Origin of the sequence: Nocardioides sp. HDW12B, assembly GCF_011299595.1 — a bacterium.
Lineage (GTDB): Bacteria > Actinomycetota > Actinomycetes > Propionibacteriales > Nocardioidaceae > Marmoricola_A.
On sequence record NZ_CP049867.1, the window covers coordinates 1,658,277 to 1,713,904 of the forward strand.

At 71.0% G+C, this 55,628-nt stretch carries 57 protein-coding genes, 1 tRNA gene and 1 pseudogene (2 of these 59 cut by a window edge); 24 read left to right on the plus strand and 35 right to left on the minus strand.

Annotated elements, in window-relative coordinates; translation table 11 throughout:
- The 5 genes from G7072_RS07735 to G7072_RS07755 form a co-directional block, all read left to right on the plus strand.
- Nucleotides 1-331 carry the end of an acyl-CoA dehydrogenase family protein gene (locus tag G7072_RS07735; protein WP_166085122.1) on the plus strand. The gene continues 929 nt to the left of window position 1, outside the view, so only the last 331 of its 1,260 coding nucleotides appear in the window; its start codon lies off the left edge, out of view; the stop codon is at nt 329-331.
- On the plus strand, nt 328-1,131 hold the full coding sequence (locus tag G7072_RS07740) for an SDR family oxidoreductase (RefSeq protein WP_166085124.1): 804 nt from the start codon (nt 328-330) through the stop codon (nt 1,129-1,131). The genes G7072_RS07735 and G7072_RS07740 overlap by 4 nt, the downstream gene beginning before the upstream one ends.
- 15 nt (nt 1,132-1,146) lie before the next feature.
- Nucleotides 1,147-1,839: a TetR/AcrR family transcriptional regulator gene (locus G7072_RS07745; RefSeq protein WP_166085126.1), complete on the plus strand. Its 693-nt coding sequence runs from the start codon at nt 1,147-1,149 to the stop codon at nt 1,837-1,839.
- Entirely contained in the window at nt 1,832-2,983 is a 1,152-nt protein-coding gene (locus G7072_RS07750; protein WP_166085128.1) for an acetyl-CoA C-acetyltransferase, read from the plus strand. Before G7072_RS07745 ends, G7072_RS07750 begins: the two co-directional genes overlap by 8 nt.
- Before the next feature lie 78 nt (nt 2,984-3,061).
- Nucleotides 3,062-4,126: a YihY/virulence factor BrkB family protein gene (locus tag G7072_RS07755; protein WP_166085130.1), complete on the plus strand. Its 1,065-nt coding sequence runs from the start codon at nt 3,062-3,064 to the stop codon at nt 4,124-4,126.
- Between the two features lie 168 nt (nt 4,127-4,294).
- Here G7072_RS07755 and G7072_RS07760 read toward each other — a convergent pair whose 3' ends face one another.
- Nucleotides 4,295-5,362 (minus strand): IS30 family transposase, encoded by a 1,068-nt coding sequence (locus tag G7072_RS07760; RefSeq protein ID WP_166085132.1) that lies wholly within the window; start codon nt 5,360-5,362, stop codon nt 4,295-4,297.
- A gap of 274 nt (nt 5,363-5,636) precedes the next feature.
- Here G7072_RS07760 and G7072_RS07765 point away from each other — a divergent pair, with 274 nt between their 5' ends.
- From G7072_RS07765 to G7072_RS07775, 3 genes are all read left to right on the plus strand, one after another.
- Nucleotides 5,637-7,274, plus strand: a complete 1,638-nt coding sequence (locus G7072_RS07765) for an AMP-binding protein (RefSeq protein ID WP_240917200.1) — start codon at nt 5,637-5,639, stop codon at nt 7,272-7,274.
- Between the two features lie 57 nt (nt 7,275-7,331).
- On the plus strand, nt 7,332-8,324 hold the full coding sequence (locus G7072_RS07770; protein ID WP_166085134.1) for a GNAT family N-acetyltransferase: 993 nt from the start codon (nt 7,332-7,334) through the stop codon (nt 8,322-8,324).
- Nucleotides 8,325-8,386: 62 nt separating this feature from the next.
- On the plus strand, nt 8,387-9,376 hold the full coding sequence (locus tag G7072_RS07775; protein ID WP_166085136.1) for a GNAT family N-acetyltransferase: 990 nt from the start codon (nt 8,387-8,389) through the stop codon (nt 9,374-9,376).
- 15 nt (nt 9,377-9,391) lie between these two features.
- Here G7072_RS07775 and G7072_RS07780 read toward each other — a convergent pair whose 3' ends face one another.
- A complete protein-coding gene (locus G7072_RS07780; RefSeq protein WP_166085138.1) occupies nt 9,392-10,018 on the minus strand; it encodes a maleylpyruvate isomerase family mycothiol-dependent enzyme in 627 nt (208 codons plus the stop codon).
- Nucleotides 10,019-10,090: 72 nt separating this feature from the next.
- Here G7072_RS07780 and G7072_RS07785 point away from each other — a divergent pair, with 72 nt between their 5' ends.
- On the plus strand, nt 10,091-10,519 hold the full coding sequence (locus G7072_RS07785) for a MarR family transcriptional regulator (protein WP_166085140.1): 429 nt from the start codon (nt 10,091-10,093) through the stop codon (nt 10,517-10,519).
- 6 nt (nt 10,520-10,525) lie between these two features.
- On the opposite strand, the gene G7072_RS07790 is transcribed toward G7072_RS07785, so the two are convergent.
- The 3 genes from G7072_RS07790 to G7072_RS20005 all read right to left on the minus strand — a co-directional run bounded on the left by G7072_RS07790 (nt 10,526) and on the right by G7072_RS20005 (nt 12,536).
- Nucleotides 10,526-11,257 (minus strand): class I SAM-dependent methyltransferase, encoded by a 732-nt coding sequence (locus G7072_RS07790; protein ID WP_166085142.1) that lies wholly within the window; start codon nt 11,255-11,257, stop codon nt 10,526-10,528.
- A gap of 62 nt (nt 11,258-11,319) precedes the next feature.
- A complete protein-coding gene (locus G7072_RS07795) occupies nt 11,320-12,267 on the minus strand; it encodes an aminoglycoside phosphotransferase family protein (protein ID WP_166085145.1) in 948 nt (315 codons plus the stop codon).
- A 53-nt stretch (nt 12,268-12,320) separates the two neighbouring features.
- Nucleotides 12,321-12,536, minus strand: coding sequence for an MmcQ/YjbR family DNA-binding protein (locus G7072_RS20005; RefSeq protein ID WP_240917201.1), 216 nt, complete (start codon nt 12,534-12,536; stop codon nt 12,321-12,323).
- A gap of 208 nt (nt 12,537-12,744) precedes the next feature.
- Between G7072_RS20005 and G7072_RS07805 the strand changes: the two genes are divergently transcribed.
- Nucleotides 12,745-13,299 (plus strand): hypothetical protein, encoded by a 555-nt coding sequence (locus tag G7072_RS07805; protein WP_166085148.1) that lies wholly within the window; start codon nt 12,745-12,747, stop codon nt 13,297-13,299.
- Here the strand turns inward: G7072_RS07805 and G7072_RS07810 are convergent.
- The gene (locus G7072_RS07810; RefSeq protein WP_166085149.1) at nt 13,257-15,332 is read right to left on the minus strand and encodes a prolyl oligopeptidase family serine peptidase; all 2,076 of its coding nucleotides are present in this window, start codon (nt 15,330-15,332) and stop codon (nt 13,257-13,259) included. The genes G7072_RS07805 and G7072_RS07810 overlap by 43 nt on opposite strands.
- A 268-nt stretch (nt 15,333-15,600) precedes the next feature.
- On the opposite strand from G7072_RS07810, the gene G7072_RS07815 reads away from it, so the two are divergent.
- Complete coding sequence (locus tag G7072_RS07815) at nt 15,601-15,804, plus strand: hypothetical protein (RefSeq protein WP_166085151.1); 204 nt, start codon at nt 15,601-15,603, stop codon at nt 15,802-15,804.
- A 6-nt stretch (nt 15,805-15,810) separates the two neighbouring features.
- Here G7072_RS07815 and G7072_RS07820 read toward each other — a convergent pair whose 3' ends face one another.
- Complete coding sequence (locus G7072_RS07820; RefSeq protein WP_166085153.1) at nt 15,811-16,296, minus strand: SRPBCC domain-containing protein; 486 nt, start codon at nt 16,294-16,296, stop codon at nt 15,811-15,813.
- Between the two features lie 114 nt (nt 16,297-16,410).
- Here G7072_RS07820 and G7072_RS07825 point away from each other — a divergent pair, with 114 nt between their 5' ends.
- On the plus strand, nt 16,411-16,740 hold the full coding sequence (locus tag G7072_RS07825) for a TraR/DksA C4-type zinc finger protein (RefSeq protein ID WP_240917202.1): 330 nt from the start codon (nt 16,411-16,413) through the stop codon (nt 16,738-16,740).
- Between the two features lie 6 nt (nt 16,741-16,746).
- Here G7072_RS07825 and G7072_RS07830 read toward each other — a convergent pair whose 3' ends face one another.
- Nucleotides 16,747-17,121 (minus strand): hypothetical protein, encoded by a 375-nt coding sequence (locus G7072_RS07830; RefSeq protein WP_166085155.1) that lies wholly within the window; start codon nt 17,119-17,121, stop codon nt 16,747-16,749.
- 149 nt (nt 17,122-17,270) lie between these two features.
- Here G7072_RS07830 and G7072_RS07835 point away from each other — a divergent pair, with 149 nt between their 5' ends.
- Nucleotides 17,271-17,633, plus strand: a complete 363-nt coding sequence (locus tag G7072_RS07835; RefSeq protein ID WP_166085157.1) for a YciI family protein — start codon at nt 17,271-17,273, stop codon at nt 17,631-17,633.
- Between the two features lie 16 nt (nt 17,634-17,649).
- Here the strand turns inward: G7072_RS07835 and G7072_RS07840 are convergent, their stop codons facing one another.
- From G7072_RS07840 to G7072_RS07855, 4 genes are all read right to left on the minus strand, one after another.
- The gene (locus tag G7072_RS07840) at nt 17,650-18,654 is read right to left on the minus strand and encodes a serine hydrolase domain-containing protein (RefSeq protein ID WP_166085159.1); all 1,005 of its coding nucleotides are present in this window, start codon (nt 18,652-18,654) and stop codon (nt 17,650-17,652) included.
- 43 nt (nt 18,655-18,697) lie between these two features.
- Nucleotides 18,698-19,363, minus strand: coding sequence for an AIM24 family protein (locus tag G7072_RS07845; RefSeq protein WP_166085161.1), 666 nt, complete (start codon nt 19,361-19,363; stop codon nt 18,698-18,700).
- 88 nt (nt 19,364-19,451) lie between these two features.
- The gene (locus tag G7072_RS07850) at nt 19,452-20,423 is read right to left on the minus strand and encodes a YihY/virulence factor BrkB family protein (protein ID WP_166085164.1); all 972 of its coding nucleotides are present in this window, start codon (nt 20,421-20,423) and stop codon (nt 19,452-19,454) included.
- A gap of 65 nt (nt 20,424-20,488) precedes the next feature.
- Entirely contained in the window at nt 20,489-22,636 is a 2,148-nt protein-coding gene (locus G7072_RS07855) for an MMPL family transporter (protein ID WP_166085166.1), read from the minus strand.
- Between the two features lie 170 nt (nt 22,637-22,806).
- Here G7072_RS07855 and G7072_RS07860 point away from each other — a divergent pair, with 170 nt between their 5' ends.
- Entirely contained in the window at nt 22,807-23,718 is a 912-nt protein-coding gene (locus G7072_RS07860) for a glutaminase (RefSeq protein ID WP_166085168.1), read from the plus strand.
- Between the two features lie 79 nt (nt 23,719-23,797).
- Here G7072_RS07860 and G7072_RS07865 read toward each other — a convergent pair whose 3' ends face one another.
- The 11 genes and pseudogenes from G7072_RS07865 to G7072_RS07910 all read right to left on the minus strand — a co-directional run bounded on the left by G7072_RS07865 (nt 23,798) and on the right by G7072_RS07910 (nt 32,241).
- The gene (locus G7072_RS07865; RefSeq protein ID WP_166085171.1) at nt 23,798-24,364 is read right to left on the minus strand and encodes a hypothetical protein; all 567 of its coding nucleotides are present in this window, start codon (nt 24,362-24,364) and stop codon (nt 23,798-23,800) included.
- A gap of 251 nt (nt 24,365-24,615) precedes the next feature.
- Nucleotides 24,616-24,689 (minus strand) — tRNA-Gly (locus G7072_RS07870).
- 93 nt (nt 24,690-24,782) lie between these two features.
- Nucleotides 24,783-25,292 (minus strand): metallophosphoesterase, encoded by a 510-nt coding sequence (locus G7072_RS07875; protein WP_166085173.1) that lies wholly within the window; start codon nt 25,290-25,292, stop codon nt 24,783-24,785.
- Nucleotides 25,293-25,374: 82 nt separating this feature from the next.
- Nucleotides 25,375-26,127, minus strand: a complete 753-nt coding sequence (locus G7072_RS07880; protein WP_166085175.1) for a hypothetical protein — start codon at nt 26,125-26,127, stop codon at nt 25,375-25,377.
- A gap of 137 nt (nt 26,128-26,264) precedes the next feature.
- Nucleotides 26,265-27,437 (minus strand): hydroxymethylglutaryl-CoA reductase, encoded by a 1,173-nt coding sequence (locus tag G7072_RS07885; RefSeq protein ID WP_166085177.1) that lies wholly within the window; start codon nt 27,435-27,437, stop codon nt 26,265-26,267.
- A gap of 40 nt (nt 27,438-27,477) precedes the next feature.
- Nucleotides 27,478-28,071: a GNAT family N-acetyltransferase gene (locus tag G7072_RS07890; protein WP_166085179.1), complete on the minus strand. Its 594-nt coding sequence runs from the start codon at nt 28,069-28,071 to the stop codon at nt 27,478-27,480.
- Nucleotides 28,068-28,445, minus strand: a complete 378-nt coding sequence (locus G7072_RS20255) for an HPr family phosphocarrier protein (protein ID WP_346766227.1) — start codon at nt 28,443-28,445, stop codon at nt 28,068-28,070. The genes G7072_RS07890 and G7072_RS20255 overlap by 4 nt, the downstream gene beginning before the upstream one ends.
- A pseudogene (dhaM, locus tag G7072_RS20260) lies at nt 28,422-28,814 on the minus strand (dihydroxyacetone kinase phosphoryl donor subunit DhaM); the annotation flags it as partial. The gene G7072_RS20255 and the pseudogene dhaM, both read right to left, overlap by 24 nt.
- Nucleotides 28,815-28,842: 28 nt before the next feature.
- Nucleotides 28,843-29,481 (minus strand): dihydroxyacetone kinase subunit DhaL, encoded by a 639-nt coding sequence (gene dhaL, locus G7072_RS07900; protein WP_166085183.1) that lies wholly within the window; start codon nt 29,479-29,481, stop codon nt 28,843-28,845.
- A 2-nt stretch (nt 29,482-29,483) separates the two neighbouring features.
- Entirely contained in the window at nt 29,484-30,482 is a 999-nt protein-coding gene (gene dhaK / locus G7072_RS07905) for a dihydroxyacetone kinase subunit DhaK (protein ID WP_166085185.1), read from the minus strand.
- A gap of 139 nt (nt 30,483-30,621) precedes the next feature.
- Nucleotides 30,622-32,241: a helicase gene (locus G7072_RS07910; RefSeq protein ID WP_206063320.1), complete on the minus strand. Its 1,620-nt coding sequence runs from the start codon at nt 32,239-32,241 to the stop codon at nt 30,622-30,624.
- A 201-nt stretch (nt 32,242-32,442) separates the two neighbouring features.
- Here G7072_RS07910 and G7072_RS07915 point away from each other — a divergent pair, with 201 nt between their 5' ends.
- From G7072_RS07915 to G7072_RS07940, 6 genes are all read left to right on the plus strand, one after another.
- Nucleotides 32,443-33,741 carry an aminotransferase class III-fold pyridoxal phosphate-dependent enzyme gene (locus G7072_RS07915; protein ID WP_166085189.1) on the plus strand — a complete coding sequence of 433 codons (1,299 nt, stop codon included), beginning with the start codon at nt 32,443-32,445 and terminating at the stop codon, nt 33,739-33,741.
- Between the two features lie 142 nt (nt 33,742-33,883).
- Nucleotides 33,884-35,224, plus strand: a complete 1,341-nt coding sequence (locus G7072_RS07920) for an NAD-dependent succinate-semialdehyde dehydrogenase (protein ID WP_166085191.1) — start codon at nt 33,884-33,886, stop codon at nt 35,222-35,224.
- A gap of 772 nt (nt 35,225-35,996) precedes the next feature.
- Nucleotides 35,997-36,515: a hypothetical protein gene (locus G7072_RS07925; protein WP_166085194.1), complete on the plus strand. Its 519-nt coding sequence runs from the start codon at nt 35,997-35,999 to the stop codon at nt 36,513-36,515.
- Between the two features lie 183 nt (nt 36,516-36,698).
- The gene (locus G7072_RS07930; protein WP_166085195.1) at nt 36,699-37,592 is read left to right on the plus strand and encodes a lecithin retinol acyltransferase family protein; all 894 of its coding nucleotides are present in this window, start codon (nt 36,699-36,701) and stop codon (nt 37,590-37,592) included.
- Nucleotides 37,593-37,944: 352 nt separating this feature from the next.
- Nucleotides 37,945-38,772 carry a hypothetical protein gene (locus G7072_RS07935; RefSeq protein WP_166085198.1) on the plus strand — a complete coding sequence of 276 codons (828 nt, stop codon included), beginning with the start codon at nt 37,945-37,947 and terminating at the stop codon, nt 38,770-38,772.
- Nucleotides 38,772-39,209, plus strand: coding sequence for a PIN domain-containing protein (locus G7072_RS07940; protein WP_166085200.1), 438 nt, complete (start codon nt 38,772-38,774; stop codon nt 39,207-39,209). Before G7072_RS07935 ends, G7072_RS07940 begins: the two co-directional genes overlap by 1 nt.
- 65 nt (nt 39,210-39,274) lie before the next feature.
- On the opposite strand, the gene G7072_RS07945 is transcribed toward G7072_RS07940, so the two are convergent.
- The 5 genes from G7072_RS07945 to G7072_RS07965 form a co-directional block, all read right to left on the minus strand.
- Nucleotides 39,275-39,685 carry an MmcQ/YjbR family DNA-binding protein gene (locus G7072_RS07945; protein WP_166085202.1) on the minus strand — a complete coding sequence of 137 codons (411 nt, stop codon included), beginning with the start codon at nt 39,683-39,685 and terminating at the stop codon, nt 39,275-39,277.
- A 59-nt stretch (nt 39,686-39,744) separates the two neighbouring features.
- Entirely contained in the window at nt 39,745-40,812 is a 1,068-nt protein-coding gene (locus G7072_RS07950) for a nitronate monooxygenase (protein ID WP_166085204.1), read from the minus strand.
- The gene (locus tag G7072_RS07955; RefSeq protein WP_166085207.1) at nt 40,809-41,585 is read right to left on the minus strand and encodes a CoA-transferase; all 777 of its coding nucleotides are present in this window, start codon (nt 41,583-41,585) and stop codon (nt 40,809-40,811) included. Before G7072_RS07955 ends, G7072_RS07950 begins: the two co-directional genes overlap by 4 nt.
- Entirely contained in the window at nt 41,582-42,466 is an 885-nt protein-coding gene (locus tag G7072_RS07960; RefSeq protein ID WP_166085209.1) for a CoA transferase subunit A, read from the minus strand. Before G7072_RS07960 ends, G7072_RS07955 begins: the two co-directional genes overlap by 4 nt.
- Nucleotides 42,467-42,538: 72 nt before the next feature.
- Nucleotides 42,539-43,288 (minus strand): enoyl-CoA hydratase family protein, encoded by a 750-nt coding sequence (locus G7072_RS07965; RefSeq protein WP_166085211.1) that lies wholly within the window; start codon nt 43,286-43,288, stop codon nt 42,539-42,541.
- A gap of 83 nt (nt 43,289-43,371) precedes the next feature.
- Between G7072_RS07965 and G7072_RS07970 the strand changes: the two genes are divergently transcribed.
- On the plus strand, nt 43,372-44,130 hold the full coding sequence (locus tag G7072_RS07970) for an SDR family oxidoreductase (protein WP_206063321.1): 759 nt from the start codon (nt 43,372-43,374) through the stop codon (nt 44,128-44,130).
- Between the two features lie 112 nt (nt 44,131-44,242).
- The gene (locus G7072_RS07975) at nt 44,243-45,148 is read left to right on the plus strand and encodes an SDR family oxidoreductase (RefSeq protein WP_166085213.1); all 906 of its coding nucleotides are present in this window, start codon (nt 44,243-44,245) and stop codon (nt 45,146-45,148) included.
- On the opposite strand, the gene G7072_RS07980 is transcribed toward G7072_RS07975, so the two are convergent.
- Nucleotides 45,136-45,750 carry a dihydrofolate reductase family protein gene (locus tag G7072_RS07980; protein ID WP_166085215.1) on the minus strand — a complete coding sequence of 205 codons (615 nt, stop codon included), beginning with the start codon at nt 45,748-45,750 and terminating at the stop codon, nt 45,136-45,138. The two genes, G7072_RS07975 and G7072_RS07980, sit on opposite strands and share 13 nt — an antisense overlap.
- A 192-nt stretch (nt 45,751-45,942) precedes the next feature.
- Between G7072_RS07980 and G7072_RS07985 the strand changes: the two genes are divergently transcribed.
- Nucleotides 45,943-48,150: a molybdopterin-dependent oxidoreductase gene (locus G7072_RS07985; protein ID WP_166085217.1), complete on the plus strand. Its 2,208-nt coding sequence runs from the start codon at nt 45,943-45,945 to the stop codon at nt 48,148-48,150.
- Nucleotides 48,151-48,330: 180 nt separating this feature from the next.
- Here G7072_RS07985 and G7072_RS07990 read toward each other — a convergent pair whose 3' ends face one another.
- The 3 genes from G7072_RS07990 to G7072_RS08000 all read right to left on the minus strand — a co-directional run bounded on the left by G7072_RS07990 (nt 48,331) and on the right by G7072_RS08000 (nt 51,632).
- A complete protein-coding gene (locus G7072_RS07990; protein ID WP_166085219.1) occupies nt 48,331-48,858 on the minus strand; it encodes a GDYXXLXY domain-containing protein in 528 nt (175 codons plus the stop codon).
- Nucleotides 48,855-50,198 (minus strand): DUF2157 domain-containing protein, encoded by a 1,344-nt coding sequence (locus G7072_RS07995; protein WP_166085221.1) that lies wholly within the window; start codon nt 50,196-50,198, stop codon nt 48,855-48,857. Before G7072_RS07995 ends, G7072_RS07990 begins: the two co-directional genes overlap by 4 nt.
- Nucleotides 50,199-50,468: 270 nt before the next feature.
- Nucleotides 50,469-51,632: a steroid 3-ketoacyl-CoA thiolase gene (locus G7072_RS08000; protein ID WP_166085223.1), complete on the minus strand. Its 1,164-nt coding sequence runs from the start codon at nt 51,630-51,632 to the stop codon at nt 50,469-50,471.
- 173 nt (nt 51,633-51,805) lie between these two features.
- Here G7072_RS08000 and G7072_RS08005 point away from each other — a divergent pair, with 173 nt between their 5' ends.
- Entirely contained in the window at nt 51,806-53,029 is a 1,224-nt protein-coding gene (locus G7072_RS08005; RefSeq protein WP_240917203.1) for a cytochrome P450, read from the plus strand.
- Nucleotides 53,030-53,039: 10 nt separating this feature from the next.
- Here the strand turns inward: G7072_RS08005 and G7072_RS08010 are convergent, their stop codons facing one another.
- From G7072_RS08010 to G7072_RS08020, 3 genes are all read right to left on the minus strand, one after another.
- Complete coding sequence (locus tag G7072_RS08010) at nt 53,040-53,675, minus strand: MOSC domain-containing protein (protein ID WP_166085225.1); 636 nt, start codon at nt 53,673-53,675, stop codon at nt 53,040-53,042.
- Between the two features lie 49 nt (nt 53,676-53,724).
- Nucleotides 53,725-54,492: a type I methionyl aminopeptidase gene (gene map, locus G7072_RS08015; RefSeq protein ID WP_166085227.1), complete on the minus strand. Its 768-nt coding sequence runs from the start codon at nt 54,490-54,492 to the stop codon at nt 53,725-53,727.
- A 113-nt stretch (nt 54,493-54,605) separates the two neighbouring features.
- Nucleotides 54,606-55,628 carry the 3' portion of a thiolase domain-containing protein gene (locus G7072_RS08020; protein ID WP_166085229.1) on the minus strand. Its footprint extends 138 nt past the window's final position, so 1,023 of the gene's 1,161 nt are visible here — the last part of the coding sequence; its start codon lies beyond the right edge, outside the window — the gene reads right to left on this strand; it ends in the stop codon at nt 54,606-54,608.

A 55,628-nucleotide genomic window follows, 5' to 3' on the forward strand; every position in this document is an offset into this window, starting at 1 on the left:
CGCCGCCGTCGGCCTGCAGGTCATGCGCAGCAACGTGCTGCGCACCCTGGCCGAGAACCTCGGCGGAGGAGCGCGCGAGGAGCGCGGCCAGGACAGCATCGCCAAGCTGGTCTGGGCGCGCTGGCACCGCGACCTCGGCGAGCTCGCGATGGCCGTCCGCGGCGCCGACGGGCTCACCACCGGTCCCGACCACGACCTCGACGACGCCCAGCGCCTGTTCCTCTTCAGCCGGGCCGACACGATCTACGGCGGCTCCGACGAGATCCAGCGCACCATCCTCGCCGAGCGTGTGCTCGGCCTGCCGCGCGAGCCGAAGGGGACCGCCCGATGACCGCCACCCGCCCGGAGCAGCCGACACCCGCCTACGTGCCGCCGCACGACCTGCTGCGCGACAAGGTGGTGGTCGTGACCGCGGCCGCCGGTGCCGGGATCGGCGCGGCCGTGGCGCGGCGCGTCCTGGAGGAGGGCGCGCGCGGGCTGGTGATCGGCGACACCCACGAGCGTCGGTTGTCGGAGGCACAAGAATCCCTCGCTGGCGAGTTCGGCGCGGACCGGGTCACCGCGGTGCCGTGCGACGTGACGTCCGAGGAGCAGGTGGGCGCGCTCCTCGATGCCGCCGAGCCCTTCGGTGGCGTCGACGTGATGGTCAACAACGCCGGCCTTGGCGGCACCGCGTCGGTGCTCGAGATGACCGACGAGCAGTGGTCGCGCGTCCTCGACATCACCCTCACCGGCACCTTCCGCTGCGTCCGGGCCGCCGCGGCGCGCATGAAGGACGCCGGGCGCCGCGGCGTGATCGTCAACAACGCCTCGGTGATCGGGTGGCGGGCCCAGGAGGGCCAGGCCCACTACGCCGCCGCGAAGGCCGGGGTGATGGCCCTGACCCGGTGCGCCGCCCTCGACGTCGCGCCGTACGGGATCCGCGTCAACGCGGTCTCGCCCAGCCTGGCCATGCACCCCTTCCTGGCCAAGGTGACCTCCGACGACCTGCTCGCCGAGCTCAAGCAGCGCGAGGCCTTCGGGCGCGCCGCCGAGCCGTGGGAGGTCGCGAACGTCATGGTCTTCCTGGCCAGCGACTACGCGACCTACCTCACCGGCGAGGTCGTCTCCGTCAGCAGCCAGCACGCCTGAGCGAGAGGACCCCTGATGGCCAACCGACGAGACGAGCTGCTCCGCATCGCGGGCGAGCTGTTCGCCCGGCGCGGCTTCACCAACACGACCGTGCGCGACATCGCCGACGCCGCCGGCATCCTGTCGGGCAGCCTCTACCACCACTTCGACTCCAAGGAGTCGATGGTCGACGAGCTGCTGCGCACGTTCCAGACCGACCTGTTCGCGACGTACGACGAGATCCTGGCGCGCGGGCTCGACGGACGCGCGACGGTCGACGCCGTGGTCCGGGCCTCCTTCGAGGCCATCGACCAGCACCACGACGAGGTGGCGATCTTCCAGAACGACGCGGGCCACCTCATGGGGCTCGAGCGGTTCTCCTACCTGCGCGAGCACAACAAGCGCTTCCGGGAGATGTGGACGTCGCTGCTGGCCGATGGGGTCGCCGCCGGCGACCTCCGCGCCGACCTCGACCCCGAGCTGACCTACCGCTTCATCCGCGACACGGTGTGGGTCGCGGTGCGGTGGTACCGGCCCGGCGGCTCGCCGACGGCGAGCGAGGTGGCCGACCAGTACCTCGCGATCCTCTTCGACGGGATCACGCAGGATCTCGACAAGCTCGATCACCGTGAGCCGCTCGATCACCGTGAGCCGCTCGATCACCGTGAGCCGCTCGATCACCGTGAGCCGCTCGATCACCGCACTGACGGAGGGAGCGACCGTGGCTGAGGCCTACGTCGTCGAGGCCGTCCGCACCCCGGTCGGCCGCCGCCGCGGGTCGCTGGCGGGGGTGCACTCCGCCGACCTCGGCGCCCACGTGCTGCGGGCGCTGGTCGAGCGCAGCGGTGTGGACCCTGTCGCGGTCGACGACGTGGTGATGGGCTGCTGCGACACCATCGGCTCCCAGGCCGGCGACGTCGCGCGCACGGCGTGGCTGGTCGCTGGCCTGCCCGACGAGGTGCCCGGCGTGACGATCGACCGGCAGTGCGGGTCGTCGCAGCAGGCGGTGCACTTCGCCGCCCAGGGCGTCATGTCCGGCACCCAGGACCTCGTCGTCGCCGGTGGCCTGCAGAACATGTCGGCCATCCCGATCTCGGCCGCGATGCTGGTGGCGCAGGACTACGGCTTCACGACGCCCTTCGCCGAGTCGCCGGGCTGGGTGGAGCGCTACGGCGACGCCGAGATCAGCCAGTTCCGCAGCGCCGAGATGATCGCGGAGAAGTGGGACGTCAGCCGCGCCGACATGGAGGCGTTCGCCCTCGAGTCCCACCGGCGTGCGCTCGCCGCGATCGCGGAGGGCCGCTTCGAGCGGGAGATCGCGCCGCTGGGGGAGGCGGCCGTGGACGAGTGCCCGCGGGCCGACACCTCGCCCGAGCGGATGGCGGCCCTGCAGCCGCTGCTGCCCGACGGCCGGATCACCGCCGGCGTCTCCTCCCAGATCAGCGACGGCGCCTCGGCGATGCTCCTCGCCTCGGAGCGCGCGGTGGCCGAGCACGGTCTGACCCCGCGCGCCCGCATCCACCACCTGTCGGTGCGCGGCGACGACCCGGTGTGGATGCTGACCGGGCCCATCCGGGCGACCCGGCACGCCCTCGAGCGCGCTGGGATGAGCGTGGACGACATCGACCTCTTCGAGTGCAACGAGGCGTTCGCGTCCGTCGTGCTCGCGTGGGAGCGCGAGCTCGGCGTGCCCCACGAGAAGGTCAACGTCAACGGGGGAGCGATCGCGCTCGGCCACCCCATCGGCGCCACCGGCACCCGGCTGATGACGACGCTGCTGCACGAGCTGGAGCGCACCGGCGGGCGTTTCGGGCTGCAGACGATGTGCGAGGGCGGCGGGCAGGCGAACGTGACGATCATCGAGCGGCTGTGACGGTCCCGGTGGTCGAGCAGCGAGCCGTGTGACGCGCGCCGCGGACTGCGGCGTACCGCACCCGGGTACCGTCCACCTGTGTCCAGTCTCGTCGGTCGGTTCGACCGGTTCCAGCGTCGCCGTCGCTCCGTCGGCATCCCGTTGGCCGTCGTCTACAAGTACTTCGACGACCAGGGACCGTTCATGTCGGCGGCTCTCACCTACTACGCGTTCGTCGCGATCTTCCCGCTGCTGCTCCTGCTGAGCTCGTTCCTCGGCTGGCTGCTGGCCGGCAACGAGACGCTGCAGACGCGGCTGCTGCTCGGCACGCTGGGGCAGTTCCCGATCGTCGGGGACCAGCTGGCGCAACCGGAGAAGCTGCAGGGCAGCGCCTGGTCGATCACGATCGGCCTCCTGGTCGCGCTGTACGGCGTCACGGGGCTGGGCCAGGCGGCGCAGAACGTCCTGAACACCGCCTGGGCCGTGCCGCGCAACAGCCGGCTGAACCCGGTCGTCAGCCGCTTCCGCAGCATCCTCGTGATGGTCTTCGGTGGCTTCGTCGTCGTGATGCTGACCGTGGCCGCGAGCTTCCTGACGAACCTGTCGACCTTCGGCGTCGACGCCGAGGGGTGGCTGCAGGGGCTGAGCACGGTCATGTCGCTGGTCGTGACGGCCGCGGTGTTCAGCCTGATGATGCGCTACACGACCTCGCGCCGGCCGTCGTTCTGGACCGCGCTGCCGGGAGGCATCACGATCGCCGTCGGGTGGCACCTGCTGCAGCGCCTCGGCGGCGTCTACGTCAGCCGGGTCATGGACCGCGCCACGGAGCTCAACGCCATCTTCGCGCTGGTCCTCGGGCTCATCGCGTTCATCTACCTGGCCTGCATCATCGCCGTCATCGGTGTCGAGGTCAGCGTGGTGCTGCGGCGCCGGCTCTATCCCCGGGCGCTGCTGACGCCGTTCACCGACGACGTCGAGCTGACCGAGGCCGACCGCCGCGCCTACGACAGCTACGCCAAGTCGATGCGTCACAAGGGCTTCCAGCACGTCGAGGTCACCTTCGACGACCGGGTCTCCTACGAGCCCGAGTTCGACACCAGCGCCATCCCCAAGGTCGACCCCGGCCACCAGCCCTCACCCCCCTCCGGCTCCACCTCCCGCTGACCCCACCTCCCCGCGAGGCGTCGGTTGTGCAGGCGCGAGACGCCAGTTCTGCAGGCGCGAGAGGGCAGTTGTTGCGGTTCGCCCAGGCTTCGAGGTGTCTGATCCGCACGGATCGACGCCTCGGACCCGCACAACTGACGTCTCGGCCCTGCAGAACTGACGGCGGATTCAGGGGGTGGTCGCAACACCTGGGTGTTGGTCGTCTTCGAGCAACTTAGTGAAAACCTCGGCGGGGGTGAGAAAGTCGAGTCGTTTGCGGGGGCGGTTGTTGAGCTCCTCGGCGATGGCGTCGAGGTCGGCGCGGGTGTGGACCGAGAGGTCGGTGCCTTTGGGCATGTACTCGTGCAGCAGGCCGTTGGTGTTCTCGTTGCTCGGCCGTTGCTGGGGACAGCGAGGGTCGGCGAAGTAGACGTCGATGCCGGTGGCGGCGGTGATGTCGGCGTGGCGGGCCATCTCGACGCCGCGGTCCCAGGTCAACGTCTTGGTGAACCACGTGGGCAGCGCGTTCATCTGCTCGCTGACGCCGGCGGCGACCTTCTCGGCTCCCCAGCCCTGGGGCAGGTGGATGAGGGTGACGTAGCCGGAGTGGCGTTCGACGATGGTGCCGACCGCGGAGTTCGAGGCCAGTGAGCCCTTGATGAGGTCACCTTCGTGGTGACCGGGGACCAGGCGGCCTTCGACCTCGGCTGGTCGGTCGTGGATGGAGACCATGTTCGCGATCCGAGGCGCCCGCGTGCTCCGCTGCCCGCGCGGGCGGCGGGTGGTGCGTCCGCTGCGCAGGTGGACCTTCAGCTCGCGGGTCAGCTCACCACGCGGGTAGACATACAAGCTCTGGTAGATCGTCTCGTGGCTGATGCGCATGGACTCATCTTCGGGGAACCGCACCGGAAGCCGCCCGGCGATCTGCTCGGGCGAGAGCAGCTTGTTGAGCATGTAACGAACCCGGGCCCGCAGTCGCGGGTTCGAGCTGAGCTTGGAGGGCTTGGGTCGCCGTTGGCGCACCCAGGCCTGGGTGTGGGCGATCTCGGGCAGGTAGTGCCCGGTCTTGGTGTGGTGGTTGCGAGCCAGCTCGCGGCTGATCGTCGAGGGGTCACGACCCACTTGGCGGGCGATCGCGCGCATCGACCACTGAGCATCGTGCAGGCGCGCTATCTCGCGCCGCTCGTCGAGACTGAGGTAACGCGCGTCGTACTCGACGCTTTCAGGTCGGGGCACGCCACCGAGACTGGCCAGCATCCGGTAGACCGTGCGCGTCGACACACCGGCACGCACAGCAATCTCAGCGCGAGGCGCACCTCGACGTAACAAGCAGTGAATGAGCTCTCGCTGCTCCACAGGCATCGGCGGAGTAGGCACCGCAATCTCCTCATCGAAGGAGGTGTTGCGACATTCCTCTGAACCTGCCGACGTCCCGGACCTGCACAACTGACGTCTCGGACCTGCACAACTGACGTCTCGCGAGAGGGGGAGGGTCTGGTGGGGAGGGAAGAGGCGTGACTAGGGTCCGAGCATGACGACCGAGAGCTCCGCGATGCCGTCCGAGTCGGCGGGCGAGACCGACGTACCGCTGCTCGAGGAGACCATCGGCGAAAACTTCCGCCGCACCGCGGCGACCTACGCCGACCGCGAGGCGCTCGTCGAGGTGGCCAGCGGGCGGCGCTGGACCTGGGCCGAGCTCGACCGCGACGTCGCGGCGCTGGCGCGCGGCCTCATCGGTGCCGGCATCGCGACAGGCGACCGCGTCGGCATCTGGGCCCCCAACTGCGCCGAGTGGACGATCCTGCAGTACGCCGCCGCGGAGGCGGGCGCGATCCTCGTCAACGTCAACCCGGCCTACCGCACCCACGAGCTGGCGTACGTCGTCAACCAGTCGGGGCTGCGGCTCCTGGTGGCGGCCACCTCGTTCAAGACCAGCGACTACCGGGCGATGGTCGAGGAGGTGGCCGGCGAGTGCGACACCCTGGAGCGCACGGTCTACCTCGACACCGACGACTGGGCCGCGCTCGTCGCCGAGGGGGACGCGGTCTCCGAGGACGACCTCGCCGAGCGGATGGCGTCGCTCGACCCGGGCGAGGCGATCAACATCCAGTACACCTCCGGCACGACCGGGTTCCCCAAGGGTGCGACGCTCAGCCACCGCAACATCCTCAACAACGGCTACTTCACGACCGAGCTGATCAACCTCACCCACGAGGACCGGCTCTGCATCCCGGTGCCCTTCTACCACTGCTTCGGCATGGTCATGGCGAACCTCGGCTGCACCACCCACGGCGCGACCATGGTCATCCCGGCCCCCGGTTTCGATCCCGAGATCACCCTGCGCACAGTCGCCGAGGAGCGCTGCACGGGCGTGTACGGCGTGCCGACGATGTTCATCGCGATGCAGAACCACCCGACCTTCGCCGAGCACGACCTGAGCGCGCTGCGCACGGGGATCATGGCGGGCTCGATCTGCCCGGTCGAGGTCATGAAGCGCTGCGTCGAGGACATGCACATGAGCGAGGTCTCCATCGCCTACGGCATGACCGAGACCAGCCCGGTCTCCTGCCAGACCCGCGCCGACGACGACCTCGAGCGGCGTACGGCGACCATCGGCCGGGTCCACCCGCACGTCGAGATCAAGGTCGTCGACCCGGTGACGGGACAGACGCTGCCGCGCGGGGAGACCGGGGAGTTCTGCACCCGCGGCTACTCGGTGATGCTCGGCTACTGGCAGGAGGAGGAGAAGACGCGCGAGGCGATCGACGCGGACGGCTGGATGCACACCGGCGACCTGGCGGTGATGCGCGAGGACGGCTACTGCAACATCGTGGGGCGCATCAAGGACATGGTCATCCGCGGCGGGGAGAACATCTACCCCCGCGAGATCGAGGAGTTCTTGTACACCCACCCCGATGTCGAGGACGTGCAGGTCATCGGCGTCCCGGACGAGAGGTACGGCGAGGAGCTCTGCGCGTGGATCCGTCTCAAGGACGGCTCGGACCCGCTCGACGCCGAGGCCGTCCGCGCCTTCGCGAGCGGAAGGCTGGCGCACTACAAGATCCCGCGCTACGTCAAGGTCGTCGAGGAGTTCCCGATGACCGTGACCGGCAAGATCCGCAAGGTCCAGATGCGCGAGGAGAGCGCCGCCGAGCTAGGCCTCGCCTGACGCCGGCCGCCCGAAATCCCGTTGCCCGTGCGTCCGTGCAGCGGGATCGTGGACGGCATGGACTTCCGACCGCTGGACCCCGACGACCTCGGGACGATGAAGCAGGTCGTCGACCTCGAGAACGCCACCGAGGCCGTCGACGGCCCCTGGCGCCACCCGATGACGCTGCGCACGCTCGACGCCGAGATCCGCTGGGCCTGGGACCTCGAGCCCGGCCGCCACGTGGTCGCCTTCGACGGCGACACCTTGGTGTCCCACGGCGTGCTGGAGCTCACCGAGCGGGACAACCTCGACCTGGCCTGGTTCGGGATATCCGTGCCGCCGGAGCTCCGTCGGCGCGGCTACGGCACGGCGATGCTGCGCCACCTGGAGGAGGAGGCCCGGGCCGCCGGTCGCACGAAGGCCGGCGCGTTCTGCTGGGACGGGTCGCCGGGAGCCGACTTCGCCGCTGCCCACGGCTACCCGAAGCGCTTCCAGTCCGTCAACCGCCGCCAGCACCTCGAGGACGTCTCGCTCGCCAAGGTCCGCGCACTGTACGACGCTGCGGTCGCCTCCGCGGGCGACTACGAGCTGGTGCTCGTCAAGGGCCGCACCCCGCCGTCGATGCTGGAGTCGATGGTCGACATGGTCGCGGCGATCAACGACGCCCCGCTCGACGACCTCGACATGGAGGACGAGGTGTTCTCGGCCGAGCGGGTGGCGGCGTACGAGACGGCTCAGCTCAACGCGGGCCTGAGGCTGCACCGCTACCTCGCCCGGCACCGGACGACCGGCGAGCCGGCCGGCAACACCGTGGTCGCCGTCGAGGAGGAGCGTCCGCAGATCGCCCACCAGCACGACACGTCCGTGGTGGCCACGCACCGCGGCCACCGGCTCGGGCTGCTGCTCAAGACCGCGATGCTGCTGCACCTGGCCGAGGCCGAGCCGCAGGTCCGCTCCATCGACACCTTCAACGCCGAGTCGAACGACCACATGATCGCGGTCAACGAGGACCTCGGCTACCGGTGGATGGGCCGGGGCCTGGGCTTCCAGCGCTCCCTGGTCGGCTGAGTCTCGGGGGCCGCGCCGGTAAATGGGTGGCTCCTGCCCGCCCGCCCCGGCACTGTGGAGCCATGGACATCACCCCGCTCAGCGCCGACGACCGTGGAGCCCTCGACCAGGTGGTCGACCTGCTCAACGCCGCCTGGGCGCTCGACGCCCCGTGGCAGCACCCGGTCACGGCGCGGAAGATGCGCGACCAGGTCCTGCGGGGCTGGGACGGCGAGCCCGACGACTTCTTCGTCGGCGTCGAGGGCGACCAGGTGGTCGCCCTCCTCAGCTTCTTCGCGCCGTCGTGGGACAACCCGGAGCTGGCCTGGCTGAACCTCACGGTGCACCCGGAGCACCGCGGGCGGGGGCTCGGCGACGAGGGGCTGCGCTTCCTGCTCGACCGCGCGGCGGCGGCCGGCCGGACGAAGCTCGGCGCCGACTCCTGGGACGGCTCGCCGGGCAACGCGTGGCTCGACAAGCGCGGCTTCACGCAGGGCTCACGGGCCATCAACCGGCGCCAGCACCTCAGTGAGGTGTCCCTCGGCGACGTCCGCAAGCTCCACGACGAGGCAGCCGAGGCAGCAGCGGCGTACGAGCTGGTCAGGATCGCGGGGGCGACCCCGGACGACCTCATGCCTGCGGTGGCCGAGATGACGGCCGCCATCAACGACGCGCCTCTCGACGACCTGGACATCGACGACGAGGTGTTCCCGCCGGAGCGGATCACGGCGTACGAGCAGGCCCAGCTGGCCAACGGCATGCGCTTCTACCGGTTGCTCGCGCGGCACCGGGAGACCGGCGTCCTCGCCGGGCACAGCGTGGTCGCCGTCGAGGACGAGCGCGACACGATCGGGCACCAGCACGACACCACCGTCGTGCGGAGCCACCGCGGGCACCGCCTCGGGCTGCTCCTCAAGGCAGGCATGGTGCTGTGGCTGGCCGAGGTGGAGCCGCAGCTCGAGACGGTCGACACCTGGAACGCCGAGTCCAACGACCACATGATCGCGGTCAACGAGCTGCTCGGCTACCGGTGGATGGGCCGCGAGCACCAGTACATGCTGCACACCGGTTGAGCGGTCCGGGTCCGCTCACCCCAGGCGAGCGAGCCCCGGACCGGTGAGACGTCGTACGGCGGCCTCGGTGCGGCCGGTGGCCAGCAGCAGCAGGTCGCCGACCCGTCCCTCCACGGCGGCCCCGTCGCCGACGTCCACCGGCGCGTCCGTGGCCACCAGTCGCAGCCCCCGCAGCCGCTTGCGTGCGTGGAACGGCCAGCCCATCGACCACACCCGCTCGAACCCCGCCGCAGCAGCCTCGGCCGGCACCTCGCGCTCGATGCCGAGGGGCACCGCGATGTCCTGCCCGTGGACGATCGCGTCGAGCAGGATGTTCTTGGCGTTGGTGACGGCCGGCATCTTCCGCGACGCCGCGTCCCGGCGCAGCTCGTCGACCAGCACGTCGACCGGGCGCTCGGCGTGGGCCCGGGCCACGTCGCGGCCGAAGGCCCAGAGGTCGCCGCGCGCCTTGGCGACGCCCACGAGGATCGGGGTCAGCTTCAGCCCCTGGGGCGTCATCGCCACGTGGGCGGCCACGTCGCGCACGCGCCACTCCGAGCAGAGCGACTGCTGCTCCCACCGCTCGGGCGTGAGCCCCTCGAGCAGGTCGGCGAGCGAGAGCCGCTCGGCCTCGATCATCGCCCAGCGCTCCTCGGTCTCCATGTCGACCTCCTGCATTAGTCAGAGAGTCTGACTATCATCGACCCAGGAAGTCCGTCTGACAAGGAGTGGTCCATGCCGGATCCGTCCCTGGGGGTGCTGCTGTTCATCCCGACGCGCTACCTCGACCAGCGCATCCTCGGCGCCGTCGTCGACGCGGGCTTCCCGATCACGATGGCCCAGGCGAAGCTGCTCCAGCGCGTCGGCCCGGAGGGCACCCGCCTCAGCACGCTGGCCGAGGCCGCGGAGGTCACCAAGCAGAGCGCGGGCTACCTCGTTGACCAGCTCGAGGCCGCCGGGTACGCCGAGCGGGTGCCCGACCCCAGCGACGCCCGCGCCCGGCTCGTCCGACTGACCGCCCACGCGCGGGCGGCGATCGAGGTCGCCCGGGTCGAGGAGCGCCGCATCGAGGCCGAGTGGGTCGCGCACCTCGGCGCCGAGGCCGTCGAGACCATGCGGCACACCCTCCTGCAGCTGCGCACGATCACCGACCCCTACCTGTGAGCGGGCTCAGACCGCCTCGAGGCTGAAGAACAGGAAGCAGATGAACGACACGTAGGACCCGTCCGCGACCGGGGGCGGGAGCAGCTCGGGCGGGGTGTCCGGTGCGGGCCGTGGCTCGGTGATCGCCGCGATGCGGAAGCCGGCCTCCGCGAAGGCCTCGCTCATCGCGTGCAGGGGCCGGTGCCAGAAGGTCAGGATCGCGGTCTGCCCGGCGAAGTCGTAGTCCTCGGAGTACTGCGTGGGCACGAAGTAGTCGGACTCGGGGTAGACGATCGCGTAGGCCGCGGGATGGTTCACCGACACCAGCAGGCGCCCGCTCGGCTTCAGCACGCGCCGCAGCTCGGTGAGCGGGCCCGTCCAGTCCTCGAGGTAGTGCAGGACGAGGGAGGCGACGACGTCGTCGAAGACTCCGTCGTCGAAGGGCAGCGGTGCGGCGAGGTCGGCCACGTGGAGGTCGGCGTCCGCCCCCAGCCGCTCGCGGGCGAGGTCGACCATGGCGGCGCTGAGGTCGAAGCCCGTGACGCTCGCCCCCCGGTCGCGCAGGTCGGCCGCCAGCGGCCCGGACCCGCAGCCGGCGTCGAGCACACGGCGTCCCGCGACGTCGCCGGCGAGCCGCAGGATCTCCGGCCGCGCGTAGTGCGCGTTGAAGAGGCCGGTCTCGTTCTCCTGGGCGTAGGCGGCCGCGAAGTCGTCGTAGTCGGTCGGCGGGGTCGTCTTCGTTGCGGGCGTCTCGGGCACGGACCCACCCAACGTGACCCGCCGGTGCGAGGCAACCGACACGCCCGGTGCGCCGCGCGTCCTCAGCCGGTGACGCTCCGGGCTGCGGCGAGGATCCGGTCGAGCACCTTCGGCGTGTGCGGGTCGTCGAGCACCTCGCCCACCCACGCCTCGGCGTCGCGGCGCTCCGGCGAGCGGCGGTTGGGCACCAGCCAGTCGCGGGCGCCGAGCTCGGTGATGTGCCCGAGCTGCGCGACGAGCATCGAGAAGTCACCGCGGGTCGCCAGCCGGCCGGTGCCGCCGGCGCTCCGGTACGCCGCCAGCAGCTCGCGCACGCGCGCCGGGTCCTCACGGGCGAACTCGAAGACCACGCAGGCGAGCTCCTGGCTCGGGTCGGCGGGGCCGGTGTTCTCCCAGTCGATGACGCACACCCCGCCGGCTGCGGTCGGCAGCAGGTTGTCGGCCCAGAGATCGCGGTGGCAGAGCTGGAGGTGCTGCGGCGGCCGCAGCCACGACTCGAGGGCGACGAGCTCGTCGCGCAGGGCGGCCAGCCGCTCGGAGAACGGCGCCCCGGCCGCCCGCAGGTCGGCGACGAGGCGGTCCCAGCGGTCGGCTCCGACGGGTGCGGTGTACCAGGCGTCCGGCGTGCCGTCGGCGGGCACGGCCAGCGCGTGGACGGCGCCGAGGAGCCGCCCCACCAGCGTCGGGTCGAGCCGCGGGTCGGGCGGCAGCAGGTCGACCCACGAGTACACCCGGACCCGCCGGCCCGACACGTCCGCGAACACCCGACCGTCACGGGCTCGGCGTACCTCCGGGGTGGGGACGCCCGCGGCGTACGCCGTCTCCTGCAGCCGTGTCGACAGGGCGACCTCGGACTCGTCGACCGGGTCGAACGGCACCTTCACCGCCCAGGACCCCGACGCGGTGTCGAGACGCCACACGACGCCCTGCTTGCCACGCGCGACAGGTTCGTCCGACAGGCTCACGGCGCGGCCCAACCCGAAGGCGTCGGCGAGCTCGGCGGGGTCCACGCCTCCACTGCACCACTGGCGGGCCGCGCCTGTCACCGCGATATCGGCGTCGCTCAGGTGGGGAGCACGTCGGCGCGTGACTCGACCTCCGCGACCGGCGCCGTGAGCCGCCACGCCTCGAAGACGAGCTCGGCCAGCTCGTCGCGCGGCACGCCCTCGAGGTGCGCCACCACCCACCCGAACCCGCCGGCGGTGAACTGGACCTCGAACACCTCGGGCCGCTCGGCCACCAGCGCCAGCTGCTCGGAGACGGTCTGCTTGAGCCCCACAGTGTTGGTGCGCGGCCACAGGTAACCGAAGGTGCCCCGCCACCGCGAGCCGCCAGTAGCGGTCGTGGTCGGTGCGCGTGACCTCCGGCAGCTGGTCGACGAGCTCGACGACGTCGGAGATGGCACAACCGGTCACGGCGCGATCGTGGCACAGGCCGCCGACAGCCGCGGCCGCAGTTGTGTCGGTGGTCCCTGCTGCACTCGGTCCATGACCGACGACCTCGTGAAAGTCCTTGTCCGATTCCGTGGGCCCGACCGACCGTTGCGGGGGGAGTGGCTGTGGGCCCGACCCGTCGACGCGGGGCCCGACTGCGGCACCTACGCGCTGCAGACCAGCTCGTTCCTGGTGCCGCTGGCGGCCCTCGACGTCGTGCGGGCCGAGCGCAACGGCGAGGACGACCTGCAGCTCGTCGACGTGCTGGCGCCCAGCGACGCCGTGTGGACGGCGTTCCTGACCCGTCCCGGCACCGACGGGGCGACGCTGCGGCAGATGGGGGACCGGTGGCACGAGTCCGGCGCCGCCTGGACCGAGCGCAGCGGAGCGGCGGCCCTCGTCAGCACCTGGCCGGGGATGCCGGTGGCGGACGTCATCGCCGCGATGGCGCCCGACGTCCGGGCCGGTCACGGCAACCTGGTCGCCGTGGTGACCCCGCAGCACCGCCGGCGCGGCTTCCAGCTCGACATCGACTTCGAGCCGGCCGCACCGAGCCACTCGGTGCCTCAGCCTCGGTCGAGGTCGAGCCGGTCGCTGATGAACGTGTAGTAGTCCGTCAGCAGCCCGACAGCCTGGTCGAGCGACTGCCCGATGCCGTGGCCGCCGGACTCCATGCGCAGCAGCACCGGCTGCCCGCTGGACGTCGCGGCCTGCAGCCGGGCGGCCATCTTCTTGGCGTGCCACGCCTCGACGCGGGGGTCGAACTCGCCGGCCGTGAAGAGCACCGGCGGGTAGGCGACCCCGTCGCGCACCTGGTGGTAGGGCGAGTAGGCCAGCAGCGCCGCGAAGTCCTCGGGGTCCGTGACGGTGCCGAACTCGGTGACGTTGAAGCGGCCGTTCGCCGTCGTCTCGGAACGGATGGCGTCGAGCACCGGAACCGCGCAGACGACCGCAGAGGCGACATCGGGCCGCTGGGTGAGCACCGCTCCCATGAGCAGCCCGCCGTTGGACCCGCCCATGATCGCGAGCTTGTCGCGCGTGGTCACTCCGGTCTCGACGAGGTGGTCGGCGCACGCGATGAAGTCGTCGAAGCAGTTCTGCTTGGTCCGCAGACGGCCGCCGTGGTGCCACGCGACGCCGTACTCCCCGCCGCCGCGGATGTTGGCCACCGCGAAGACGTGGCCCTGCTCCAGCCACTGCAGCCGGGCGGGGGAGAAGGACGGCTTCATCGAGATCGCGTAGCCGCCGTAGCCGTAGAGCAGCGTGGGCGCGCCCGGCTCGACGTCCGGCCGCGCGATGAGGTTGATCGGCACCTGCGTCCCGTCGGCGGAGGTCGCGAACACGCGCCGCACCGTGTAGGCGGACAGGTCGACCGGCGTGCGCGTCCCCAGGGCGGTGCGACGCGGCGCGGAACCGTCGGAGGCCACCCACCACGACCGCGGCTCGGTGAACGACTCCACCGACCACGCGACGGTGTCCGGGCCGACCCGGCGCAGGTCGTCGACCGCGGAGACCTCCGGCACCTCGACGGGCTCGAGCGGCTCGCCGTTGTGCGTGAACACCCGCAGCCCGGACGGACCGCCATCGAGGTCGACGACCCACAGGCGGCCGTCGGTGGCGGCGATGCCCTCGATCGTGACGTCCGACTCCGGAACGACGACCTCGGCCTCACCGTCGGGCAGGCTGACGCGCAGCACCTTCCCGCGCGGGGCGTCGTGGACCGACAGCACGAACAGGTGGTCGCCGGCGAAGGTCGCGCGGATCCACCGGTCGGCGAGGTCTGCGACCGGCCGCCACTCGCCGCCGTCCTGCTCGCGCACGAACATCTGCCACTCGCCGCCGTCACCCTTCTGCACGCAGTCGAGCACCCAGCGGCCGTCGGGCGAGGTGGAAAGGAAGTTCTCCGCGATCCGGTCCTCGGCGAAGACGCCGGACAGCTCGGTGGTGGTCTCGCCGGTGCCGAGGTCGTGGAAGGCGACGACTTGGAAGAAGCCGAGGTCCTCGTCGGGCACCTCGCCAGGCCCGGGGTGGGAGGTCGCCCAGAGACCAGTGCCGTCGGCCTTCCAGGCCACCGACCCGCCCGCCGTACCGCTGTTCACCCAGCCCAGCGGCTCGCCGACTTCCTCGCCCGTGGCGACGTCGTAGACGTGGACGGTGCCGATCTCGGTGCCGTCCTTCGACAGCGACACCGCGACCTTCGAGCCGTCGGGGGACGGACGGAAGAAGTCGATGGTGGTCGTGCCGCCGGCGTCGAGCTCGTTGGGGTCGACCAGCACGCGCTCGTGACCGCTGCCCTCGGTGGTCGAGCCGTCCCCGGTGGTCGAGCCTGTCGAGACCCCCAGATCGGTCAGCACAACAAGAAAGGGCTGCTGCTTGGGTGGCTGGCTCTTCAGCGCGAGGTACGTCGAGCCCGCGCCGGTCAGCGCGTGGTACGCCGTCGACTCGACCTTGAGGATCTCCTCGAAGCGCTTGCGGATCGACTCCCGTGCCGGCACTCCGGCGAGCCACGCCCGGGTCTCGGCGTCCTGGGCCTCGGTCCAGGCCTTCGTCTCGTCGCTGGTGCCGTCCTCCAGCCAGCGGTAGTCCTCGCTCACCTCGACCCCGTGGTAGGTGTCGGTCACCGTCTCCTTGCGCGTCTCCATGGCGCCACCCTCTCACCGCGACGGCTCCGCAGGCACCGTTGGGAACCGGTGGTCTCGAAGACGCGTCGAAGTGTTAGGGCACGACCGAGGAGGCAAAGGCGTGGGACGCAGACGGGTGCGGTGGGGGACTCTGCTGCTGGCGCTCGCAGCGCTGTGTACGGGGTGCTCCGGCACGACGAGCGAGGGCGGAACTTCCGATTACGGCGAGTGCGAGAGCGTCTACGACCCCGTCGCGCGCGGTCAGTCGTGGCCCGCGCTCAAGCGAGGCATGCTCGCCTACGACGACGGACGCGGGCCCGTGGCGTCCGTGCGGGTCCAGGAGCGCGGCCACGACCTCGGCTACAGCGACGAGGACGTCGTGCGCGTCGTGGACCTGCTGGACCGCAAGGGCCGTCGCATGGTGCAGGTCGACGTCTGGCGGACTCCCGACTCCGGCTGGCGCGCCGGCGTCTGGATGCAGTGCATCGACTAGCCGGCCCTACGCCGAGGCCCGCAGCCGCTGCTCGCTCCGACCGGCGCCCGCGGCCGTCACCGTCCGGTCGAGGTCGCGGAAGAAGCAGCCGGTCAGGTGGCCGCCCGCGATCGTGAGCGGCGCCGTCCCCAGGCGAGCCACGAGCCCACCGACGCGCGCGTGGGCGTCGTAGGCCAGCATCGTGCTGGACACCGTGCGTCCACGGTCCAGTCGCACCTCGAGGTCGAGCTCGAGCCGTCCGCACCGGCCGCGTGCGTTGACCCGGACGACCAGCGCCGCCCCGGGTCGGAGGTCGACGATCTCGAAGTCGCCACGGTAGGTGTCGGCGAGCCGACCCACCCGGGCCGAGAGCGTGGCGGCGTACGACCCGGGGCCCAGCGGGCTGAGCCGCTCGCAGCCCGGGATCACCCGACGCAGGACGGAGGTGTCGTGCAGGGCCGCCCACACCTGGTCCACCGGTGCCGGCACCTGTCGCACGTCGACGAATCGCATCGTCCCCCACCTCCTCGACCGTCAGGAGTCGAGCGTCCTCCCGGTGATACGTCGGTCGCCACTGATTTTGGTCCCGGCCCGGTGACCGCTGGTCCCGTCGGGCAGCATGAGGCGGTGGACGCACGCGAACGGCTCGAGGCCGACCGGGCCGCCGCCGAGGGCCGGCTCGCGGCGCTGCGCCGCGACTTCACCGGCATGGTCGACGCCTCGCGTGACAGCAACGCCGACGACGAGCACGACCCCGAGGGCTCGACGATCGCCTTCGAGCGGCAGCAGGTCGACACCCTCGTGCGTCAGACCGAGCAGCACCTGGTCGAGGTCGGGGCGGCGCTGGCCCGGCTGGAGGCCGGGGAGTACGGCGTGTGCGAGCGCTGCGGCCGTCCGGTCCCCGAGGCCCGGCTCGAGGCGCGACCGATGGCGCGCACCTGCGTCACCTGCGCCTGAGCGGGCTCACTTGTAGCGGAAGCCGTCCCGGAACCGTCGGAAGACCCCGCCGCGGATCGGCAGCGGCTCGGACGGCGGGGGAGCGGTCGCCTTGCGCGTCGCGATGGGCGCGTCGTAGTCGGTGCGCACGATGGTGTCGATGATCTGCTCCTCGGAGTAGTCCGCGGAGCCCTCGATCACCGGCACGAACCCGACGAGCACGCCGTTGCGCATCACCTGCGCCTCGAGCTCGGCGGTGCCGTCGGAGTCCCAGGTCGCCACCCGGCCGTCGGGGAGGCGGATGTCGATGCCGAACTGGTAGACGCCGACGCGGGCCAGGTCGGCCTGGGTGCCTCGTGCTCGCAGGGCGTCGACGACGCGGCGTGCCTTGTTCTCGTCCATGGTGCCGTCGAATTTACCGAGGACGCCTGAGGCGGCGCTGAGCGGCGTACGTCGAGAAGTCTGTGGGGCAGGGTGTCGCAGAGACCCGCCGTCGCCCGTGGTGAGGGTAGGAGGCGGTCGACGGGACCGCCGGAGCGAGGAGACACGAGATGACCCACTACCTGCTGACCGTGCACGGACCGGCCGAGATGAACGAGTTCGGCGGCTACGCCTCCCGCGAGGAGATGGAGGAGGCGCACGCCGCGACCGGCGCCTTCAACGAGCAGCTGAAGGCGGACGGCTACTGGGTGTTCGCCGGCGGGCTGCAGCCGGTGTCGACCGCGACCGTCGTCGACGGCCAGGGCGACTCGGTCGTGATGACCGACGGCCCCTACCTGGAGACCAAGGAGGTGCTCGGCGGCTTCTGGGTCATCGACGCCCCCGACCTCGACGTGGCGCTGCGCCTGGCCGCCGAGGGATCGAAGGCGTGCCGCGGCACCGTCGAGGTGCGGCCCTTCGACGGCATCGCCTGAGGCCGGGCGCGAGACCTCAGAGACGCAGCTGCTCGTTCAGGAGGTTGACGAGCGGCCAGGCTCCGTCGGTCCAGTTGGAGATGACCGTCCAGGTCAGCTCCTGCGAGGGGTCGTGCACGCTGGTCATCGAGACACCGGCGTCGCTTCCCTCGAGCCAGGCCGCCGTGCCGGTCTCGTGCAGGTGCAGCCCCAGCCCGTAGCGGCGGGACTCCTCGGGCCACTCGCCGTGCGGGCGCAGCATGAGCTCGACCGAGGGGGGCGCGATGATCTCTCCGGCGTGCAGCGCCTTCCAGAGCCGGTGGAGGTCGGCGGTGGTCGTGTAGGCACCCCCGTCACCGACCCCGACGACCGGCAGGTGCAGCACGTTGGTCCGCAGGCCCTCGCGGTCCAGGTAGCCGCGTGCGGCTCGCCCCGGGAGCTCGTCGGAGCGCAGGAACGCCGTGTCCACCATGCCGGCCGGCTCGAGCACGCAGCGGCGTACGAGCTCGTGGTAGCCGACGCCGCTCGCCCGCTCGCTCAGGAGTGCCAGCACGACGTAGCCGCCGTTGTTGTAGGCGAACCGCTCACCGGCGGGGAAGACCGTCGGGTGGCCGCCCAAGACCCGCAGGTAGTCCTCGGCCGTGACGAGCTGGTGGACCGGCACCGTCATGACGTAGTCCGTCGCGGCGCCGAGGGTGTCCTCGTCGAGGTAGTCGCCGATCCCCGAGCGGTGGGCGAGCAGGTGCTCCACCGTGACGTCCTCGGCAACATCGGGCAGGTCGTCGCCGAGCAACGAGCGGGCGGTGGTGGACAGGGCGAGGACGCCCTGCTCCACCAGCGCCAGCGTCGTGAGGGCCGTCAGCGTCTTCGTGGCGCTGGCCGTGCCGAGCTGGGTGTCGAGCCTGGTGCCGATCGCAAAGGCGCGATCGGCGTACCCGTAGGCCAGGGCGACCTCGGTGTTGCCGCGCCAGTCGACCTGCACCACGCCCGAGAACCCGGTGTCCTGCGCTGTGGTGGCGATCTGCTGCTCCAGGGACCGCATGCGAGTGAACCTAGCGATCACCCGGGGTCCGCCGCTACGTGGTTCAGTGCGTGTGCGGCGCGACGACCTTGCCCTCGCTGGCCTGCACGACGACGAAGCCCTGGCCCTGGAAGACCAGCTGGAACGCCTCGCCGGAGCCGCGACCGATGAGCGCACCGGCGCCCGCCGTGCGTCGCATGCTCGTCTGCAGCGAGGTCGACCACGCGACCGCCGCCTGGACGTCGGCGAAGGTGGGGGCGTCGACGTTGAGGACCACCGGCGAGCCGTGGGCGGCAATCGCGACCGTGCCGGTGCCGGTGAAGGTGGTGTTGAAGACACCGCCGGCCAGCATCGAGGCACCCTCGACGCGCTTGATGTCCCAGGCGAGCGAGGAGTCGAAGGCCACGACGTTGCTGCCGTTGACGGTGAGCGAGTCGTTCTCGAGGTTGACGAGGTGGATCTCGTCGGCGTCCTGGGCGAAGAACACGTCACCCTGGCCGGTCACCTTCATCAGCGGCATGCCCTCACCGGTGAATGCCTTCTTGAGCAGCTTCCCCATGCCGCCGGAGCCCTGGTAGGCGAAGTCGACCTGGCCCTGGTAGGCGATCATCGCGCCCTGGCGGGCCATCACCTCCCCGTTGAGGGCCACGCGCAGCATGCGCGGGTTCTGCAGGGTGAAGCGGTCGTTGGTGGTCGACTCGAGGTTCGCGCCGAACAGCTCGCTGCGCATGAGGCTCCTTGGTTCGTGGGTGTCGTCGGTAGCGCGAGCCTAGGGCGCCGACTCGCGCAGTTCCACGGGCTCGCCCGACGGCGAGCCGTCAGTCGTGCACCTGCTGGTGGTGCGGCCGGCCCGGGTCGTCGTACGTCGGCTCGTCGTCGCCGGCGCGCACGGCCTCGAGCTGGGCGCAGATCGCGATCCCGAGGAACAGCGAGATCGACGACAGCAGGCTCCACACGAGCAGCGCGAACACACCGGCCAGCGGTCCGTAGGTGGTGCTGAAGGCGCCGCTGACGTTGACGTACGCCGACAGCCCGGCCGCCGCGAGCATGCTCAGCACCACGGTGACCGCCGACCCGAGGGCCAGCCACGACAGCGCCGGCTGACGGCGCCGCGGGGCGTGGTCGAAGAGGACCGCGATGGTGACGGTCAGCGTCAGCAGGCCGAGCGGCCAGCGGCCCCACTGCCAGGCCGTGTGGGTGCCGTCGGACCAGCCGTACTCGGTCACCATCGCGTCGCCGAACGCCCCTCCGGCCACCAGCACCAGGAACCCGAGCCCGACCGGCACCGCGAGCAGGGCGGTGAAGACGGCCGCGCGGAGGTACTTCCACAGCGCGGGCCGGTCGCGCCGGATGCCGTAGATGCGGTTGCTGCCGCGCTCGACCTGCGCCACGGCCGTCGTCATCGACACGATCGCCACCAGCAGACCGATGGTCAGCGCGACCTCGCCGGCCTCGCCCGGTCCGCTCGCCAGGGCCCCGACGAGGGCGTCGTCGTCGCCGGCCGCGGGGGAGACGGCGCTGACGGTGGCGGCGACCACCCGGGCGGGACGTTCGTCGTCGATGTCGGCCGCGAGCCCCATGACGGCCAGCAGGAACGGCACCACGGCGAGGCAGGTCTGCAGCGCCAGCGCCCGGCTGTTGGTGAAGCCGTCGCCGTACCGGAACCGCACGAACGACCCGACCAGGATCGACCTCAGGCCGTGGCGCCGGACGAGGTGCCAGGCGTCCTCGGCGTCGAGCTCGTCGCCGTCCATCTCGGTGGTCACCGGGACGGTGCGGGCCGTGGTCATGGCCGCACCCTATGCGGGTGCGGGCGTGCGGCCCGCCCGTCGCGGTGTCCGGGCGAGCCCTCGCGTCAGTGCACGGTCTCCAGCGGTGCGGCCACCTCGTCCGCAGTCAGCTGGTGGTCCTCGGTGTCCAGCTTGCTGGGCCACCAGATCCGGCCGCCCAGGTCCATGTTGATCGCGGTGACGAGCACCGACCGCACGATCATCGTGTCGAGGATGACGCCGAGGGCGACGGCCACACCGAGCTGGGCCAGGAACACCACCGGGATGGTGCCCAGCACGAGGAACGTCGCCGCCAGCACCAGCCCGGCGCTCGTGATGACGCCACCGGTCGAGGTGAGCGCGACCAGTGCTCCCTTGCGGGTGCCGGAGTGCATCGTCTCCTCCCGCACCCGGGTCATGAGGAAGATGTTGTAGTCGATGCCCAGGGCCACCAGGAACACGAAGGCGAACAGCGGGAAGCCGGGGTCCGAGCCGGCGAAGCCGAAGACGTACTCGAAGAGCACCGCCGAGATCCCCAGCGCCGCCCCGAACGACAGCACGACGGTGGCGATCAGGATCAACGGCGCGAGCACCGAGCGCAGCAGGGCCATCAGGATGAGGAAGACCAGCAGCAGCACGATCGGGATGATCACGAGGTTGTCGCGGTTGGCCGCGTCTCGGGTGTCGAGGAAGAACGCCGAGTTGCCGCCCACGAGGGCGTCGGCGCCGTCGACGTCGTGCACGGCGTCACGCACCCGCTCCACGGTGTCGAAAGCCTCCGGGGAGGCCGGGTCGGAGCCGATGGCGGCCTCCACGAACGCGACGTCGCCGGACGCCACCGGGGGCTTGGGCGGCTCGACGTTCTCCAGGCCGGTCATGGCCTCGGCGACGGCGTCCTCGGTGCCGGCGTTGGCCACCACCATCACGGTGTTGGACTGGTCGACCAGTCCGGCGTCGACGAGCACCTGCTGACCGGTGACCGACTGGAACTCCTGGGTGTAGGAGTCCTCGGTCGACAACCCGTTGGTGTCGAGGCGCAGCAGCCCGAGGCAGGCGATGGCCAGCAGGATGGAGGTGACCACCCAGACCTTGCGGGGCCGGGGCGCGATCCAGCGCCCGACGCGGGCCCAGATGCCGGTCTGCGTCGGCTCGGCGGAGCGGAAGGCGGGCCGCCGCGGCCAGAAGATCCACCGGCCCGTGATGACGAGCAGCGCCGGCAGCAGGGTCACCATCACGACGAAGGTGACGCCGATGCCGATAGCGGCGACCGGGCCGAGGCCGGCGGTGGAGTTCATCTCCGCGAAGAGCAGGCAGAGCATGCCGAGCGCCACGGTCGCGGCACTGGCGAGCAGGGCCGGGGCGGCCCGGTGCAGGGCGAAGCCCATGGCCTCGTGGCGGTCCTCGTGGCGGCGCAGCTCCTCGCGGTAGCGCGCCACGAGCAGCAGGGCGTAGTCGGTGCCGGCCCCGATCACGAGGATCGTGAGGATGGCGTAGGACTGCCCGTTGACGGTGAGGTCGGCGTACTTCGCCAGGAAGTAGATGAGCGCCTGGGACACGAACAGGCCGACGATGGCGCTGAAGATCGGCAGGATCCACAGGATCGGGCTGCGGTAGGTGAACAGCAGGATCAGGATCACGACGCTGAGGGTGCCGGCGAGCAGGGTGGTGTCGATGCCGCCGAAGGCCTCGGCCGAGTCGGCGGCCTGACCACCGGCGCCGGCGATGTAGACGTCGCCACCGTCGAGCGAGGCGATGTCGCGCAGGTCGTCGGCGATGTCGGGCATCGCGTTCCAGCCCTCGGAGCCGAAGTCGAAGGTCACGCTGGTCTGGGCGACCGAGCCGTCCTCGGAGACCGCGGGGAAGCTGAGCTTCTCGGCCGCGGCCGGGCTCACCACCGACGGGGCGCGCCCCTCCTTGGCCTCGGCCAGGCCCTCCATGGCGGCGAACTCCGCGGCGTCGTCCTCGATGGCGGCGAGGTCGTCGTCGGTCAGCCCGCCGTCACGGTGGTAGACGACGGTGGTGGGGATGGCGTTGGGGTCCTGGAACGGCTCGAGCCGCTCGAAGGCGCGGGTCGACTCCGCCGACTCCGGCAGCCACGAGGACGCCTCGTTGTTCTGGACGTCGGCCAGCTTGGAGGCGAAGCCGGCGGAGCCCGCCGCGACCAGCAGCCAGATGACGAGCACGACCCATTTGGTGACCCGCCCGGTGAGCGCGCCCGCGAGTTGACGGTTCATGGTCTCCAGTGGAGCAGCACACACCGACAGGACGCATCAGGGTTTTCCCTGACACGCAGGGGGCGATCTAGACCGCTCCACCTTTCGTCACGGTTCAGGACGGTCCCGTTCTGCCTCCCTGCCCGAGCCCCGCCCGGGGACGACGTACCCGACTGCGCGAGGATGGCGACGTGGACATCACCGACGCCCTGCTGCGCGCCCAGGAGGCAGCGGCGCCGGAGGTGGGTCGCGGACGGCTCGCGGAGTACATCCCCAGCCTGGCGGCGGTGGACCCGCACCAGTTCGGGATGGCGATCGCCTCCTGCGACGGCCAGGTGCACGTGATCGGCGACGCCGACGTTCCCTTCTCGGTGCAGAGCATCACCAAGGTCTTCACGCTCGCGCTGGTGGTCGCCGCCGAGGGCGAGAGCATCTGGCGGCGGGTGTCGCGCGAGCCGTCGGGCAACCCGTTCAACTCCCTGCTCCAGCTCGACCAGGAGGCGGGGCGTCCGCGCAACCCGTTCATCAACGCCGGCGCGCTCGTGGTCACCGACCGCCTGCAGACGCTGACGGGCGACGCGAGTGGCGCGCTGGTCGACTTCATGCGTCGCGAGAGCGGTCGCGCCGACGTCGGCAGCGACCCGGTGGTGGCGAAGTCCGAGCTGGAGGCCGGGCACCGGACGTCGGCGCTCGCGCACCTGCTGGCCAGCTACGACAACCTCGAGAACCCGGTGGCCGAGGTCATCGACCAGTACGTCGCGCAGTGCGCCGTGTCGATGACGTGCCGCGAGCTGGCGCTGGCCGGGTTGTTCCTGGCCCGCGACGGTGTGCTCTCCGACGGCACGCAGATGCTCAGCGCCCGACAGGCCAAGCGCGTGAACGCCGTGATGCTGACCTGCGGCACCTACGACTCGGCCGGCGAGTTCGCCTACCGGGTCGGGCTGCCGGCCAAGAGCGGCGTCGGCGGCGGGATCCTGGCCGTCATCCCCGACCGCGGCGTGGCCTGCGTGTGGAGCCCGGCGCTGGGCCCCTCGGGCAGCTCAGCGGCAGGCCTGGCCGCGCTCGACGCGTTCACGACGTACTCCGACTGGACGGTCTTCTGAGGCGAGCCCCGCTAGCGGGTGCCGGACCACCCCGGCGCCCCTTGGCGGGTGACGTGGAGCTGTCGTGCAACGTGCGTGCTCACATGGCGTTCACGACGGCAGCGATGCGGTTGAACTGCCTGTCCTGCATCCTGGCCGACTCCTCGCGGTCCACCTGCGACCCCTCACCGGCGTAGAACTTGCTGAGGAGCACGGCCCGCTCCTTGACGACGACGTGCACCACCCCTGCGGGACCCGGTCGTCCTTGCAGCTCGTGGCGTGTCACCCAGGCCTGGACGAGGTCGGCGCTCTTCGACCGCTCGGAGTACGGCTCGTAGAAGACGGTGACGTCGCCCTCGGTCTCGCGCTCGCACGAGAACGCGGACGACACTGATTCCGCCCATGTCCTCGCCTCGTCCGCACTGGCGAAGACCATCAGCTGGCGATCGTGCGCCGACGCGACGTCGTACCAGGCGGCGTAGAGCGTGTCGGCGACGTCGGGCAGGCCGTCGGGCAGACCGGCGTTGTCGCAGGTGACGAGGTCCAGCGGGAACCGGTCCGCGTCCCACTCGCGGGTCGGCCCGTGGCGGCCCCACTGCCCGCCCGGCGACGTCTGCTCGTCGTCAGTCGGCAGTCCTCGCAGCAGCGGAAAGTCGGCCGGAATCACACCGCTCAGGCTCGGCCGACCCTCCGCCTCGACCTCGACCTCCGGGCTGGGGCGTGGATCGGGGTCTGCGTCACTGCCGCAACCGACCACGAGCGCCGCGGCACAGACCGTCACAGCGGCGAGGCGGCCGCGCGGGTGAGCACTCCGAGCACCTGGGTGCATGCCCCATGGTAGGAGCACGAGACGTGCTCGCGGGAGCCGTGGTCGGCTCTGGTTGCGGCCGCGTCGTGCGCCGACCCTGCTCTGGAGGATGGAGCGGACGCGAGGATTTGAACCTCGACCTCTTCTCTGGAAGAGAAGTGTGCTGCAACTACACCACGTCCGCATCGCCGGCCTCAGAGAGGCGGCAGGTGCCTAGTCTGGCGCACGCCCGCTGCCACCGGAGCGGCGGGTACGCCGACGTGTGATCAGCGGCGGGTCAACGGTCCTTCGACACGGTGTGGAGCGTGACCTCACGCAGCTCTCCGGAGTCGGCGACCGCCGTCATGTAGGTGCAATGGGGTTGCCGTCGCCGGTCGGTGGGGGAGCCCGGGTTGAGCAGCCGGAGCCCGGTGGCCGTGGTCGTGTCCCACGGGATGTGGCTGTGGCCGAACACCAGCACGTCGAGGTCGGGGAACTGCTCGCTGCAGCGACGCTCGCGGCCCTTCGAGTCGCCGGTCTCGTGGATCACGCCCAACCGCACGCCCTCGACCTCGACCCTCGCGATCTCCGGAAGCCTCTCCCGGAAGGCCCCGTGGTCGTTGTTGCCCCACACGGCCACGAGCCGTCGGGCCCGCGACTCGAAATCGTCGAGGAGGGACTCGTCGACCCAGTCACCGGCGTGGATGACCACGTCGGCGGCCTGGACCTCGGCCCACACCTGCTCGGGCAGCTGTCGTGCGCGCTTGGGGACGTGGGTGTCCGCCACCACCAGGAGCCGAGTCGCCATGGCACCAGTGAACAGCCACCGTCAACTCAGCCGGGTCTCACTGACTGCAACGAACGGAATCCAGCTCACCAGGCGCGTGGTTCTACGTCGAGGACTCCTGCTTGCCGAACCAGTAGCCCAAGACCGTCCCTGCAATCCCTACAACGGGGGCAATGAACTGGGCAAAGTCCTCGGGAGCAATCTCCGAGGATGGACTGAACATCGCGATCATCGGCATCAACACCAACGCAAGAACCACCAGGAGCAGCACAGTGCTCCGCACTCGATCGTTCTGATACTTGAGCTTCAACTCAAGGCGCATTCTCTCGAGTTCTGCGGCATGCTCCTGCCTCGTACGCGCTACCTCCGATTCCGCCTGTGCCGCTAGGTTCTTCAGCTTCTCCCGCTCGAGTTCGAATTCATACGAGGTCTGTTGCTTCGTTGCATCGGCAACGAGGCGGGCGCCCTTCATCTCGTGCCGCAGTTTCGTCCAGTCGAGTCCAGCACTACTGGCCAACTGAGCCCACTCGGCGAGCCCAGGGGTCGAGAGAAACTCGATGACGCCAGGAGCATCCCGATCAGGCTCCCCCTCGAGGCCGCTCACCTCGAGGCGAGCCGCTACGTCGGTGGCCATCGCCTCAGCTGACTCGCTCGAAGCATCGGTCCCCGACGCGTTGTGACTGTCTTCCCCATCAAGGGGGGTCTCGTCGCTGCTGGCCATGACCTCCACCCGTTTCAGAATCCGGGGTGTATCCGTCTTCTTCCAGCATGACCAGAACCCCAACACGGTGTCTAGCCCCGCACCTGGGCCCGGAAGGGCTACGACCGGATGCCTAACCGCGGCGTGCCCGTGCACCGTCGAGCCTCGATGCTGGCTTTCAGATCCGTTTCATGCGCGTCGAGCTGCTGCGCCCCAGCAAGTAACAGGCCACGTTGACGTTGGAGGGTACAGAAGTGAAGGCTCGCGACGCGGGCCGCGGCGACTATGTCGATTCAACCTCGGTTGCGGCCGAGGTCGTCGTGCGCCTGCACCCACTCCTCGGCAACGACTGCGGACCCGAGCGACAGCTCGCCGGCCATGACGGTGGCGGCGATGATCTCGGTCAGCTTGCGGACGCCGCCGGCGCCGTAGCACCCGAGCATCTCGAGACACTCACGCTGCGTGGCGAGCCCGGTCCCTCCGCCGTACGTCGCGACGATGAGCGACGGCAAGGTGACCGAGGCGTAGTAGTCGCCGTTCGGCAGCAGCTCGGAGAAGCCGTAGAGCGCCGAGCTCTCGGCGACGTTCGCGACGTCCTGGCCGGTGGCGATGAACATCGCGGTGATGCCGTTCGCCGAGTGCAGCCCGTTGTTGTTCGTCACCGACATCATCGAGCCGAGCTGGCCGCGCATCCGCGCGTTGAAGAGCTTCTCGGTCGAGACGTTCATGTGCTTCTCGACGAGCGCCGACGGCAGCGTGATCTCCGCGACGACGCGCTTGCCGCGCGTGTGCAGCATGTTGACGACCGAGGTCTTCTTGTCGGTGGCGAACTGGCCCTCGAGCAGGAAGTGCAGCTCGGCGGGGTAGTTCTGCTTGATCCACGCGCACGCCGCGAACGTCGCCTTGCCGGTCATGTTCTGCCCGGCCGCGTCGCCGGTGGTGAAGTTGAAGCGCGTGTAGAGCATCTTCGCCACCGAGAACGTCTGGATGTCGACGAGCTTGCCGCTGCTCGTCGTCTCCTCGGCCGCCGCCGCGACCTGCTCGAAGTGCGCGTCGAGCCAGTCCTTGAAGTCGCGCATCTCGCGGGCGCTGCCGAAGCTGAACACCGGCGCGCGCTGCATCCGGTCGTCGAGGATCGTCGTCGTCACGCCGCCGGCCTCGCGGCACAGCTTCATCCCGCGGTTGTACGACGCGACCAGGGTGCCCTCGGTGGTGGCCAGGGGGACGAGGAACTCGCCCTGGGCGTGCTCGCCGTTGACCAGCAGCGGGCCGGCGACGCCCATCGGCACCTGCGCGACGCCGAAGAAGCTCTCGACGTTGCCGGCCAGCGTGCCCGGGTCCAGCGAGTACGACGAGGTGTGCTCGAGCGCCGACCCGGTGTGGGAGCGGATGTGCTGCTGACGGGCCTGGATGGGTTCGGGGGCGTAGTCGTCCTCGCGGTCGCGCGGGATCTTCAGGTCCGTCATGGGCTCGACAATGTCAGCGCGGCCGACTTCCCGGAGCCGATCAGGGATTCGCGCCCAGGTGGTGCCGCACGACGCGACGCCGCAGGGTCGGTGAGTCCACGACCTCGTAGCCGGCCTCGACGAACGCCTGCAGCAGCCCGACCGACGCTTCGTCCCAGATCACGGTCTTCCCCGGCGGCGGCTCCGTGGGGTAGCCCTCGAGGACGCGGGCGCCCACCTGCTCGCCGTACTCGACGGTGGCGGCGGCCAGCTCGTACATCAGCCCCTGCTTGCGAAACCCGGGGCGTACGACGAAGCAGGTCACCGACCAGATGCCCGGTGCCTCGGGGTCCTGGCGCATCCACGGCTTCTTGCGGCTCCAGATCCGGGGGTAGTTCTCCCGCGGCTCGACGGCGACCCAGCCGGCCGGCTCTCCGTCGACGTACCCGATGAGGCCGGAGGTGGGCCCCGCGGTGCCGCAGGCGGTCTGCTCGATCAGCGCGGCGTCGCGCTGCTCCTGGGTGGTGTCGCGCCAGATCCAGCCGGGGACCTTGAGGCCCTGGCAGCGGCACTTCCGGGCGCCGCCGGAGTCGAAGACCGCCTCGACGTCCTCGGTAGTGGCCTCGTTGGCCGCGCGCCAGGTGAACTCGGTCATGTCGCGGGCTGGTCCTGCTCGAGCTCGCCGAAACCGTCCTCGACCAGGGTGCGAGCGGTGTCGACCGCTCGCTGCGCGTCGGGCCCGGAGGCCGAGACCGTGATCTCGGACCCCTGCTCGGTGCCGAGCGTCAGCAGCTCCAGCGAGCTCGCTCCGTCCGCCGTGCGGCCATTCGCGGCGACCACGACCTCTGCGTCGAGCTGGCCGAGCGCGGTGGCCAGCTGGGCCGCCGGCCGGGCGTGCAGCCCGGTGGGGTTGATGAGCGTGAGCGTGACCGACGCGTGCGTCGGCGACGCGCTGCCGCCCTGGTCGGACGGACCCGGCTCGTCGGGCTCGGGCTCGGGCTCACCGAGAGCGCTGCGCTTGGGTGTCAGCGCGGCCTCGGCCTCGCGCGCGACCGTGGCGAGGTCGGCGCCGCCGGCGGCGCGTACGACGGCCGCGACCAGGCCCTCGACGAGCGGCGCGGGGCTCAGGCGTACCTCGGTCTCGTCGAGACCGGCGAGCTCGATCGCCAGCTCGGCACTCATGACCGCCGACCCGAGGTCCATCAGCACGAGCACCCCATCAGGACTTGCGGATTCCGCCAGCGCCTCCGCGACCGCGGTGGCGTCGGTGCCGAGCCCGCCGTCGGCCCCGGCGGCGACCGCGATGGTCGGGCCGCCGTCGGGCGTCATCTGGGTCGCCAGCTCCACCACCGCGTCGGCCAGAGCACGGCTGTGGGAGACGACCACGATGCCGATCACGGCCGGTCCGTCAGTTCCGTCAGGTCCGTCACGCGACGGCGTCCGCGAGCGCCTCGAGGAGCATCGTGGCCGACGCCGCGCCCGGGTCGGTGTGGCCCTTGCTGCGCTCGCCGAGGTAGCTCGCGCGACCCTTGCGGGCCTCCATCGGCGTGGTGGCCTCGCGCCCCTGTGCCGCAGCCTCGGCGGCTGCCCGGAGACCGGCGGCGAGGTCGTCGCCGGCCTCGACCGACGTGGCCAAAGCATCGACCGCCGGGGCGAGCGCGTCGACCATCGTCTTGTCACCCAGCTCGGCCTTGCCGCGGGCGGTGAGGCCCTCGACGCCGGCCTTGACCATCGCCAGGACGGCCGGTGCGTCGAGGGTCTCGGCGTCCCCGGCCGCGGCCGCGGCCCGGAGGAAGAAGGTGCCGTAGAGCGGGCCGCTGGCGCCGCCGACCGTGCCGACCAGCTTCATCCCCACCGCCTTGAGCAGGCTCGCCGGAGTGTCGGGCGCCCCGTCGCCCTCGACCAGCGTCATCACCGCCTCCATGCCGCGGTTCAGGTTCGACCCGTGGTCGGCGTCGCCGATCGCAGCGTCCAGCTCGGTCAGGTAGTCGCGGTGCTCGCGGACCGAGTCACGGAACGTGCCCAGCCACGCGACGAGCTGGTCCTGGGTCAGCGACGACGTCACGCTCAGACCCCCCACCGCAGGCCGGGGGTGCTGACCGGGGCGTCCCAGAGGCGCAGCATCTCCTCGTCGGCGGCCAGCAGGGTGAGCGAGGCGCCGGCCATCTCGAGCGAGGTGATGTAGTTGCCCACCAGGCAGCGGCCCACCTCGACGCCGGCGGCCTGGAGCCGAGCCGCCACCTCGTTGTACGTCAGGTAGAGCTCGATGAGCGGGGTGCCGCCCATGCCGTTGAGCAGGACGATCGTGGGACCTGCGGTGAAGTCGTGGTCGGCCAGCACCGGGTCGACGAGCAGGCGGGCGATCTCGGACGCAGTGGTCATCGGCTCGCGGCGGCGTCCGGGCTCGCCGTGGATGCCGACGCCGACCTCGATCTCGTCGTCGGGCAGGTCGAACGTCGGCTTGCCCGCCGACGGCACGGTGCAGCTGCTCAGCGCGATGCCCATCGAGCGGCCGCCGTCGCTGACCCGGTTGGCGAGAGCCTCGACGGCGTCGAGGTCCTGGCCCTCCTCGGCCGCCGCTCCGACGATCTTCTCCAGCAGCACGGTGATGCCGACGCCGCGGCGGCCGGCGGTGTAGGTGGAGTCCTCCACGGCGACGTCGTCGCGCGTGACGACCGTGCGTACGTCGACGCCGCCGTCGGCCGCGGCGAGCTCGCCGGCCATCTCGAAGTTCATGACGTCGCCGGTGTAGTTCTTCACGATGTGCAGCACGCCGGCGCCGCGGTCGACGCTGGTCGTCGCCTCGGCCATCTGGTCGGGCGTGGGGGACGTGAACACCTCGCCGGCGCAGGCGGCGTCGAGCATGCCCGTTCCGACGAACCCGCCGTGCAGCGGCTCGTGTCCCGACCCGCCGCCGGAGATCAGCGCCACCTTCCCGTTGTCCTTGGCCGCGGAGCGGTAGATGATCCGGTTCCCGTGGTCCACCCGCAGCTCGGGGTGGGCCGCCGCGACGCCGCGAAGCGACTCGGCGAGGACATTGGCAGGATCGTTGATGAGCTTCTTCACGGGCAGGGCTCCCTCAGCGTGGCGGCGCGCGGTGCGAGCCGCACCGGCCCGCCGAGTCTTCGCCGCGGGCGCTCGGCGCGTCAAGGGGTGATCGGCGCCGCCGGTGCGACCGGTGTCGGGGGAGCGGGGGAGTCAACCCTCAGGCGCTGTCCTCGGTCAGCGCCGTGACCGGCAGCCAGTCGGCGCCGAGCAGCTCGCCGAGGTCGACGAGGCCGGAGGTGTCGCCGCCCACGGTGTCAGAGGCGGCGGCGATCCGCTCGACCATGACTCGGCCGACCTGCTCCTCGACGGTCCCCTCGGCGTAGGCGATGTGCCACGGCGAGACCTGGTGGTCGCGGTGGGTGCGGCCGGTCACCTGGCGGCCGGCGATGCCGGAGAAGCGGGCCTGGTGGAAGAGACCGACCCGCGGCTCCGTGCTCGCCTGCCGGCCGCCGTCGAGCGTCTCGCCGGCGTGCAGGCTGATCGAGGCGACGGTGGTGAAGACGCAGACCTTGGCCTGCCCGGTCTGGAAGCGGAGCCGCTCGGCCTCGGGGTCGAAGCGGTCGCGACCGTAGATCGTGGCGACCTCGATCCCGGAGTCGCGCAGCCGGTCGGCGATCGGGTCGGCGGCGGTCGCGACGAACTCGACCGAGCAGGCCACCTGCCGCTCCGCCTCGACCTGCTGGGCGATCCACGCGACGGTCGAGTCGACGCGGATGAGCCCGGCCTTCTGCCGGAAGCGCAGCAGCGCGGCCCGACCCCTCGCGACGTTGCGCCCGCGCCGGGCGATGTCCATCTCGCGGCAGAACGCACCCCACTCCGCCTCGTACGCCGTCCGCTCGGCCGGCGTGAGTGCCACCGGCATGCCGGAGATCGGCACTGGCCCCCACGGTGCGGCGCGGTGCAGCATCGCCGGTGGCCGCTCCTCGTCGAGCCAGCCCCTCACGAGCTTGAGGTCAGCCGCGCGTCGCGCCGGGTCGGTGGTCCACGTCGCGCCGTAGCGTCCGCGCTCGACCCCGACGCCGTGGCGCTCGAGCGAGTCGGCGAACACCTCCGCCGGCTTCGTCGCCGAGGTCCACTCCTTGATGGGCTCGCCGAGCGTCTGGGCGTAGGCCGGGGCGAGGTAGGGCAGCTCGAGCGGGGTGTGTCCGGGCGTGGCGGTGGTGGCGATGACGAAAGGCGCCTTGTCGTGCGGTCGTCCGTGGCCGGAGATCCGCGCCCAGAGCTTCCAGCGCTTGGTCGTCGTACGCCGTAGTGCGTGCGCCTCGTCGGCGATGATCACGTCCCACGTGTGGTCGGTGACCTTCTCGAGCCGGTCCCACGTGATGACGACCCACTCGAGGCCGTCGCTGCCGAGCGCGGCGATGGTGCGGCACCAGTGGCCGATGGTGATGGCGGCGGGCCGGTCGGCGACGACGAGCACGCGCTGTGCGCCGCGGAGGTCGCCGACCGCGCTCGCTCCCAGCACCGCGGAGATGGTCTTGCCGACGCCCGGCTCGTCGGCGAGCAGGAACAGCCGTCCGCCGGCCTCGGCACACGCGGCGATCGCGTCGGCAGCCTCGTACTGGAGCTGGCGCGGCTCGAGTGCGTCGGTCCCCTCGGGGTCGGGCGTCCGGTCGTCGGGGTTGAGGGTGTTCTCGATGAAGCGGCCGAGCGTGTAGGGCCCGGGGGAGTACGGCGCCAGGTGCGCCGGCAGGGATCGCCCGACGTAGAGGTGGGTCTTGACGGCCGGGTGCCAGGCGGCGCCGTCGACCTGGGTGCCGTAGGGAACGTCGAGCACCCACAGCCGCTCGCCCGGACCGGCGACCGGCAGCGGCCGTGGCTGTCGCGTGCCGCTCCGACGTGGCGCGCTGCGTCGACGGTTGCTGGATCGTCGAGGACTGGCCACGCTCGGACGCTATCGAGGTCTCGCGCTGGTGGCGGGTTGCCTCGCCCACGCGGGCCTCGATGCCGTGCGGACGAGATCGGCTAGGTTCCGGGCATGGCTGATGCTCTCGACGCGGCGCTCGTCGACGCGGTGCGGCGCTACGTCGAGAGCAACCCGGAGAGCGCGCGGCTGGCGCGGGCGGCGTCGGAGGTGCTGCCGGGCGGCAACACCCGGTCCGTGTTACACACCGATCCGTTCGGCGTCCGCGTCATCGGCGCCGAGGGGGCCGTGCTGACCACAGCCGACGGTGCTCGGGTCGTGGACCTGCTCGGTGACTACTCGGCGGGGTTGCTAGGGCACAGCTCGGTCGTCGCCGACGCGGTGCAGGACGTGCTGCGCCGCGGCTGGGGCTACGGCGCGATGAGCGAGCCCGAGACGGAGTTCGCTCGCGCTCTGGTCGACCGGTTCGCCTCGATCGACCAGGTGCGGTTCACCAACTCCGGCAGCGAGGCCAACCTGATGGCGGTGCTGACCGCCCGCCACGTCACCGGTCGCGACCGGATCGTCGTCTTCGAGGGCGCCTACCACGGTGGCCCGATGACGTTCCTGCCCGGCAGCGAGCCGCTGCGGGTGCCCTTCACCTTCAGCACGCTGCCCTACAACGACGTCGCGGCGGTGCAGGCCGAGCTCGCGGAGCGCGGGGAGGAGATCGCCTGCGTCCTCGTCGAGCCGATGCTGGGCGCGGGTGGCTGCATCCCCGCGACGGTCGAGTTCCTGGCGGGCATCCGGCAGGCGACTCGGGAGCGTGGCGCGCTGATGGTGATGGACGAGGTGATGACGTCCCGGCTCGCGGTGGGCGGGGCTCAGGAGGTGTACGGCGTCGAGGCCGACCTGACCGTGTTGGGGAAGTACTTCGGAGGCGGGTTCTCCTTCGGCGCCTTCGGCGGCTCGCGCGACGTGATGGCGGCCTTCGACCCGGCGCGTGGCGGGTTGACGCACGGCGGCACCTTCAACAACAACGCGTTCACCATGGCCGTCGGGCCCGTCGTCGCTGGTCTCCTCGACGCCGAGACCCTGGCCGAGCTCAACGGGCGGGGTGACGACCTGCGAGAGCACCTCTCGCAGGCCCTGGCGCCGGTGGGGTTCTGCGTGACCGGGACCGGCTCCATGATGACGATCCACCCGACGCCCGGCCCCGTGGCCCGGTGGTCCGACCTGGCAGGTGTCGACCCTCGGTGGCGGCGCCTGCTGTTCCTGGACCTGCTCGACCGGGGCTTCTACATCGCCGAACGCGGCTACCTGGCCCTCAGCCTCGCGGTGAGCGGCGACGAACTCGACGCCTTCGTCGAAGCGGCCAGAGCCTCCGCCGCAGCGTACCGCGAGGTGGCCGAAGCCGAGGCGCTCAGCCGCTAGACCCGACGTAGCAGGGGCACGGCGAGTGGGCCTGTCTGTGATGACCCAGGTCGGTGAACCGGCGTACCCCGGCTGTTGCCACGCTGGGGCTGCGCGCCGTTGACTGACCTCGACACCTCACTTCGCGCCAGGAGCTACACAGATGACCGAGTACGCCGTCCGCAATCCCGCCACGGGTGAGCTGGTCCGTAGCTACGACACCGCCACCGACGCCGACATCAAGGACGCCATCGACCGCGCCCAGTCGGCCTACCAGGAATGGGGCCGCCGGACCTCGGTCGGCGAGCGTGCCGCCCTGGTGCGGCGCGTGGCCGAGCTCCACACCGAGCGCACCGAGGAGCTCGCCGACCTCATCGTCGAGGAGATGGGCAAGCCTCGTGAGGAGGCCGTCGGCGAGGTCGAGTTCAGCGCCGCGATCTACGAGTACTACGCCGACCATGCCGAGGAGTTCCTCAAGGACGAGGAGATCACGCTGCTCGCAGGCGAGGGCACGGCCCGGATCTCCCGCGAGCCGGTCGGCGTCCTGCTCGGGATCATGCCGTGGAACTTCCCGGCCTACCAGGTCGCCCGGTTCGCCGGCCCGAACCTGTGCCTGGGCAACACGATCCTGCTCAAGCACGCGCCGCAGTGTCCCTCCTCGTCGGCGTTCCTCGAACAGATCTTCGCCGACGCCGGCCTCCCGGACGGCGCCTACGTCAACATCTACGCCAGCAACGAGCAGGCGGCCGACATCATCGCCGACCCGCGCGTCCAGGGCGTCTCGGTCACCGGCTCGGAGCGGGCGGGTGCCGCGGTTGCCGAGATCGCGGGCCGCAACCTGAAGAAGGTCGTGCTCGAGCTCGGTGGCTCGGACCCGTTCGTCGTGCTCGGCACCGACGACATGGACGCGACGGTAGAAGCGGCCCTGGCCGCCCGGCTCGGCAACACCGGCCAGGCGTGCAACGCGGGCAAGCGCTTCATCGTCGCCGAGGAGCTGTACGACGAGTTCGTCGAGAAGTTCACCGCAGGCATCATCGCCGCCGGCCGCCCCCCGCTCTCGTCGGAGCTCGCCGCGGACCGGCTCATGGATCAGATCGAGCGCGCGAAGGCCGACGGAGCCACCTTGGTCGCAGCCGAGGGGGAGCGCGCCGGAGCGCACGTGCCCTCCGGCGTGCTGACCGGTGTCGGCCGGAGCAGCGGCACCTTCCACGAGGAGCTGTTCGGACCGGTGGCGATGGTCTTCAAGGCCAAGGACGAGGCCGAGGCTATCGAGCTCGCCAACGACACGCCCTTCGGCCTGGGCTCCTACGTGTTCACCAACGACCCCGAGCAGGCCGAGCGGGTGGCGGGCCAGATCGAGGCGGGCATGGTGTTCGTCAACCTCGTCGACGCAGACGGCGCGGAGCTGCCCTTCGGCGGTGTGAAGAGGTCGGGTCTCGGTCGCGAGCTGGGCCGGTTCGGCATTGAGGAGTTTGTCAACCGGAAGATGATCCGCGTCGGCTGACCCTCCCGGGCTCAGGGAGCGGCGCCGTCTGTTGGCCCACAAGCTCTCCAGGCGCTGCCCGCGCCGGGGCCGCTTGACGCCTCTAGGTGAGGTGCACGCATCACCACCCGTGGCTCGCCCACTGGATCACCGGCGCCGGGCATCAAAGGTGTGAAGGTCACCTAGGCACCCAGGTACTCGCAGCTGAGCAAGCTCGACCGGGTCGACGATCTCGGTGGAAGTCGAGCTCTGTTCGTCGACGCCTCGGAAATGACGACAGCCAAGGACCCCGACGCTCGTGAACCGGCCGATCCAATGCCTGCTTGGCGACCTCCCGAGCGTTCCTGCGCGACCGATGCGCGGCGGTAGGACGCGGGCTCGATGCACCCAACATCCGGATGTGGACGCAAGGGGGATTTAGTCTTCCCGGCGGACAGCAGACTTCTCGTGACCTGGATTCGGTTAAGCAGAAGTCTCCAGGCGGCTCTCGAACTCGCGGACGATGTGCTCGCCGTGAATCCGATCTGCTCGATGTACCAACGCTGCACGGGTGGTAGGAATGTGAGCCCGGCCATGAGACAGAACCCAACGGCGCGCCTAACTCGGTTCGGCAGCACGAAGTCAAAGTCATTGGCATCGAAGAGATCCACGACGGCACTTTGACAGGCACCTCCGATACTTCGCATGAGTCGGTACCCGCACTGGTGTATCGGCGGCGATCAGCAGGACTCCCCTCAGAGACTTGGCAAGCCAGTCAGCCCCAAGCCGGTCGTCGACATGGGACGATGCCCGCGTGCTCTCGGACATCGCAGCGGTGGCGACAGCTGCCGGCGTGCTGGCTGCCGTCGTCCAGTTGCTTCTGTCACGCAGGCAGGCGCGAGCGGCGTTTGAGCACGAGTTCATCCGGCGGTTTTGGGCAATCGGTGACGACGCGCTCCAGCAGCCTCAAACTCACTCAGGCACTGTTGAACGCAAGCGGTACCTCCGGCTGTGCGAAGACGAGTTCGAGGTCATGCGTCTTGGTTCGATTTCGTGGCGGACCTGGGAGGTCTGGCATGAAGCCATCCGCGATGGAGCCGCCGTACATCGCGACTACTTGGATGACTATGAGTGGGTGGGGACCTGCATGGGGGTCGAAGACCACCCGGGCGCCGATTGTCCCGCGATCTTCCGGTCGGGAACGGGGGTGCACAGCCAGCACATGTCTGCGCGGTGGCGGTCGTCGGTTGGAAGACTCTGGTTCACCACAGCCAGTGCGGCGAGGCGAACGGCCTATATCCGTGGAGGTCGCTTCACCACACGCGCCAGTTAGCGCGCTTCAGGTGCGCCTGTCGGTGGCCTGCCCAGCGCCCGCAGGCGGCGAAAGGACGCAAGCCTTTGTTGGAGCACCAAGGACCTCGGGTGCTCCTGATGTGCGCATAGGTCGAGATCCTTGGACTGAAGACGAGCCACTTCCTTATGTTTTGCTCTAACTCGAAGAATTCAGGGGGCACCAGTGGCCAGGGCAGATCACATCTACGTCAGTCGCGGTCCATACACCCACCATGGGATCGATGCTGGCGATGGCACCGTCATCCACTTCACTGGCGAGCCCGGCGCCGCCAAGATCAACGCCTCGATTGCGCGAACCTCGATGGTGGATTTCCTCAAGGGCGGCGATCTCAAGACACGGCGGTATGGAGCGCGCGATGACGTGGACACCACCATGGCTCGAGCAGAGGGGCGTCTAGGCGAAACCGGCTATCACTTGGTCATCAACAACTGCGAACACTTCGCTACCTGGTGCTGTACCGGTCGTAGCTCGAGCGAGCAGGTTCGAGGCGCAGGAAGCCTCACAGCACATGGTGCAGTCGCCGGGACCACGGTTGCAGCCACCACAGGCGTTGTTGGTGCCTTGGGCGCTGTAGGCGGCATGAGTGGCGCGGGGATCATGTCGGGCCTGGCGACCGCGGGAGGTGTAGCCGGCGGCGGAGCCGCCATCGGCCCGGCCATGATCGGCCTCGGACCAGCAGTAGTGAGCGTGGGGATCACCCAGGTCGCCTTGCGTGATGACGAGACGTTGCCAGACGAGGAGCGCAGGGCACGCCGTGATGGGAGGGCCGCATCGCTTGTCGGGGCGGGCGCGAGCACGATCGGTGGGGTAGCGGCGATCAGTGCGGCTGGGACGACCGGCCTGAGCGCAGCCGGAATCAGTAGCGGTCTGGCCACAATCGGCGGGTTGGCCGGAGGAGGTATGGCGGCGGGCACAGTCGCAGTGGTTGCTGCCCCCGCAGTCGCGGCCGCGGGTTTGGGTGCCGGTGTATTCATGCTTAGCCGACGTCTGAGACGAAGGACTCACCAGGCCGAGGTGAACGACGAAAACACCCCAGCCGGAGCAGGTGGGCAGTGACTCGCTGACGCGGCTCACCCGTCCCCGAGCCAGGCGATACGGTAAACCGCGCGTCATCGGTCTGAGTCGAACGCGGCGGAGTGACGGCGAGGGGCCCCATAGCACCCTGGCTCGACGCTGATGTTCGCTCAGCGTCGGATCGGGTCCGATACCAGGCGCTTTGGCCGGATGTCGCCTTGCATGTGTGCCGGGGGTCGGTATCACGACATACTCTGGCTGAGACGAATCGTGGGGAGGGCGTATGACGGTAGAACGACCGCTGCTGCGTCTTCGCTTGGTCCGGAGCGACCTTCCGGAAGGGGAGATCTCGCTTTCGGATCTGTCGCGAGTGGCTGGAGCGACGCAGACATTCGTGCGTCAGATCGTTGGAAACCTAGTTGGTCAGCGCAGGCCAGGAGCGCCCGCGAAGGCTGTTCTCGAGGCGAGCCAGTTGCGCCTGGTTGGGCTCAGGGCTGGAAGTACGATTTTGGAGATAGCCGGCGCATCGCCGGACGCTGGCCTTCTCGAGTTTGACATTCCTACGGACCTCACCGAGATCACATTCGACATGCTGATGGACGGGCTGGGCGCACTCGTGTCGGCAAGCGATGAGGAGCCCGCCGAGCTGCCTGTTGGCTTCGACGACCGCCTCATGGGGGACTTTGACGTCTGGCTCAGGTCGATGCGTCGCTACGAGTCCGTCGCGCTTGAGTCACACGTCGGGGGTCGCGTCAAGCAGGCGGCATCCAATCCCGAAGCCGCACGCGCACGGCTCAAGGGCGTATCGCCTCAACCGGTGATGCCATTCGTCAGCCCTTCACAGCAGGCACTCGAAGGAAAGTTGTACGCACTCAACCTGAATACAGGCTCGTTCCACGTTGAAGACGACGCCGGTCACAAGATACGCACCGTTCTGTCGCCGGAATCGAGGAACAGTGCTTCATTGCTTGTCTCCCGTCGGGTCCGAGCTATTGGTAAGCCTGACCTCGACGAAGCCGGACGCATTCGATCGTTCCAGGTTGACGTGATCGGGCCCGCGCCAGACCTTGAGGGCCTGTCTGAGCAGAAGAGTTTCTTCGACGTCCACGAGCTTGAGATTAAGCCGCCTCCAGGCGACTCAGGGAGTATCAAAGAGTGGGCAATCGGCGGCCTCTCAGACGGTGAAGCTGACGACTTCATGTCCGCTCTCGCTGAGGCTTGATGTCTGAGCTCGAGGGGGTGGCGGGAGCAGAACCAGTTGTCATCGACACGATGATCGCTGGGGCGCTGATCTCGCGACGCGCGTTGGCCGCCAAGTACGACGTGCACCTCGCAGGGCGCCCTCTGGTCGTTTCTTTCATCACGGTGGCCGAACTACGCTTCGGCGCGCTGAAGGCGGGCTGGGGCGCCACACGGATTGAGAGTCTTGAAAGTCGACTCTCGGCCATGACCGTCGTCCCAAGTGATAGTGACCTAGCAGACGCCTACGCGGAACTGAGGCTCGCATGTCATCGCGCGGGCCACGGTTTGCAGCAGAAGAACCACGAGGCAGATCGATGGATCGCAGCAACAGCTGTTCGTTTCGGGCTGCCCCTCGTCTCGGACGACTCGATATTCGACAACGTTCCGGGACTCGTGAACATCAGGATCCCGTCCTGACCACCTGCACGTCCTAGTGGGCGGTACGGGGTAGTTGCGCAGCGATCTCCGAGTGAATGAAGGCGTCACCCCTCTATCCGGCGCCGGAGCTTCCGGGGCGCGCAGAAGAGGTAGCTCTCGGTCACCAGCTCGGCCACCTCGCCCCAGTCGGTGGCGTCGTCGAGCACCATGCCGACGATGGAGGGGGACCAGGGCGGTTGGTAGAAGGGTGGACCGGCGTTCGTCAGAGCCAGAAGCTCGTCGCCGGTCGAGCGGAAGGTCATCACCGTGGTCGGGTCGGTCACGCCGGTCATGTCGCGGTAGGCCGAGGTGTAGCCCTCCTGGGCCACCAGGACATGGGCGAAGGTCTTGCCCCGCACCCGCCATCTGACGCCGGTCCAGGCGTCCTCCTCGTACGCGTCCGGCAGCGTCAACGCGGTGGACGCGATCCGGGCGACCACCTCGCCGGACGGCTCGATGCGCGGCTTCCTGGGCACGAGGCGAGTCTGTCAGCGCGGGCCGACAGGACGCGACCGATCGAAAACGCAGCGATGGGCTAGGCCTGAAGTCGCGCAAGAGCGCCCACGCGCTCGGCGGCTTCAGTCACGACGCGGTCGACGAGTTCCTCGCAGGTCGGGAGGTCGTCCAGCAGACCCACGACTTGCCCGGCCGCCAGCACTCCGGCGTCGGTGTCACCGTCGACCAGCCCCGACTTCAGCATCGTCGGGGTGTTGGCCGCCAGCACCATCTGACCCCACGACCGCTCCCCGGCCTTCTTCATCGCCCGCCCGTCCACAGCGACCTGACGCCACGACATGCCGCTGGCCTTCTTGAACTCCATCGTCCGGCGGGCGGTCGGCGCCAGCCGGCGCAGGCGGCCGCCGCTCTCGACCTCCTCGACGAGGTCGGTGCGCAGCATCCGGTGCGGCATGCCGTCGACCTTCGAGGTCACGACGGTGCCGTCGAGGCCGTAGGACAGGTAGAGCCGCTTCACCGCCTCCGGCACCGACGAGTCCTGGGTCAGCAGAAAGCGGGTGCCCATGCCGACCCCAGCAGCGCCGTACGCCAGCGCCGCGGCCAGCCCGCGGCCGTCGAAGAAGCCACCCGCCGCGACGACGGGGATGTCGACCGCATCCAGCACCGACGGCAGCAGCAGCGTCGTCGGCACCGAGCCGGTGTGGCCGCCGCCCTCGCCGCCCTGGATCATCACCAGGTCCGCGCCCCAGCCGGCCACCTTCTCCGCGTGACGGGCCGCGCCCACGCTGGGCATCACCACGATGCCGTGGTCCTTGAGCTTCCCGATCAGCTCCGGCTTCGGCGCCAGCGCGAACGACGCCACCTTCACGCCGTGCTCGATGAGCAGGTCGACGCGCCGGGGAGCGTCGGCGGCGTCGGCGCGCAGGTTCACGCCGAACGGCTCGGCGGTGCGGCCCTTCACCTCGCGGATCGCGTGGTCGAGCTCGTCGTACGTCATGGTGGCGCTGGCCAGGATGCCGAGCCCGCCCGCGTTCGCCGTACCGGACACCAGGCGCGGCCCGGCGACCCAGCCCATGCCGGTCTGCACGACCGGGTGCCTCACGCCGGTCAGCTCGGTCAGGGGAGTGCGCAGCAGCTGCTCGATCACGACGCCGCCGCCTTCTCGACCGGCGGCACCTCACGGTCGCGCAGCGCCCGGGGGTCGAGCATCTCCCGGATGAGGGTGAGCTCCTCGAGACTCGGCTGCCGCGTCTGAGGTACGTCGCTCTCGACGTGGAGCGCGCAGCCGCTGGCCTCGTGCACCTCGTCGACAGTGACGCCGGGATGGACCGAGCGCACCCGGAGCGTGCCGTCCGGCCCGCCGAGGTCGAGCACGGCCAGGTTGGTGACCACGCGGTGGATGTCGTGAAAGCGCGTCGCCGCCGGTCCAGCCGCCGCGGCTCGCGCTGCCCCGACGCCGGACACCATGTCGACCTGTTCCACGAAGACGCGGGAACTGTGCTTGGGCACCCAGTAGGACGTGCGGTTGTTGACGGTGTTGCCCGGTGCGCCGCGGGCGCCCAGCAGCATCCGCTTCGGACGGTCGTAGTCACCGATCAGCGAGATGTTCTGGTTGCCGTGGCGGTCGATCTGGGTCGCGCCCATCATCACGTGGCGCTTGCCGGAGGCGACGATCTCGAAGACCCGGCGGAACGGGATCCAGCCCTCCACCACCTCGGCGCTCTCGCCCAGCGGCGGCACTCCGCCCAGCCACAGCGCCTCGCCGTCGGAGAGCACCAGGTCGGGGTTCGACGTCAGCTTGCACAGGCGAGCTCCGAGGGTGGGCAGCAGGCCCATCGGGCTGCCGAAGATCTCACCGTCGTCGGCGAAGCAGTCCGCGATGGCGGCGGCGCAGACCTCGGCCCGGGTGGCGTCGCTCATGCGCTCGCCTCCCGCTCGGCGTGGAAGTCGGTGACGGCCTGCTGGTAGGCGACCTCGTCACCGGTCAGGAAGCGGGCCTCGAACGCAGCCCACGTCCCGGGGTCGGCCGCGGCCTTGGCGTAGTGGCGCATGAAGGTCTCGTCGCGCTCGTAGTCGGGCGTGCAGGTGGTGAAGTGCGCGCCGTTGGGCGCCTCGACGACGCCGGCGACCATCATCCGGCTCAGCAGCAGCCGTTGGACGGGGGTGTCGACGGTCAGCCCGGCGGTGTCGACGACCTGCTCGACCGATACGTAGGCGCGGTCGGCGGCCAGGCAGAACAGGTCGTCGAAGTAGGGGTCGGGCCCGAGGTACGTCGCGTTGCCGTGCTGGTCCGCCCGGTTGAGGTGGACCAGGGCGACGTCGAGGGGGAGGGCCGGCACGGCGACCAGCTCCTCGCCGTCGGCGTAGGGGCTGGTGACGGTGCGGATGTCGGGGTTGTGGACCAGCACGTCGGAGCCCAGACCCGCCCGCATCGGGAGGAAGGGCAGCCGCTGCGCCGCTGCCTGCAGACCGGTCTGGAACATGCCCTCGTCGAGCTCGACGACCTCCGGGATCGTGCCGTCCTGGCGGGCGCGGGTGAACAGCGGCTCGAGCGGGACGGTGTCGAGGGAGACGAACGCGAACACCAGCCGTTTGACCTTGCCGGCTGCGCAGAGCAGGCCGACGTCGGCGCCGCCGTACGACACGATCGTGAGGTCCTTCAGTTCCGAGCGGAGGATCGCGCGCACCAGCGCCATCGGCTTGCGGCGCGGGCCCCAGCCGCCGATGCCGATCGTCATGCCGTCCTTGAGCTCGCCGACGACCTGGTCGATGGTCATCCGCTTGTCGCGGGGGGTGCTCATCTGGTCTCCTGCCTGGGAGCGGCTTGGTCTCGACACGCTCGCTGCGCTCGCTGCTCGACCGACGGAACGGCCTCAGGCACCGGACGTCCTGACGAAGTCGTCGCGCAGCTCGTCGGCGACGCCGGCGAGGTTGAGCTCCATGGTGAAGCCCTGCTCGAAGCGGTAGCTCTTGTTGACGTCGACGGGGTCGATGCCGTTGAGCGCCTCCTTGGCGGCGCGGATGACGCGGGTGTCCTTGGCCGCGATCTCGCCGGCCACCGCCAGGGCGGCGTCGTCGAGGGCGTCGCGACCGACGACCTCGAGCACGCTGCCGTGGGGGACGAGCTCTGCGGCTCTGATGTGCCGGCCGGTGAAGTACAGGGTGCGCATCAGGTGGGGCGGCACCATCCGGGCCAGGTGGGTCGCGGCGCCCAGGGCGCCCCGGTCGACCTCGGGCACCCCGAAGTAGGCGTCGTCGGAGGCCACGATGCAGTCGGCGTTGCCGACCAGCCCGACCCCGCCGCCGAGGCAGAAGCCCTGGACGGCGGCCACGACGGGCACCGCGCACTCGTAGACGGCCTTGAACGCGGCGAAGCAGCCCTTGTTGGCGCCGATGAGGGCGTCGAAGCCCGACGTCGCCTGCATCTCCTTGATGTCGACGCCGGCGTTGAAGCCGCGGCCCTCGGCGCGCAGCACCACGACGTGGGTGGCCCGGTCGGCCGACGCCTCGTCGAGCGCAGCGGCGACGTCGTACCAGCCCTGGACGGGCAGGGCGTTGACGGGCGGGTAGTCCATCGTCACGACGCGGACGTGGTCCTCACGCAGGACGGAGGTGACCCCCACGACCCACCTCCGTTCACAACCTAACGTTTGCTTGGTAGCCTAGCACTTGCTTGGTTTCGGTCGAGGGGACGAGGAGGGCGGCGATGGGCGGGCTGCCGATCGACCTCACCGGTCGCGTCGTCGTCGTCACCGGTGGGACCCGCGGCGTGGGGCTCGGCATCACCGAGGCCTTCTTCGACGCCGGCGCCACCGTCGTCACCTGCTCCCGCTCGGAGCGTGACGCCCCCGGTGCCCGCCACGTCACCTGCGACGTCCGCGACCCCGACGCGGTCCAGGCCCTGGTCGAGACGGCCACCCGCGAGCACGGGCGCCTGGACGTGCTGGTCAACAACGCCGGGGGAGCGCCGTACGCCGAGGCCGCCGACGCCTCCCCGCGCTTCCACGCCAAGGTCGTCGAGCTCAACCTGCTGGCACCCCTGCTGCTGGCGCAGGCGGCCAACGCCGTCATGCAGCGCCAGGACACCGGCGGCGCGATCGTCAACATCTCCAGCGTCTCGGCGCTGCGCCCGTCACCCGGCACCGCGGCCTACGGCGCGGCGAAGGCGGGTCTCGACAGCCTGACCCGCAGCCTGGCCGTCGAGTGGGCGCCGCGGGTGCGCGTCAACGCCCTCGACGTCGGCATCGTGCGCACCGAGCAGACCGACCTGCACCTCGGCGGCGAGGAGGGTGCGGCCGCCGTGGCGGCGACCGTCCCGCTCGGTCGGCTCGCCACGCCCCGGGACGTCGGCAACGCCGCGGTGTTCCTGGCCTCCCCGCTGGCGAGCTACGTCTCCGGCGCCACCCTCGAGGTCCACGGCGGCGGCGAGAGGCCGGCCTTCCTGGCGGCCGTCGAGGGCCGGTGACCTGCCGGGTGGGGTCCGACGGACGTGCAGCTCGCGCGTCCAGCCCCCTCACTGCGCTGATTCAGTCCGAGCTGCACGTCCGTCGGCCCCGCGTGGCCGGAGAGGAGCCCCTGTGACCGGCATCTGTGAGGGCCGCATCGCGATCGTGACCGGCGCCGGGCGGGGGCTCGGCCGCGAGCACGCCCTCGAGCTGGCCCGCCAGGGCGCCGCCGTGGTCGTCAACGACCTCGGTACGTCCGGCTCCGGGGAGGGCGCTGCCAGCGGACCGGCCCAGGAAGTAGTCGTCGAGATCGAGGCGATGGGCGGCCGGGCGGTGGCCAACGGCGCCGACGTGGCCGACTTCGCGCAGGCCGAGGCCATGGTCCGTCAGGCGGTCGACACCTTCGGCGGCCTCGACGTCCTGGTCAACAACGCCGGCTTCCTGCGCGACCGGATGCTCGTCAACACCAGCGAGGAGGAGTGGGACGCCGTCGTCCGGGTCCACCTCAAGGGCCACTTCGCCCCGCTGCGCCACGCCGCGGCCTACTGGCGCGACGAGTCCAAGGCCGGCCGCCGCCGCGACGCCCGCGTCGTCAACACCAGCTCGGGCGCCGGGCTCCAGGGCTCCATCGGCCAGGGCACCTACTCCGCCGCGAAGGCCGGCATCGCGGGACTGACGCTGGTGGCGGCCGCCGAGCTGGGCCGCTACGGCGTCACCGTCAATGCGCTGGCCCCGGCGGCACGCACCCGGATGACCGAGGCCGCCTTCGCCGACACCATGGCCGCCCCCGACGACGGCTTCGACGCCATGCACCCCACCAACGTGGCGCCCCTCGTGGCGTGGTTGGCCAGCGTCGACTCCGGCGACGTGACCGGCCGGGTCATCGAGTCCGAGGGTGGCCGGCTGTGCGTCGAGCACGGCTGGCGCCACGGCGAGTCCGAGGATGCCGGGCGCCGCTGGGACCCGGCCGAGGTCGGCGACGCCGTACGACGACTGCTGGCCGCCGGCCCGGACCCCGAGCCGGTCTACGGCAGCTGACCGCTGAGCACCCGGTAGCGGACGTGGCTCGCGAGGGGCGAGTGCCCCGACTCGACCGGCTCCGGTCGCAGCCCGGGCAGCCCGTCGAGCAGCAGCTCACCGCCACCGAGGGTGATCGGGGTGGTGTCGACGACCAGCTCGTCGAGCACCCCCGCGCGCAGCGCCTGCTGCACCGTCGACGCGCCGCCCGTGACCCGCACCAGCCCCTCGGGTCCGGCGACCTCCTGCGCGCGCCGCACCGCGACGTCGAAGTCGTCGACGAAGTGGAACGTCGTGCCGCCCGCCATCTCGATCGGCTCGTGCGGGTGGTGGGTCAGCACGAAGACCGGGCAGTGGTACGGCGGGTCGTCGCCCCACCAGCCGCGCCAGTCGCGGTCCCACGCCCCACGCACGGGGCCGAACATGTTGCGACCCATTACGCACGCCGCCAGCGGACGGGCCAGCAGGTCGCGCCAGTGCTCGTCCTCGGGGTGCACCGGGTCGCGCATCATCCACTGGTGCAGCCGCTCACCGCCGCGGCCCAGCGGGTCGGACTCAGTCTGGTCCGGCCCGGCGGAGTACCCGTCGAGCGAGATGGTCGCGTGCGCGGTGGTGGTGCCCATGACACCGGGACTGTAGTGCGCCTGGTCCGCGGCGCCCAGGGACGAGCAGCGTGCTGACAGGTCAGGACCACCGGACCATTGCGCAGCCGTGACCACGCCCGGCACGATGCGTTGGTCCGACAACGCGCTCTTCCCCATGACCGCGTCGCGCCCCTCTCGGACCCCGTCGGACCCCAGCCAACCGGAGCCTGCATGCCCACCGAGAAGGTGACCTACTGCCGCATCTGCGAGGCCTCGTGCGGACTGGTCGCCACCGTCGACGACGGCCGCCTGCTCACGCTGCGCCCCGACGACGACCACCCGCTCAGCCGCGGCTTCGCCTGCCCCAAGGGCATCGCGATGACCGACGTGCAGAACGACCCCGACCGGGTGCTGCACCCGCTGCGCCGCACCGCCGACGGCACCTTCGAGCAGGTCTCGTGGGAGGACGCGCTCGACGACATCGGGCGCCGCCTGGGCGAGGCGATCGACGCGCACGGCGGCGAGGGCATCGGGTGGTACTTCGGCAACCCGACCGCGTTCTCCTACTCCCACATCCTCTGGGTGCAGGGCCTCGCGCAGGCGATCGGCATGCGCCACGTCTACAGCGCCGGCTCCCAGGACGTGAACAACCGCTTCGTGGCCAGCCACCTGCTCTACGGCCGCCCCACGACGGTCCCGATCCCCGACCTCGACCGCACCGACTTCCTGCTCGTCATCGGCGCCAACCCGGTGGTCTCGCACGGCTCGCTGATCTCGGCGCCCCGGATGCGCGAGCAGATGAAGGCGATCACCGGCCGCGGCGGACGGGTGGTCGTTGTTGACCCGCGCCGCTCCGAGACCGCGCGGCTCTTCGAGCACGTCGCGGTGCGCCCCGACGCCGACGCCTGGCTGCTGCTGTCGCTGCTGCACGTCATCTTCGAGCAGGGCCTCGAGGACGCCCGGGCGATCAGCCGTCAGTCCCGGGGGATCGGCCTGCTGAGGTGCGCGGCGACGTCGTACGCCCCGGAGTCGACGGAGACGATCACGGGGGTGGAGGCCGCCACCGTCCGCGCCTTCGCGCGCGACCTCGCCACCGCCGACAGCGCCGCCGTCTACGGCCGCACCGGCTCGTGCCTGGGCCGGCACGGCACGCTCGTGGCGTTCCTTATCGACGCGCTGGCGCTGGTCACCGGCAACCTCGACCGGGAGGGCGGGCTGGTCTTCGGTGACCCCGTGCTGCCGGTCGAGGAGATCGGGCACCGGCTCGGCATCACCACCTACGACAAGCGCCGATCGCGCATCGGAGACTTGCCCGACGTGCTGGGCACCTTCCCGGCCGCTCTGATGGCCGAGGAGATCACGACGCCGGGCACGGGTCAGCTGCGCACGCTCTTCGTCTCCGCCGGCAACCCGGTGTTGTCGGTGCCCAACGGCCGCGCGCTCGTCGAGGCGCTGCCCGGGCTCGACCTGTTCGTGTCGCTGGACCTCTACGTCAACGAGACCAACAAGCACGCCGACTACGTGCTGCCGACGACGACCTGGTTGGAGCGCGAGGACGTGCCGGTCGCGTTCCTGCCGTTCTTCACCCAGCCCTTCGCGCAGTGGACCGACCCCGTCCTCGAGGCGTACGGCGAAGCGCGTCCGGAGTGGCAGATCATCGAGGACCTCGCCCACCGGGCGGGCGTCTCGGTGTTCGCCCCCACCCGGCTGCTGTCGCCGTGGCTGGTGCCCGACGTGGTCGGTCGGACCGCGGGCCGCGCCCTGGCCGGCGTACGGCGACGGCTGCCGGTCCAGCTGACCCCCGAGCTGCTCGTCGACCTCGGCCTCCGGGCCGGCTCAAAGGGCCGGCTGTCGCTGGGCAAGCTGAAGCGCCACCCCCACGGGCTGCTGCTCGCCGAGACCCACCGGACCGGGCGCCTGCGCCGCGTCGTCCACCACGGCGGGCGTCACCCCCACAAGGTGCGCCTCGACGCCCCGGAGATCTCGCGGGAGCTGGCGGCGCTGACCGCCCCGGCTGACGACCCGGCGTACCCGCTGCGCCTCATCGGGCTCCGGGAGCTGCGCTCGCACAACTCCTGGATGCACAACGCGCCGACGCTGATGAAGGGCAAGCGCTCCCACGGGATGCGGATCCACCCCAAGGACGCCGCCGACTTCGGCATCGAGGACGGCCAGCCGTGCGTGGTGACCTCGCCCCACGGCGAGATCGAGGTGCCGGCGACGGTGACCGAGGACGTCTCGGTCGGCACCGTCGCGGTGCCGCACGGCTGGGGCCACGCCGGGGGCTGGACGAGGGCCAACGCCGCCGGGGGAGCCAACGTCAACGCGCTCGCCTCCACCGACCCCGCCGACCTCGAGCGGCTGGCCGGGATGGCGTTCCTCAACGGCATCCCGGTGCGCGTCGGCCCCGCGCCCGACCCCGCGCCCGACCCCGCGTAGACGCCACCCCGCGACCATGTAACGCGGGGTTATGGACGCCGACCAAGGCGCCCACGCTGGGGAGGCGTCCACAACCCTCGTTCAGAAGGGGCGCCCGCCGGCTGGAGCACCTCGAGCGGCTGGCCGGGATGGCGTTCCTCAACGGCATCCCGGTCCGCGTCGGCCCCGCGCCCGAATCGCTCAGTCCTGGCTGACGCCGACGATCGCGGCGTTGCCGCGCCCGTCGACCTTGACGGTGGCGACCACGGTGCCGCGCTGGACCGCCTTCTCCAGCGCCAGGGCCTCGTCCTGCGGCAGGAACCAGCTCTCGATGCCGCAGCGGATCTGCCAGTAGCGGTCGTCGCAGCGCAGGTACGTGCCGTCGTCGGGCCGCTCGCGCGTCCAGTCCTCGGCGACCCAGACGTCGCCGTCGTCGCGCAGGGTGACGTAGACGGTGCCGTTCTCCCCGTCCTCCATCGACCCCAGCCCACCGTCCCTGCCCCGGGCGCCGTTCACCCGCAGGTCGGGGTAGTTCAGCGCGACGTAGGCGCCGCGGAACGGGTCGATGGGGTCGACCGGTCGGACCCGGAGCTGGATCTCCTCGCCCGTGGTGCGGGCCGAGAGCTGGGGCCAGCTGCCGGCGGCGACCAGGCCGAGCTGGGCGAGCAGCAGGACCGGGAGGGTGACAGCGAGCCGGTGGGTGGTGGGCAACTGGGTCAGGCGGGTCATCGGAGGTCTCCCTGCTCGGGGCGGACGGTGGAGTCGGAGGCGGTCGGCCGGACTGCACCGGGGGAGTCGTCGCCGAGCGTCTTGGCGAGCTGACGTCGTCCCCGGTCGGCCAGCCAGCCGGAGCCGGCGAGGATCAGTCCCATGAGCAGGAACAGCCAGGCGCCGTCGATGATCTGGGCGAAGACCGCGAAGCTCTGCACGGTGGTGAACAGCACCAGCGCGACGAGCGCGATGACGGTCAGCTCGGTGCGGTCGCGCAGCACCCCCAGGGCGGCGACCCCGGCGCTGACGGCGAGGTAGCCGAGCACCGCGACGGCGGCGTGGGCCCAGTCGACCAGCCCGACGTCGCTGGCGTCGGCGCCCGCGTCCCAGAGGACGAGGACGACGGCCAGGCCGGTGACGCCGAGGGCGGCGAGCGGCTCCCAGGCCAGCCGGCGACGGGTCTCGACAGGCTCGACCGGCGAACGAAGGGTGACGACGACCGCGGCGAGGGCGAGCAGTGTCGCAACGACGACGGTGGTGACGAGCCGCGGGGTCCAGACGGCGGCGTGGCCCTCGACGAAGGGCAGGGCGGCCGCGAACAGGGCGCCGAGGAGGACGACGACGCCGGCCACCCGCCACGGGCTCGCCAGGTCGGGGGCGCCGGCGGGGCGTGGCCCGGACCGGTCGTGGAGGGTGGCGACAGCGACCGCACCGACGCCCGCGGCGCAGATCACGAGCAGGATGCCGAGCACCGTCGGCTCGTCCAGCGCGGCGCTCCACACCAGCCAGGTGAACCCGGCGGTGACGCCGAGCACGACCGGCGCCGCGGCGCGCACGAGGTAGCCGTGCAGCAGTGCTCCGAGCGCCCAGACCCCGACCAGCCGCGGCTCGTACGCCGGCACCTGGAGGCTCTGCGCGGCCTGGAAGACGACCGCTCCGAAGAGCAGCGCCGCCAGCAGCCGTCCGGCGTGCACCACGGGTGAGGGCACCGGGCCGCCGTGGGCCCGGCGGGCCGCGAGCAGCTCGGCACCGACCGTGACCGCGACCCAGATCGTCGCGACGACGCCGAAGCGGGTCAGCGGCGTGAACCGGTCGAGGTTGGCCGCGACCAGCCAGATCAGGCCGAAGCCGACGAAGACCGCGCCGAGCGCGAGGAGCAGCCGGGCGAGGCCGAGGGTGCGGGTGGCGTGGTAGCGGGTCACGAGGGCCTGCGCCTGCCACGGCGCGATCAGCCCCTCGCGCTGCCACTCGACGACCTGCGAGCTCAACCACGTGAGGTGGCCGGGCGTGACCGGGTGCGTGGGGTGCTGCTCAGGCAGCGGGGGCTGGGTGGCCCGCACGGGAGATGAGGTGCTCATACCTCCAGCGTCGTCCGACGAGGGCCCCGGCGCCTGAGCAGGAGTACTCAACTCCCGATGACAGCCGGCCCCACTTCGGCATGTCACACGGGGTTCTCGGCATGTAACGCGGGGTTATGGACGCCTCGCAAGGCGCACAACCCGCGCCACCCGTCCACAACGCTCGGTCGGATGCGGTATGACGACGCGCACTCGGTCAGATGCGGTACGCCGACGCGCACTCGGTCATAGGCCGTACGCCGCCCCGCGACCCGGCGCCCTGGGAGCGACTCAGACGCGCTCGAGGATGGTGCCGCTGGCCATCGCCCCACCGGCGCACATGGCGATCAGGGCGCTCGAGGCGTCCCGGCGCTCGAGCTCGTGCAGCGCGGTGGTGATGAGGCGGGTGCCGGTCGAGCCGACGGGGTGCCCGAGCGCGATCGCGCCGCCGTTGACGTTCACCCGGTCGAGGTCGGGCCGGTGCACCTGCGCCCACGACAGCACCACGGAGGCGAAGGCCTCGTTGACCTCGAACAGGTCGAGGTCGTCGATCGACCGGCCGCTGCGGGCGAGCAACCGCTCGGTCGCCTGCACCGGTCCGTCGAGGTGGTAGTACGGGTCGCTCCCGACGAGGCACTGGCTGACGATCCGCGCCCGCGGCGTCAGCCCCAGCGACCGGGCCTTCTCCTCGTCCATCAGCAGGACCGCGGACGCCCCGTCGGAGATCTGCGAGGAGGTGCCGGCGGTGTGGAAGCCGTCGTCCAGCACGGTCCGCAGCCCGGCCAGGCCCTCGGCCGTCGTCTCCCGCAGGCCCTGGTCGACCTCGACCAGCCGGGTGCGCCCGGTCGGCTGACCCTCGGCGTCGAGCTCCGGCGCCTCGACCGGGGCGATCTCGCGCTTGAAGCGGCCCTCGTCGACGGCGACGCGGGCCTTGTGCTGCGAGGCCAGCCCGAAGGCGTCGAGGTCGGCGCGGGTCAGGCCGCGGTCGCGGGCGATGCGGTCGGCGCCCTCGAACTGGTTCGGCAGGTCGACGTCCCAGCCGGGGGCGCGGGGGCTGCCTGTGCCGGTCGGGATGTTGGCGCCCAGCGGCACCCGCGTCATCATCTCGACGCCGCACGCGATGCCGGTGTCGATGACGCCGGCGTGGATCAGCCCGGCAACGAGATGGGTGGACTGCTGGGCCGAGGAGCACTGGGCGTCGATGGTGGTGCCGGCGGTGTGCCGGGGGAGCCCGGCCAGCAGCCAGGCTCGGCGTACGAGGGCGCTGGACTGCTCCCCGGCCTGCGTGACGCAGCCGCCGATGACCTGCTCGACCTCGTCGGCCGGGACGCCGGAGCGCTCGATCAGCGCGTGGTAGACCGCCGCCAGCGTCTCCTGCGCGTGCAGGCCGGCGAGGTGTCCCTTGCGCTTGCCGATCGGGGTGCGTACGGCGTCGACGATGACGGGATTGCCCACGGGGACCTCTTCGCTGGGGGACAGGAGTCCAAAGTAGAACGTGTTCTCATTGGCGGCAAGCGACGTGGCGCGGGCCACGCCGCACGGAGGCTTCCCTCACCCCGGCTTGTGTGCCAAGGTGACTAGAACGTGTTCCACTTTGCACGGCAGACGACCTGACTCATGGAGGACCTGTGAGCGCACCCCAGCCCGGCTTCGACCCCACCGACCCCGACGTCAACGAGGCCGGGTTCCCTCACGAGCAGCTGGCGCAGATGCGTCGTACGGCGCCCGTGTCGTGGGTCGAGCAGGTCCCCGAGGCCTACGCGGGCTTCGAGAACGCCCCGGGCTACTGGGCGGTGAGCCGGCACGCCGACGTGGCGGCGGTGTCGAAGGACAACAAGAACTTCTCCACCCGCGAGAACGGCGCCATCATCCGCTTCGCGCCCGACATGACGCGCGAGCAGGTCGAGGTCCAGAGCGTCATGCTCATCAACCACGACGCCCCCGAGCACACCCGCTACCGCCAGGTCATCTCGCGCGGCTTCACTCCGCGGGCGATCAACGCGCTGCGCGACGACCTCGAGAAGCGCACCCACCAGATCGTCGCCGCCGCCCGCGACAAGGGGCACGGCAACTTCGTCGAGGACATCGCCGCCGAGCTGCCGCTCCAGGCGATCGCCGACCTGCTCGGCGTGCCCCAGGAGGACCGGGCCAAGCTCTTCGACTGGTCGAACCAGATGATGGGCTACGACGACCCGGAGTACGACGTCGACCCCGAGGCCGCCTCGATCGAGATCCTCATGTACTTCATGGCGATGGCCGAGGACCGCAAGGCCAACCCCCGCGACGACCTCGTGACCAAGCTGATCAGCGCCGACGTCGACGGCCACGAGCTGAGCGCCGACGAGTTCGGCTACTTCGTCATCCTGCTGACCGTCGCCGGCAACGAGACCACCCGCAACGCGATCACCCACGGCATGCACGCCTTCTTCCAGAACCCCGACCAGTGGGAGCTGTTCAAGGCCGAGCGGCCCGCGTCGACGTACGACGAGGTGATCCGCTGGGCGACCCCGGTCACCGTCTTCCAGCGCACCGCACTCAACGACTGCCAGGTCGGCGGACAGGCCGTGCGCAAGGGCGAGCGCGTGGGGCTGTTCTACGCCTCGGCCAACCACGACGAGGACGTCTTCACCGACCCGCACCGCTTCGACATCACGCGGACGCCCAACCCGCACGTCGCGTTCGGCGGGCACGGCGCGCACTACTGCATCGGGGCGAACCTCGCGCGGATGGAGGTCGAGCTCGCCTTCAACATCATCGCCGACCTGATCCCCGACATCGCCCAGGCAGGCGAGCCCCGCCGACTGCGGCACGGGTGGATCAACGGGATCAAGGAGCTCCAGGTCACCTACTGAGGTCGGCTCCTCAGTCGTCCCCGGTGCTCGCGCGGGCTCTCACGCGCCGGGCCTTCGCGCGCACCTTGTCGGCCAGGGCGACCCCGGAGTCGAGCAGCGCCGCGGCCTGCGGACCTGTCAAGCCGGTCGCGAGATCCGCGACCGTGACGTCGTGGGCCGGGCGGTCGAGCACCTCGACCTCGTCGCCGGCCCCGACGCTGCCCTCACGCACCACCCGGCACATCGCGCCGACGCGTCCGGTGGCGTTGAAGTCGAGGTGGAAGCCGTCCACGCCGACCCGCTGCGCGAGGTTCTTGCACGGCGTGCGGGGCTTGCGGACCTCGAGCTCCACCTCGCCCACGCGCCAGCGCTCGCCGATCTGGGCGCCGGTCACGTCGAGGCCGGACACCCGCAGGTTCTCCCCGAAGAACCCGGCCGGCACCTCGCGCCCCAGGACCTCGGCGAAGTGGGCCGCGTCCTCGTCGGCGTACACGTAGACCGCGGCGTCGGGACCGCCGTGGCTCGAGTCGATCTGCGTGTCGCCGTCCAGCCCCAGCGGGCCGACCGCAACGCGACCGGAGGCGGGACGCTTGTCGATGGCGGTGTCGTGGTACCACCCCGGGCGCACCTCGTGGACGACGCACACCGCGGTCACCCTCGACGACATGCCCTCACCCTGCCACGCGCCCGACCGCCGGCGGAGCGTCGTACGGCGATCAGTCGCGGGCGGTGAGGACGAGCGGGCCGTCGGGGGTGATGGCGATGGTGTGCTCGGAGTGCGCACCGCGCGAGCCGTCGGCGCTGCGCAGGGTCCAGCCGTCAGGGTCGGTGAAGATCTGGTCGGTGGTGGCCAGGAACCACGGCTCGATGGCGATGACCAGGCCCGGCTTGAGGGGGAACCCGCGCCCGGCGCGGCCGTCGTTGGGGATGTGCGGGTCGCCGTGCATGGTGCGGCCGACGCCGTGCCCGCCGAACTGCGTGTTGATGCGGTAGCCGGCGGCGCGGCCCACGGCCGAGATGGCTGCGGAGATGTCGCCGACCTTGCCGCCCGGCTGAGCGGCCGCGATGCCGGCGGCCAGCGCCTCCTCGGAGGTGGCGATCAGCTTCTCGTCGCTCGCGGTGGCGGTGCCGACCACGAAGCTGACGGCGGAGTCGGCGACCCAGCCGTCGACCGACACGGCGAAGTCGAGGCTGACCAGGTCGCCGTCGCGCAGCACGTAGTCGTGGGGGAGCCCGTGCAGCACGGCGTCGTTGACGGAGGTGCAGATGACCTTGCCGAAGGGGCTGGCGCCGAAGGACGGGTGGTAGTCGATGTAGCAGGACTCGGCGCCGCGCTCGCGGATCATGGCGTGCGCCATCTCGTCGATCTCGAGCAGGTTGGTGCCCACCCCGACCTTCGCGGACAGGGTGGTCAGGACGTCGGCGACGAAGCGCCCGGCGGGGCGCATCTGCTCGATCTCGGCGGGGGTACGAAGCTCGATCATGGTGCGACGAGGCTATCGGTCCGAGCTGGGGCGGCGAAATCGTTCAAAAGAACGTTCAGAACCCCGGGCCCGCGTCGTACGACGACTTCTGAACGTTCTTTTGAACGAGATGTTCACGCCGGGCGGGCGGAGCCGACGACCCACATCGCGAAGAACTGCGAGCCCCCGCCGTAGGCGTGCCCCAGCGCCCGGCGGGCGTCCGGCACCTGGTGCTCCCCAGCGGCACCACGCACCTGCAACGCCGCCTCGGCGAACCGGATCATCCCGGACGCACCGATCGGGTTCGACGAGAGCACGCCGCCGGACATGTTCACCGGCAGGTCACCGTCGAGCGCGGTGGCGCCCGACTGGGTGAGCTTCCACCCCTCGCCCTCATGGGCGAAGCCGAGGTTCTCCAGCCACATCGGCTCGAACCAGGAGAACGGCACGTAGATCTCCGCGCAGTCGATCTCGGCGAACGGGTCGGTGATCCCGGCCTGCTTCCACAGCGCCGCGGCCGCGACCTGGCCGGCCTGCGGGTTGACCTGGTCGCGCTCGGCGGCCGTGGTCGGCTCGGTCCGCATCACCGTGCCGTGGATCCAGGCCGGGTTCGGCGAGGCGGCGGCGGTGTCCTCGTCGGAGATCACCAGCGCGCAGGCGCCGTCGGAGGACGGGCACGTCTCGTCGTAGCGGATCGGGTCCCAGAGCATCTGCGAGGCCAGCACCGACTCGACGGTGACGTCGGGGTTGCGCAGGTGCGCGTACTCGTTGCGGTTGGCGTTCTGCCGGTCCTTGGCGGCCACGATCGCGCCGACCTCGACGGGCGCGCCGCTGCGCCGGATGTAGGAGCGCACGTGCGGCGCGAAGTAGCCGCCCGCCCCCGCGTGCACCGGCATGATGAACGGCACCGGCACCGACAGGGCCCACATCGCGTTGGACTCCGACTGCTTCTCGAACGTCACCGCCAGCACCCGCCGGTGGATCCCGGCCTGTACCAGCGAGGCCGCCACGTTGGCGGTCGATCCGCCGACCGACCCCGCGGTGTGCACGCGCAGCAGCGGCTTGCCCGGCACGCCGAGCGCGTCGCTGAGGAAGAGCTCGGGCATCATCACGCCCTCGAACAGGTCGGGCGCCTTGCCCACCACCACGGCGTCGAT

Bases quoted from the DNA above. Each gene is read 5' to 3' on its own strand.
- G7072_RS07740 (WP_166085124.1), top strand. From the start codon at position 328: ATGACCGCCACCCGCCCGGAGCAGCCGACACCCGCCTACGTGCCGCCG.
- G7072_RS07745 (WP_166085126.1), top strand. From the start codon at position 1,147: ATGGCCAACCGACGAGACGAGCTGCTCCGCATCGCGGGCGAGCTGTTC.
- G7072_RS07760 (WP_166085132.1), bottom strand. From the start codon at position 5,362: ATGCTGGCCAGTCTCGGTGGCGTGCCCCGACCTGAAAGCGTCGAGTAC.
- G7072_RS07765 (WP_240917200.1), top strand. From the start codon at position 5,637: ATGACGACCGAGAGCTCCGCGATGCCGTCCGAGTCGGCGGGCGAGACC.
- G7072_RS07770 (WP_166085134.1), top strand. From the start codon at position 7,332: ATGGACTTCCGACCGCTGGACCCCGACGACCTCGGGACGATGAAGCAG.
- G7072_RS07775 (WP_166085136.1), top strand. From the start codon at position 8,387: ATGGACATCACCCCGCTCAGCGCCGACGACCGTGGAGCCCTCGACCAG.
- G7072_RS07780 (WP_166085138.1), bottom strand. From the start codon at position 10,018: ATGGAGACCGAGGAGCGCTGGGCGATGATCGAGGCCGAGCGGCTCTCG.
- G7072_RS07785 (WP_166085140.1), top strand. From the start codon at position 10,091: ATGCCGGATCCGTCCCTGGGGGTGCTGCTGTTCATCCCGACGCGCTAC.
- G7072_RS07805 (WP_166085148.1), top strand. From the start codon at position 12,745: ATGACCGACGACCTCGTGAAAGTCCTTGTCCGATTCCGTGGGCCCGAC.
- G7072_RS07810 (WP_166085149.1), bottom strand. From the start codon at position 15,332: ATGGAGACGCGCAAGGAGACGGTGACCGACACCTACCACGGGGTCGAG.
- G7072_RS07815 (WP_166085151.1), top strand. From the start codon at position 15,601: ATGCTCGCCTACGACGACGGACGCGGGCCCGTGGCGTCCGTGCGGGTC.
- G7072_RS07820 (WP_166085153.1), bottom strand. From the start codon at position 16,296: ATGCGATTCGTCGACGTGCGACAGGTGCCGGCACCGGTGGACCAGGTG.
- G7072_RS07830 (WP_166085155.1), bottom strand. From the start codon at position 17,121: ATGGACGAGAACAAGGCACGCCGCGTCGTCGACGCCCTGCGAGCACGA.
- G7072_RS07835 (WP_166085157.1), top strand. From the start codon at position 17,271: ATGACCCACTACCTGCTGACCGTGCACGGACCGGCCGAGATGAACGAG.
- G7072_RS07840 (WP_166085159.1), bottom strand. From the start codon at position 18,654: ATGCGGTCCCTGGAGCAGCAGATCGCCACCACAGCGCAGGACACCGGG.
- G7072_RS07845 (WP_166085161.1), bottom strand. From the start codon at position 19,363: ATGCGCAGCGAGCTGTTCGGCGCGAACCTCGAGTCGACCACCAACGAC.
- G7072_RS07850 (WP_166085164.1), bottom strand. From the start codon at position 20,423: ATGACCACGGCCCGCACCGTCCCGGTGACCACCGAGATGGACGGCGAC.
- G7072_RS07855 (WP_166085166.1), bottom strand. From the start codon at position 22,636: ATGAACCGTCAACTCGCGGGCGCGCTCACCGGGCGGGTCACCAAATGG.
- G7072_RS07875 (WP_166085173.1), bottom strand. From the start codon at position 25,292: ATGGCGACTCGGCTCCTGGTGGTGGCGGACACCCACGTCCCCAAGCGC.
- G7072_RS07885 (WP_166085177.1), bottom strand. From the start codon at position 27,437: ATGACGGACCTGAAGATCCCGCGCGACCGCGAGGACGACTACGCCCCC.
- G7072_RS07890 (WP_166085179.1), bottom strand. From the start codon at position 28,071: ATGACCGAGTTCACCTGGCGCGCGGCCAACGAGGCCACTACCGAGGAC.
- G7072_RS07915 (WP_166085189.1), top strand. From the start codon at position 32,443: ATGGCTGATGCTCTCGACGCGGCGCTCGTCGACGCGGTGCGGCGCTAC.
- G7072_RS07920 (WP_166085191.1), top strand. From the start codon at position 33,884: ATGACCGAGTACGCCGTCCGCAATCCCGCCACGGGTGAGCTGGTCCGT.
- G7072_RS07940 (WP_166085200.1), top strand. From the start codon at position 38,772: ATGTCTGAGCTCGAGGGGGTGGCGGGAGCAGAACCAGTTGTCATCGAC.
- G7072_RS07955 (WP_166085207.1), bottom strand. From the start codon at position 41,585: ATGAGCGACGCCACCCGGGCCGAGGTCTGCGCCGCCGCCATCGCGGAC.
- G7072_RS07960 (WP_166085209.1), bottom strand. From the start codon at position 42,466: ATGAGCACCCCCCGCGACAAGCGGATGACCATCGACCAGGTCGTCGGC.
- G7072_RS07970 (WP_206063321.1), top strand. From the start codon at position 43,372: ATGGGCGGGCTGCCGATCGACCTCACCGGTCGCGTCGTCGTCGTCACC.
- G7072_RS07980 (WP_166085215.1), bottom strand. From the start codon at position 45,750: ATGGGCACCACCACCGCGCACGCGACCATCTCGCTCGACGGGTACTCC.
- G7072_RS07985 (WP_166085217.1), top strand. From the start codon at position 45,943: ATGCCCACCGAGAAGGTGACCTACTGCCGCATCTGCGAGGCCTCGTGC.
- G7072_RS07990 (WP_166085219.1), bottom strand. From the start codon at position 48,858: ATGACCCGCCTGACCCAGTTGCCCACCACCCACCGGCTCGCTGTCACC.
- G7072_RS07995 (WP_166085221.1), bottom strand. From the start codon at position 50,198: ATGAGCACCTCATCTCCCGTGCGGGCCACCCAGCCCCCGCTGCCTGAG.
- G7072_RS08010 (WP_166085225.1), bottom strand. From the start codon at position 53,675: ATGTCGTCGAGGGTGACCGCGGTGTGCGTCGTCCACGAGGTGCGCCCG.
- map (WP_166085227.1), bottom strand. From the start codon at position 54,492: ATGATCGAGCTTCGTACCCCCGCCGAGATCGAGCAGATGCGCCCCGCC.